Here is a 50,811-nt window from a genome sequence, read left to right on the forward strand (position 1 = left end):
GCGGGTCGCGAAGCCGAACATGATGCCCTGGTCGCCCGCGCCCTCGTCCTTGTCGCCCGCGCTGTCGACGCCCACCGCGATGTCGGCGGACTGCGCGTGCAGGAAGGATTCGATCGTCGCGTTCTTCCACGAGAAGCCGGACTGGTCGTAGCCGATATCGCGGATCGCGGCGCGCGCGCCCTCGATCAGGGCCTCGGTGGTGACGGAGGCCGGGCCGCGGACCTCGCCGGCCAGGACCACGCGGTTTGTGGTGACGAGGGTCTCGCACGCAACACGGGATTCACCATCGGCCGCCAGATAGGCGTCCAGCACCGTATCGCTGATCCGGTCGGCAACCTTGTCGGGATGGCCTTCGGAAACCGATTCCGATGTGAACAGAAAATCACCTTTGTTACGCATGATGGTCCTGTCTGTCTCGTACGGGGATTGGGAACGACACCGCCACGCATGCGGGGTCCGGGCGGGTCCGTTTGGCGGAGAACCCACAAACCGTCAAGTATTTTTGATGGATACCACGATCGCGCGTGAGCATTGCCGGGACGATCGTTTCGGTCGGGGAAATCATTCAGCGAAGTCCCAGAACGTCTTCCATGTCGTACAGGCCCGGCGGGCGGCCGCGCAGCCACAGGGCCGCGCGCACCGCGCCGGAGGCGAAGACCCGGCGGTCGAAGGCGCGGTGGGTCAGGGCGATCTGTTCGCCGGCCGAGGTGAAGGTCAGCGTATGTTCGCCCACGATCTGCCCGCCGCGCAGGACGGCGAAGCCGATCGCGTCGGCCCGGCGGGGGCCGGTATGGCCGGTGCGGCCGGAGTCCATGTGGCTGGACAGGTCGATGCCGCGCCCGTCGGCGACGGCCTGCCCGATGGCCAGCGCGGTGCCGGAGGGGGCATCGACCTTCTGCCGGTGGTGCATTTCCAGGATTTCGGCATCGTAGGCCGATGCGGGCAGAATTTCGGCCATCTGGCGGGCCAGGCGGGTGACCAGGGTCACGCCCGGCGAATAGTTCGCGGCCTGGACCACGGGGATGGCGCGGGCGGCGTCGGCGACGATGGCCTGGTCGGCTTCGGACAGGCCGGTCGTGCCCAGCACCCAGGCCACGCCGGCTTTCGCCAGGGCGGCGGCGTGGGCGCGGATGGTGGCGGCGTGGGTGAAATCGATCACCACGTCGCAGGACGGGGCCAGCGCGTCGAGGGTGGGGAACAGGGCGCCGTCGCCCTGCGGGTCGCGGCTGGTGCCGCCCGCCAGGATGGCGCCGGCCGCCGTCACCTCTTCGCGCAGCAGGCGCCCGACGCGCCCGTTGATGCCGGCGATGCCGATCCGCATCGTGTCTGTCGTCATGTCATGGTCCGGAACAGGGGTGGCGGCGCGACCGGGGGATCGCGCCGCCTGGTTATCCATGGTGCGAGTTGGGGGGGATCACCATGGATGACGGATTTCTACCCGTATCCCGGAGGGGGTTCAACCGGCCGTGTTGCCGGCCGCGGCGGCGCCGGTCAGAGCTTGCCTTCGAAGAAGTCGCGGACCTTGCTGAAAAAGCCCGTGCTTTCCGGATTGGCGCGCGCGTGGTCCTCGGCCTCGGCTTCGAACTCGTCCAGCAGCTCGCGCTGGCGCCTGGTCAGGTGCTGCGGGGTCTCGACCGACACCTGGATATACATGTCCCCCCGCGCCGACGAGCGCAGGACCGAGAACCCCTTGCCGCGCAGGCGGAAATTCTCGCCGGTCTGGGTGCCGGCGGGCACCTTGACCTTGGCGCGGGAGCCGTCGACGACCGGGACCTCGATTTCGGTGCCCAGGGCCGCCTGCGTCATGCGCAGCGGCACCCGGCAATAGATGTTGGCCCCGTCGCGCTGGAAGATCGGGTGTGGCTCGACCGCGATATGGACGTAGAGGTCGCCCGGCTGCGCGCCCTTGCCGCCGGCCTCGCCCTCGCCCGACAGGCGGATGCGCGTGCCGTCCTCGACCCCGGCCGGGATCGCGACTTCGAGCGTGCGGTCGCGTTCGACCGTGCCGGCACCGCGACAGACGGTGCAGGGGTTGCGCACCACCTTGCCCGCGCCGTGGCAGGTGGGGCACACGCGCTCGACCAGGAAGAAACCCTGCTGTGCGCGCACCTTGCCCGCGCCGTGACAGGTGGGGCAGGTCTCGGCGCCCTGGTCGCGGTCGGCCGAGCCGGTGCCGTCGCAGGACTCGCAGGTCACGCGCGTCGGCACCGTGATGGGCTTCCTGACGCCCGCGAAGGCCTCGGTGAAGGAGATCGAGACCTGGACCTGGATGTCGCTGCCCGAGCGCCGGCCGCCGCGACGGCCGCCCATCATGTCGCCGAACATCTGTTCGAAAATGTCGCCCAGACCGCCGCCGAAATCGAAGCCGCCGGCGCCGGGGCCGCCGCCCTCGAACGCCGCATGGCCGAACCGGTCATAGGCGGCGCGCTTCTGGTCGTCCTTCAGGATGTCGTAGGCTTCGCTGATTTCCTTGAACCGGGCCTCGGCCGACGCGTCGCCGGGATTGCGGTCCGGGTGATACTGCATGGCCAGCCGGCGATACGCCTTCTTGACCTCGTCGCTATTCGCATCGCGGGAGATTTCGAGTACGGCGTAATAATCCAGCTTCGTGGCCATCATGGTCCTCGTGGGCGGGACCGCCGCGCGGCGGGCGGGCGGCCCTGTCTGTCATGGAAAAAAAGCGCCCGCCTTCGGGGGAAGGGGGCGCCTCGCTTGGGGCGCCGGCCCGGGGGCCGGCGCATGCTGTGCGATGAACGCCGGCCGATCAGGCCGGCTTCTTGTCGTCCACGTCCTCGAAGTCGGCGTCGACGATCTTCTCGCCGTTCGGACCGGTGGCCTCGGCGCCCGGGGCTGCCGCGCCGGCGGCACCGGCCTGCTCGGCCTTGTAGACGGCCTCGCCGATCTTCATCGCCGCCTTGGACAGAGTCTCGGACGCGCTGTTCAGCGCCGCCGCGTCGCTGCCTTCCAGGGCCTTGCGCACCGTGGCGATCGCGGCCTCGGCCTCGGCCTTGTCGGCGGCGGGAACCTTGTCGCCGGCTTCGGACAGCGACTTCTCGACCTGATGCGCCAGGCTTTCGGCCTGGTTGCGGGCCTCGACCAGCTCCTTCTTGGCCTTGTCGGCCGTGGCGTTGGCCTCGGCGTCCTTGACCATCTTGTCGATGTCGGCTTCGGACAGGCCGCCCGAGGCCTGGATCTTGATCTGCTGTTCCTTGTTGGTCGCCTTGTCCTTGGCCGACACCGACACGATGCCGTTGGCGTCGATGTCGAACGTCACCTCGATCTGCGGCATGCCGCGCGGCGCGGGGGCGATGCCGGTCAGGTCGAAATTGCCCAGCAGCTTGTTGTCGGCCGCCATCTCGCGCTCGCCCTGGTAGACCTTGATGGTCACAGCGCCCTGATTGTCCTCGGCGGTCGAGAAGGTCTGGCTCTTCTTGGTCGGGATCGTGGTGTTGCGGTCGATCAGGCGGGTGAACACGCCGCCCAGCGTCTCGATGCCCAGCGACAGCGGGGTGACGTCGAGCAGCAGCACGTCCTTGACGTCGCCCTTCAGCACCGCGCCCTGCACCGCCGCGCCGATGGCCACGACTTCGTCAGGGTTCACGTTGCGGGCGGGTTCCTTGCCGAAGAACTGCTTCACCGCCTCGATGACCTTGGGCATGCGGGTCATGCCGCCGACCAGGATCACTTCCTCGATTTCCGCCGCCGTGACCGACGCGTCCTTCAGCGCGGCGCGGCAGGGCTCCAGCGTGCGCTGGATCAGGTCGTCGACCAGGCTTTCCAGCTTGGCGCGGCTGAGCTTCAGCACCAGGTGCTTCGGGCCCGAGGCGTCGGCGGTGATGAAGGGCAGGTTGATCTCGGTCTCCTTGGAGGAGGAGAGTTCGATCTTCGCCTTTTCCGCAGCTTCCTTCAGGCGCTGCAGGGCCAGCTTGTCGGCGCGCAGGTCGATGCCCTGCTCGCGCTTGAACTCGTCGGCCAGGTAGCTGATGATCCGCGCGTCGAAATCCTCGCCGCCCAGGAAGGTGTCGCCGTTGGTCGACTTGACCTCGATCACGCCGTCGGAGATTTCCAGCACCGAGACGTCGAACGTGCCGCCGCCCAGGTCATAGACCGCGATCGTGCCGCCGTTGCGCTTCTGCAACCCGTAGGCCAGCGCCGCCGCCGTCGGCTCGTTGATGATGCGCAGGACTTCCAGGCCCGCGATGCGGCCGGCGTCCTTGGTCGCCTGGCGCTGGGCGTCGTTGAAGTAGGCCGGAACCGTGATCACGGCCTGCGTCACCGTCTCGCCCAGGTAGGACTCGGCGGTTTCCTTCATCTTGCCCAGCACGAAGGCGGCGATCTGCGAGGGGGCGTATTTCTTGCCCTGTGCCTCGACCCACGCATCGCCATTGTCGCCGGGGACGATGGCGTAGGGAACCAGCGCCTTGTCCTTGGTGACGGTCGGGTCGTCATAGCGGCGGCCGATCAGGCGCTTGACCGCGTAGAGCGTGTTGGACGGGTTGGTGACCGCCTGGCGCTTCGCGGACTGGCCGACCAGCATTTCACCGCTGTCGGTGAAGGCCACCATCGACGGGGTGGTGCGCGCGCCCTCGCTGTTTTCGATGACGCGGGTTTCGTCGCCTTCGCGGATCGCGACGCACGAATTGGTCGTGCCGAGGTCGATACCGATAACCTTGCTCATATTCTCTCTCCTGTCAGCGGTCCCGCCCGGCCCGAAGCACCGGAATGGACCCTAGAAAATCCGCCATGGGGCAGGATCGCCGGACTGTTTCACCACATCCGCCCGTGTCGCCATGGCCATGGCAGACATGTATTGAGCCATGGCATTCGTTTCAAGGCCCGATGTCAGCCCGCCGGGGGCGCGCCCTTGGACACCACGACCATCGCCGGCTTGAGCAGGCGGCCATGCAGCGTCCAGGCCGGGGTCCAGGCCTGGATCACCGTGCCGTGCGCGTGCTCGTCGCTGTGCTGCTCGGCCATCGCCTGGTGGTGGTTGGCGTCGAACGGATGCCCGGCCGGATCGGTGGCGGCGATGCCGTTGCGTTCCAGGATGCCCAGGAACGACCGCTCGGTGCTCTCGATGCCTTCGCGCATGCGGGTGATCAGCGCGTCCTCCCCCTCGGCGGGCGCGGGGAGGCTGTCGAGGGCGCGCTTGAGGTTCTCGGCGGCCTCGACGACGTCGCGGGCGAATTTCTGCGTGGCATATTGCCGCGCGTCCTCGACCTCGCGCCTGGTGCGAGTGCGCAGGTTCTGCATCTCCGCTTCCGAGCGCAGCCATTTCTCCCGCATCTCCTCCAGCGCTGCTTCCAGCTCCTGGATGCGGGGATGGGCGGGCTCGGCCTGGCCGCTTTCCGGCCGGATCGGGTCCTGATCGGTGCCGGGGTGCTGGCCCGGCGCGGACGTCCCGGTCTCTCCGCTCGGAGAGTCGGCGACGGGGGTGGGGTCTGTATCGTGACTCATGCTTCCTGAAGTAGGTGAGCCCGGGCGCTTGGACAAGGCGTCACGGCCACCTTCCACGCGATGGCCGGGCGGACAAGCGCCGGATGAAGATGGATGGATCGTCATGAGCCGGCAGTCATGACATCGGCGCATGGCCGGGGTTAAGATATCGCCTGGACCATGAGGGGCCTGAATACAGCGAGGCCGACCCTCGGCCGGAAGGGAGCGAGAACGCCGCGATGGAGCCGACGAAACACACGATCGCCCTGGTCGACGACGACCGGAATATCCTGGAGTCGGTCCAGATGACGCTGGAGGCCGAGGGCTTCAACGTCCGTACCTATACCGATGGCGAGAGCGCGCTGCATGGATTGATGAGCCGGCCGGTCGACCTGGCGGTTCTGGACATCAAGATGCCCCGCATGGACGGCATGGAGCTGTTGCAGCGCCTGCGCGCCCGCTCGCAACTGCCGGTCATCTTCCTGTCGTCGAAGGACGAGGAGGTGGACCAGTTGATGGGGCTGCGGCTGGGGGCGGACGATTACATCACCAAGCCGTTCTCGCAGCGGCTGCTGCTGGAACGCATCCGCGCCCTGCTGCGCCGCAACGAGGCCAACCGGGCCGAGGCCGGCGGGCCTGCCGCCGGCGGCAGCCTGGTGCGGGGCGAGCTGTCGCTGGACGAAAACCGGCACCAGTGCCTGTGGCGCGGCAAGGATATCCAGTTGACGGTGACGGAGTTCCTGCTGGTCAAGGCGCTGGCGGCGCGGCCGGGGCTGGTCAAGTCGCGCGACCAGCTGATCGACGCCGCCTATGGCGAGAACATCTATGTCGATGACCGGACCATCGACAGCCATATCAAGCGCGTGCGGAAGAAATTCCGCCAGGTGGACGACGATTTCAACCAGATCGAGACGCTGTACGGCATCGGCTACCGGTACAAGGAAGAATAATGCTGCTGGCGCGGGCGCGGCGGGCGATGGCGTCGTGGACCGAGATCCAGACCCACGACGCCGCGTCGGCCTATCACGAATATCGCACGCGGCTGGTCTCGCCGCTGATGCGGCGCATCCTGCTGGTCAATGCCGTGCCGCTGATGCTGCTGGCGCTGACGCTGTTCTATCTGAACCAGTTTCAGAACAGCCTGCTGGAGGCCGAGGTCACGGCGCTGCGCGAGCAGGCGCGGATCTATGCCGGCGCGCTGGGGCAGAACGCGGTGACGGCGGGGCGCGGCGACCCGGTGCTGGACCCGGTGCAGGCGCGGCCGCTGCTGCTGCGGCTGACCGAGCCCAGCCCCAGCGCCCATGCGCGGCTGTTCGCCCCCGACGGGCAACTGGTGGCCGACAGCCGGGTCGAGGCGGCGGCGGTCCGCCATCGGCGGGTGCGCGGGCAGATCGACGCCCAGCCCCTGCCCTCGCCCGTTGCCGGTGACGATGGCGACGACCGGGCGGTGGATACCGCCGCCGATGCGGGGTTCGTCGAACGGTTCTACGACCGGCTGCTGTCGATGCTGCCGACGCTGTCGGGCACGCGGATCATCACGCTGGATACCCCCGATACCGACCCTTCCGTCCAGCCGGTCGCGGGCGGCGGTCAGGCGGCGCCGGAGATGCCGCCCTATATCCGCCGCACCGCCAACCGGCACCTGATCGTGACCGTGGCCGAGCCGGTGATGCATGAGGGCCAGACGGTCGGCATCATCCAGTTGACGCGCCAGGCGCGCGATGTCGACCGGTCGCTGTTCGCGGTGCGGTCGTCGATCCTGTCGCTGGTGCTGATGGCGCTGGCCATTACCGTGCTGCTGTCGTGGTACCTGTCGCTGACCATCGCGCGGCCGTTGCTGCGGCTGGCGGCTTCGGCCCATGTCATCAGGGAGGCTTCCGGCCGGTCGGACAGCGTGCCGCCGCGCCTGCTGGCCCGGCGGGACGAGATCGGCGAGGTGGCGCGTGCCTTGCAGGACAGTGCCCGCGCGCTGTGGGCGCGCATGGATGCGATCGAACGCTTCGCCGCCGATGTCAGCCACGAGATCAAGAACCCGCTCTCCTCGATCCGTTCGGCGATCGAGACCCTGCTGCGGATCGAGGACCTGAACCGCCAGCGCCGGCTGCTGTCGATCATCAATGACGATGTGCGCCGGCTGGACCGGCTGATCACCGATATTTCGGATGCCAGCCGGGTGGATGCCGAACTGTCGCGCGCGCGGGCGGAGCCGGTGGCGGTGGTGCCGATGCTGTCGGTGCTGGCGGAAATCCATCAGGCGACCCGTGGTCCGGGCCAGCCGATCCTGAGTGTCAGCAGCGCGGCCCAGCCCGACCGGCCGCTGACGGTGATGGCGGTCGAGGACCGGCTGGTGCAGGTGCTGCGCAACCTGATCGGCAATGCGATCTCGTTTTCGCCGCCGGACGGGCAGATCGTGCTGAGCGCGGCCGCCGCGCCGGGCGGGATGGTCGAGATCGCGGTGACCGACCAGGGGCCGGGCATTCCGGCGGCGAAGCTGGGCAGCATTTTCGACCGGTTCTATTCCGAACGGCCGACCAGCGAGAATTTCGGCCAGCATTCCGGGCTGGGCCTGTCGATCAGCCGCCAGATCGTCGAGGCGCTGCGGGGCACGATCCGCGCCGAGAACCGGCTGGGGCCGGATGGGCAGGTGACGGGGGCGCGCTTCGTCGTGACGCTGCCGCGAGGCGGGTGACGCCGCCGCGAGAAAACGATCGCGGCGATCCGGCTTTTCAGGGCGTGTGCCCGTCCGGCATCCGGGTGTCGAGGAAGCGCATCGTCCACAGATACGCGCGCAGCCAGTCCTGCGTGCGCAGGAAGGCATGGCGCTCGCCGGGGAGGGCGTGATCCTCGAACGGCACGTCGCGCGCCGCCAGCATGCGGGCCAGCAGGGTCGATTGCTCGAATGCGACCGTGCGGTCGTCATCGCCGTGGACCAGCAGCACCGGGGCGCGCCAGTGCGCGATATCGGCGACGGGGGATGAGCGCCATTCCAACTCTCGCGTCTGCCGCTTCTCGTCGGGCGAGAGGCCGGGATGGTCGGGGTCGGTCAGGTCGTGGACGCCGTGGAAATCGGCGCCGGCCGCGAACAGCCCGCTGTCGCGGGCCAGGGCCAGCGCCGTCAGGTATCCGCCCCAGCTTCCGCCCCAGATCCCGATCCGGCCGGCGCTGACGTCGGGGCGCGCGCGCAGGTAGAGCCCGGCCGCGCGCACGTCGCCATATTCGCTGGCGCCGGCCCGCCCGATCGCGGGGGCGTCGCGGAAGGCCAGGCCATAGCCGGTGCCGCTGCGGTAATTCACCGACAGCACCACATAGCCGCGGGCCGCCATCGCCTGGTTCATGATGTAGGCGTTGGAATAATAGCCCATGGCGTTGAAGGCCGGCAGCATCTGCCGCTTCGGCCCGCCATGGACGAAGATCAGCGCCGGATGCGGCCCCGGTGTGCCGGCCGGCGGCAGGAATAACTGGCCGTGGATGTCGTAGCCGTCCGCGCTGTGGATATGAACGATGGCGGGGGTCTGGAAGGCGAAGCCGGCCGGTGGGGTGGGGACCGCCGGCACCCGGCGCCCCGTCGCCTGGAGCACCTCCGGATGGGCCGGCTGGGCGATGCCGGTGGCCATGACCGCGATTGCCGGGCCGGCCGGCGCCAGGTCCATGACCTGTTCGTCCTCGCCCGTCAGCGCGCGGGCCGGGCCGCCATCGAGCGGCAGGGACCAGGCGCGCCAATGGTCCGGATCGCCGGCATTGGCCGTATAGAGCAGGTGCGTGCCGTCCGCCGACAGGCGGTAGGAGGCGATTTCGGCGCCGTCCGGCGTCAGGCAGGCCGGTGTCGGCCGGGCGGCCGGGGTGGATGCGACCGGCAGCGCGCACAGCCGCAGCCAGCCGCTGCCCTCCCACGGGAACAGCAGCCGTCCGTCGCGGGTCCAGGCCAGGCCGATGCCTTCCGGGGCCCAGAAGCGGCTTCCCGCCCCTTCCGGCGCCGTCCAGAGCGTGCGTTCGGTGCCGGTTTCGATGTCGTAGGCCTGGAGCGACCAGAAGCGGCCCTTCCCGCGTTCGGCCGCCAGCAGGGGCGTGCGCGCACGCACGAAGGCGATGGACCGGCCGTCGGGCGAAAAGGCCGGGAGCTGGTCGTGGGCCATGGCGGCGGGCAGGAAGGTCGGCGCCGCGTCGCCCGGCCCGTCCCGCCACAGCGCGATGAGGGCGTGCGAGCCGCGATCGATCTCGATGGCCAGCCGGGTGCCGTCGGGCGACCAGTGCAGGGCCGAAATCGTGCCCGCCATGGTCATCACCACCCGGGCGGGGCCGCCGGCGCGGCCGACCAGCAGCGCGCCGCCACGGACGAAGGCCAGTTTTCGGCCGTCGGGCGAGAAGGCCGGCGCGTGCCCTTCTCCCGCCGTCACGATCCGTCCGTCGGGCAGGACGACGCGCACCATTTGCCGGCTCCCGGCCGGGGCGTTGCCGGCATTCGGCGGCGTGTCGTCCGGATATTCCGGGTCGCCGCCCTCGACGAAGGCCAGCATCCCGCCGTCGGGGCTGAGGGCGAGGCCCCACAGGTCGGTTCCGTCATCCTTCGTGTAGGCCGTTACCCGGCGCGGGGCGGCGCCATCGTCGGAGACCAGGATGTTGCGCACGCCGCCCCGCCGTTCCACCCATGCCAGGCGGGGCGCGCGGGCGGCACCGGCCAGGCCGCTGGCATAGGGCATGGCAAGCAGGGCGGCCAGGCGGGCCCTGTCGCCGGACTCGCTGCTGGAAACGTTGCTGCCTGGGCTATCCGGGGCGGCGTGGGCCGGGAGGATGGTTGCGGCAAGCAGCGCCGATGCGCCGAGAAGCGAGGATCGGATGGTCATGCGGCTACTTTCAGGGATGGATGTCCGGGTCGCTATCGGGGCGCGGGCGCGACGGGCGATCGCGGTTGCGCGGGATGGAGAGTCAGGCGCCGGATCGCGGCGGCCTGGACGGCGCGCGCGCTGAAGGGCAGCGGCTGCATCGCGCCCCGCAGCCAGGCGGGCAGGAAATCGGCGTAATGCGGCGAACGCGGGTCCGCCGACTGGCCGGGGAAATTGAGGAACAGCGAGCGGTCCCAGGCCCCGACATCGCAGACCATCAGGTAGCTGGCGCCGCCCGTGGCGGCATAGGGGTTGGCGGCGCCCGCGTGGGGGCTGTACCAGCGGGCCATGACGGTATAGGGGTCGCCGCCGCTTTCCGCCGCCGGGCCGCCGATGGCGGGAAAGGCCGCCGCCACGGCGGGGATGGCGGCCAGCGGATGTTTCAGCGTGACGGTGTGCAGCGCGCCCCATCGCCACGCGGCCGGCAGGGGGCCAAGCCGGTCGCGCAGTTCCGCCACCGCGGCGGCGAACGTCTCGGCCAGCATCCTGTCGCGGGCCTGTGCCGGGTCGGGCCCGAACCGGGAATCGGGTGAATGGAACAGGGAGAGCTGCACCGTGGCGCTGATCGGGCCGGGCAGCAGGTCGCGCAGGGATGGGGGAATGAGCCGCGCATGCAGCGCGTGTTGCAGCCGCGTCCACCAGACCTCGTACAGCGCCGCCGCCGCGCTGTCGGCCGTCACGCGGCCGTTCCAGGCCCGCAGCAGCGCGGCCTCGGCGGCCAAGGGGGGCGGGATGTCGGGCAGCAGCCGCACCATCTGCAATGCCAGCATCGACAGCGTGTCGTGCTGAAGCGCCACGCTGTCGGCCAGCGTCGCGCGCGGTGTGGCGTCCAGGACCTGCTCGATGCGTTCGTGGCGGAAACGGTCGCGCCATTCGAAGCTGACGCGCCGGGATTCGGCCGGGTAATCGGGCGGCAGGTTCATCTCGTTGGAGGTGCTGAACCAGCCTCGCGCGGGGTTGAAGCGGCTGGGCAGCGCTTCCAGCGGTTGCAGCCCCTGCCAGTCGTACCGTCCGTCGCCCGGCGCGGGGACCAGCCCGTCATGGCCGTCGGCGCGGTGCGGCAGGCCGCCGGCGGCCTGCCAGCCGATATTGCCGTCGATATCGGCATAGGTGAAATTGGTGGGGCTGGTATGGACCCGCAGCGCCTCGCGGAAACCGGGCCAGTCCCGTGCCAGGTTGATGCCGATATTGGCCAGCAGGCCGTTCGCGCCCGGCGCCAGCCAGGTGGCCGACACCGCCGTCGCGCGATGGCGCGCCGAGTCTCGCGCCACGACCGGCCCCTGCACGGTGTAGTACAGGCTGACCAGCCGGTCGGCCTCGCCCCGTACCGCGATCCGCGTTTCGACCTGCTCCATCCGCTTCCAGCCGCCCTGATGGGCGTAGCGCAGCGGGTCGTCGGGATCGGTGCGCAGGATGAACACATCTTCCTGGTCGATGTGGAAATTGGTGCGGCCGAAGGCGATCCGCGCGTTATGGCCCTGCATGATGCCGGGCATGCCCGCCGCGCCGCCGCCGATCACGTCCAGCCCCGGCGCCGTCAGATGGATGACGTGGCGCGGTCCCGGCACGCCGAATGCCAGGTGCGGGTCGTTCGCCAGGATCGGCCGGCCGGTCGCGGTGCGGGCGGGGGCGATGACCCAGGAATTGCTGCCCTCGTTCCGCCGCCGCGTCGCGTCGTCGGCCGCGTGGAGCCCCGCCAGCGGCAAGGGGGCTTGCAGCACCTCGAACAGCCCCAGGTCGGCCTCGGTCACCGCGCCGGTATCCAGCCCGTCGGGCACCGTGGGCACATGGGCGGGTTCCAGCGGCGTCACCAGCGCGTCGTGGGCCAGCGCGCCGCGTGCCGCCAGCCGGGCGCGCCGGATTTCGGCGCGCGTGTTGCCCGTGACCTCGGCCCGCATGCGGATCAGGTCCAGCACGTCCCATTGCAGCGGGGTGCAGGCGAAGAGCGCGAATTCCGCCGGCAGCAGCGACGGCGTGGCGGTGACTTCGGCGATCCGCGCGTTGATGCCGGCGACATAGGCCCGCGCGCACTCCTGCACCAGGGGCGGGAAGGCGGCCAGTTCGCCTTCCGCGTCGCCCCGGAAGAGTACCAGCCGGTTGGCGGTGTCGGAGGGGACGAAGGCGGCGCCGAACAGTTCGGCCAGCCGCCCCAGCGACCGGCGGTGGCCGAAATCGAGTTCCCACAGCCGGTCGCGCGCGACTATGTAACCGTCGGCGAAGAAGGCGTCGGGGATGGTCCGGGCGCGCACATGGGCGATTCCCCAGCGATCTTCCAGGATGTCCACCGGCTGGGCGAGCCCGGCGAGGCCGGCCGGCGAAGCGGCTTCGGCGTCGCGCCAGGGGCCTGACAGGGTTGCGGCGACGCCGCCGAGAAGAACTGCGCGACGGGTCGCATGCATCGGGATTCGTTCCTTCCTTACCCGATGGCCCGGGCGTCGGCCCCGGCCACGATGTCTGTCAGCCGCAATGCCGAGCCGACCGACAGCGTGAAGCCGAGGGCGCCGTGTCCGACATTGAACAGAAGATTGTCATACCGGCTGCGTGCGATGACCGGAACGCCGGTCGGCGTCGCGGGACGCAGCCCGGCCCATGGCGCGTCCTCGCCCCGGTCGAACGCGCCCGGCAGCGTCTGCGCCACCAGCGCGCGCAGTGCCGCCAGGCGGCGTGGATCGGGAGTGGTGTCCTCCGCCCCGATATCGACCATGGCGGCGATCCGCAGCCGGTCGCCCAGCCCGGCATAGACCACGCGGTTGTCGTAATCCGTCACGCTGACGGCGGGCAGGGTTCCGGGGCGGGGCCGCGTCGTCAGGCTGTAGCCTTTCAGGCCGTAGAGCGGCAGGTCGATCCCGAGCGGATGCGCCAGCACGCGGGACGCGATGCCTGCCGCGAGGACGATGAGATCGGTTTCGAACGGCCTGCCATTCACGGCCAGGGCGCAGCGGCCCCCGCTGCCGGGCGCGAGCGCGGCCTCGCCCCGCACGAGGCGGAAACCTGGCTGCGCCGCCAGCGATTTGCGCATGGCCACGCAGAACAGGGCACAATCCGCGACCTCGTCCTCCGGCGAGAAGATCCCGCCCGCGATCCGGGACTGCAATCCCGCGAAGACCGGCTCGACCGCCATGCATTCGGCGGGGGACAGGGCGCGCTGGCGGTCGGGATCGGCGATGGCGCGCGCAGCCCGGCGGAATTTCGAAGACTCGCGATACAGAACCAGCTTTCCGGGACGGCGCCACAGGAAATCGTCCAGCCCGGCATGGCGCCATCGCCGCAGTTCCGCCTGCCCCGCCAGGGCCAGGTCGAGCAGGATCGCGGCATTGGTGCGATTTGTCTGCCGGTTGCACGCCAGGATGAAGCCCAGAAGCCAGCGCCACTGGCCGGGATCGGCGCGCAAGCGCAGCGAGATCGGCGCGTGCGGGTGGAGCAGCCAGCCCAGGGCGTCGCGCACCACGCCGGCATCGGCCAGCGGGCTGACATAGCGGTAGCTGAGCTGGCCGCCATTCGCGAAGCTGGCCTCCTGCCCCACATCCTCGCGGCGTTCGATGAGCGTGACGTCGTGCCCTGCCCCGACAAGGGCGCGGGCGGCGGTGAGGCCGATGACGCCCCCACCGATAATGGTGATGGTCCGTTTGCCGGCCATGGAAGTCCTGAATATCGATAGGCTGGGCGCGCCGGCGCGCCGTCATGGATGAACCGAGCCTAGGAGGGCGGGAGGGTTCCCGCCAATGCAAAAGAGGGCTGTTTCCTATAACCCATGGTTAAGAAGAGGGTGGGAAGGGGTTTGGGGGGGAGCCGAAAAGCTTCGAGGGCTTCATTCTTTTTTCGGATGCAGGTCCTGCGCGTCGAAGCTGAAATCGGATTCGATCACCCGCATGGTCAGGCCGACCGGCTTGCCCGAGACATCGCGTTCGAACTGCACGTAGGCGTCGTCCGCGCCGTCCTGCGCGCGGTTGTCCCAGCGGACCACGAACAGGTCGTGCGGCAGGGCCGAGAGCGTGCCCGTGAGCCCGTCGGCGTGGCTGAATGCCATCCGCAGGTCCCGCCCCCGCAGGCTGATGGTGATCGGACCGCGCCAGGCGTCGCGATAGGTGCCGACATAATCCTGCCGCGCGCTGTCGGACAGCGTGATGAAGGGCCGCGCGGGCGAGCCGGGACCGGTGCTGGCGGCCGCCTTGGCCCGCGCCGCCTGTTCGGCATTCTTCGCGTCGCGCCAATGGGCGACCCAGTCCGCGCTGGTGCCGGTCGCGGCATAGGCGCTGAGGGTGGTCGCGATGGCATAGGTCGCGTGATGATCGTCCTGGTTGGTCAGGACGACGATGCCGGTCCGCAGTTCGGGCAGGAAGGTGACGTAGCTGACCATGCCGCCGATGGTGCCGGTGTGCCAGACGCGCTTGCGGCCGAAGAAATCCTCCATGAACCAGCCAAAGCCGTAGGCGCGGAAATGGGTTTTCGTCGCTGCCGCCGTGTCGGGCAGCGGCAGCAGCGCGTGCGGCGACCACAGCGTGTCGCGGCTGGCCAGGCTGAACACCGCCTTGCCCTCGGGCGTGCGGCCGCCGGCGAGATAGACCTGCGCCCAGCGGGCCATGCCGTCGGCGCTGCACCAGATGCCGCCGGCAGGCGCGACGGCGGGCAGGCGGAGGGAGGCGCGATCGGGCAGGTTTTCGCTTTCGCCCGCGCCGGTCGCCACGTCCGCCTGGCCCCTGACCGGCGGCGTGCTCTGGCAGGCGGGCAGGGAGGCCGCGTCGATCAGCCGCGTCTGGACCGCATCTTCCCAGCTTTGGCCCGTCAGCCGTTCGACCAGCGCGCCCGCGACCACGTAGAGCAGGTTGTTGTAGGCATATTGGGCGCGGAACGGGCCGGTGAAGGGCATGAAGGGCAGGCCCGCGAGGATTTCCGGCCGGGTGAAGGTGCTGTGCGAGAACAGCATCAGGTCCCCTGCCCCCAGCCCCATCCCGCTATGGTGGGTCAGCAGGTCCGACACGCGGAAATCGCGCGTGATCCATGGATCGGCGACGCGAAATTCCGGCATGTGGTCGATGACGCGGTCGTCCCAGTCCAGCTTGCCCTGCTCGACCAGTTGCGCCAGCGCCGTCGCGGTGAATTCCTTGGTGTTCGATCCGATGGCGAACAGCGTGCGTGCGTCGACCGGGGCGCTGGCCTTGTCTTCCGCCCGGCGTCCGTAGCCGTGGCTGAACACGATCTGCCCGTCATGCACCACCGCCACCGCGACGCCGGGCACGTTGAAGGCCTGGCGGGCGCGCTCGACCGTCAGGCCGATCTCCTGCTCCGTGAGCCCCGGCGGCAGCGTGGCGGCGCGGGCTGGGCTTCGGGCCGACAGGAGGGTGGCCGCCGAGGCCGCGACGAGGCACGCATGGCGGAAATGCTGGATCATCGGTCGTCCTGATTGGGAAAATATGGTTGTGGAAAGCCGATTGTTGGCGAAACGTTCTGCCCTGCGCTGTCAGCACGCCAGCGCGGCCAGGTCGATTTCGAGTTCGCTTCGCAAAAGGGCGAGAATGCTCTTGGAGATGTGCGACAGCGCATGGTCGGCGCGGAACAGGACTGTGCAATCGACGCTCAGCGGCGGCGACAGCGGGCGCGGGCGCGGCAGGCCCGGATGATGCAAGGCGGTCAGGGCATCGACGATGGCGCAGCCTCCGCCCAGGCGCACGAGTTCGGCCGCCATGAAATGGGTGCGCACCCGCACCGGTGCCGCCGCTGGAACCCCGGCCTCGTCCAGCGCCATGTCGAGCAGGCGGGCCGTCGGGTCGTTCTCGCTCAGCCCGATATAACGGGCCGGGTCGATCGCGGAGAGGCTGACCGGGCCGTCCGCGCCGTCCTGGTCGATCATCAGCAGCGGAATATCGGCGATATGCAGCGCCGTCAGGCCGTCGCGCGTGTAATCGCCGAATACGATCCCGAGATCCAGGTCGTGGTTGAGGATGCGCGACACGATTTCGGTGCCGTGCAGCGCGTCGATCGTCAGTTCCATGCCCGGATGGGCCGCCCGGTACCGCTGGACCACGCGCGGGACCAGGCTCAGCCCCAGGCTGGGCACGCAGCCGATGCTGATCGAATGCCCGTCGCGCGCATAGCGCAGATTGTCGGTCAGGCGCTTGAGGTCGGACAGTTTCTCGAAAATGGCGTTGACATGCGGCAGCATGATCCGCGCCTCGCGCGTCGGTACCAGCCGGCCGCCCGCGCGCTCGAACAGGGCGAAGCCCAGCGATTGCTCGGCATAACGCAGCACCTTGCTCGCGGCGGGTTGCGAGACATGCAGGACTTCGGCGGCGCGCCTGAGCGAACCCGTCGTCATGATCGCGTAGAAGACTTCGATCTGGCGCAGGCGCATGGTGGCGGGGGTTCCTGGGACTTGGCGGAGAGATGGTCTCTCTTGAAAGAATCGGAAAGATCTTGATTTGTTCTGTGATGTCCGGGTCTGTCCGGTCTGGAGGGTGCGATCATCCCGGTCTTATGCGCACGGTCCTGCCTCGTGGGATGGCGTTCGCTTCCAGCAGGAATGCGACGATGGCCTTTGTATCCTCCGGCGACAGCGTGCCGGGCGCCATCAGCGGCATGGCCCGCTGGACATAATCCTCGAGTTCCGCGACCGGCGCGCCGGCCCAGTTCGCGACGAAGCGGCCGGTCAGAGCGGGCGTCTGGAAATTTCCTTCCAGCCTGCTGCCGTGGCACATCGCGCAGGCGGCGCGATAGAGCGCCGCGCCGCGTGCCGTATCGGCGGCAGCCGCGCCGGGCAGCAGGGTCAGGCCGAGCGCGAGGGCGGCGAGGCGGGTTCGCATGTCTCCTGTCCGGATCATCATGTTACCCGGCCGCCGCCGGCATGCGGGCGAACAGGTCGGCGAACACGCCGATGGCGCGCGCGGCCTCCGCCGGGTCTGGGTGTTCGAGGGAATTGCCCACGCCGGTCATCTCGCCCAGCCCGTCCAGGTCGAAGGCCTGGATCATCACGCCGTCGGTCTTGGACAGCAGGGCGGCGCCCCGGTAAACGAGGCCGTACGGGGCGTCGGGCCGGGGCGGCAGCCAGGCCGTCTGGCCCCGCACGGGGACCAGGCTGTCGTCGCGCCACCATTCGCGCGCCGCGTAGCCGGGACAGTTGATGATCACCTTCTCCGGCAGCGTGGTCAGGTCGTGCGGACTATGGAATTCGCGGATGACGATGCGCCCGCCCGCCTGGTGGAATTCCGACAGCAGCAGGTGGCCGTAGGCGCCGAAATTGTAGATCATCAGCGAACGTCGGCGCGCATGCGGCGCGGCGAACGGGTTTTCGGCCGGCGGAACGTCCTCGGCCGCCGGGACGATGTCGCGAATCCTGCCTGAATAGCGGGCGAAATCCTCGGAGACGCGCGGCATCGCGCCGGGTGCCTCGGACGGCGCGGGGGTGGGATGCTGGTTCTCGAAGGACGTATCGGAGAGGATGTAATTATCCTCGAACATGATCGGCGCGCCGGGCAGGCCGAGATAGGTCCGGTAGGTCGCCCATGAAAAACGGGCCATCTGTTCCCACTGGTCGGCGAAGCCGGGGGCGGCGGTCTGGGTCAGCGCGATCCGGGAATCCGGCGTCCAGCTTCCGTTCGCGCGCACCGAGCGCGTGTGCGGCAGCAGGTCGCGGGCATAGATCGTGACGTCGAAGCCCGCGCGCTGTGCCGTCAGTGCGGCTGTCAGCCCGACGATGCCGCAGCCGATGACCGCGACCTTGCGATTCAGCGTTGCCGCGACATTGCCGACCACCAGGTTGGCCGACCCCCAGGACAGGGACCAGCCGCTGCCGCCATGGCCGTAATTGTGGAAGACGATCTTGTTTCCGATGCGCTCGACATCCAGCCGTGGGCCGGCGGCGCGGAACGGCCGGATGCAGACCTTGAGATCGGTGATCTGGTCCACGCGCGGATGCATCGGCACCAGCGCGGACCCGTGGCGTGGCGGCTGGGGTGGCGTGTCGCCCGCCGATGCGGCGCGCGGCAGGACCGCGCGTTGGCCCGCGATCATCGCCGCCGCGCCCAGAGCGGCCCCGCTCGCGAACACGCCCCGGCGCGAAATGATCCTGCCTGTATCCATGACCGTTCCGCTATCGTCCCGCTGCATTACCGACCGTTTCTTTCTCCATCGCCGATCGCGGCCCGCTTAGGAAGGCGAAACTTCGTCCACAGGCGATAACCCGAGGCTAACCCGCAAGAACCTCGGCGAACTGGTCTGGCGGGGACAGGAAGATTATAACGGTTCGATAACAAGAAGCCGTTTGAAAATATCGACCGGACGAGCGAGCGTGCCGCGCGGAACATGCGGGCTGGACCGGTGGTGCGCCAGAGGGAGGATCGACCGTGCCGCTGCTGATGCTTCGTCTTCTGACGCGCGGGGTGGGCGCCCTGTGCGGGCTGGCTCTGCTGGCGGGCGCGGCCCGCGCGGAGGGGCTGGCGGAGTCGGTCGCGCGGATCACGGCCGGCCAGCCTGGGACCTTCGCCGTCTATGCCGCGCCGTCCGGGCAGGCGCCGGACGTCTGCCTGCGCTGTGACGAGCCCATCAACGCGGCCAGCACCATCAAGCTGTTCGTCCTCGACGCCGCCTATGCCGCCTTTCGCGACGGCACGCTGAAACCGGACGAGACGATCGTCGTCCATGACCGCTTCCATTCGCTGGTCGGCACGGGCAGTTTCTCGCTCGACCGGAAGGAGGATTCCTACGATCCGCTCTATGCCCAGGCCGGCAGGCCGGTCGCGGTGCGCGCGTTGCTGCGGGTCATGATCCGGTACAGCAGCAACCTCGCCACCAATCTGATGGTCGAGCGGCTGGGCGTGATGCCCATTCGTGCCGTGATCGCGCGGCAGGGGCTCGGCGGCATCGTCTTCGGCCGCATGATCGAGGATTTCGATGCCGATGCGAAGGGCATCCGCAACCGCGTTACCGCGCGCGGGCTGGGCGGGTTCCTGCAGAAGCTGGACCATGGCGCGATCGTCGGCCCCGCCGAGAGCCGGGCGATGATCGGCATCATGCGCGGCCAGACCTTCAACGACATCATTCCGCCCGGCCTGCCCCCCGGCACGCCGGTCGCCCACAAGACCGGGTGGGTCAACGGCGTGCGCAACGATGCCGCGATCGTCTTCCTGCCGAACGGGACGCGCTACATCCTGGTGGAACTCAGCCGCGACCTGCCGGACGCAGCGGCGGGTATCAGGGTGCTGAACGCCATTTCCCGGACGGTCTTCATCGCCTATCGCCGTCGCCTCGATGGCCGGTAGCTCCGCGCTGACGGATGGGTGGTCGCGGCGGGACCTCATGATGGCCTGGGTGTGGATGCCCGGAAGAGCAGGAGAACGACGAGCATCATCAGATACTGCGTGCCGATGCCGGGAATGCTGAACATGACGCCGTTCTCGCCCCCGGTGAGCCATGCGGGGCCGTCGACGCGCAGGTGAACGATCTGGAACGGGCTATTGCCCGCATACGGATCGGGCGAGCCCAGGACGATGTCGGAAAAATCGGCGACGGAATGCGCGCCGACACCAAGCCAGAGGGAGCCCGTGACACGGCGAACGCCGCACAGGACAAGTCCCGACAGAAACAGCAGGACGATTTGGACGATATGTTCCCCCGGGTTTGACAGATGGCTGGTCGCAAAGACCAGGGAGGTCAGAAACGCGGCCGGCCACCAGCCGAGACCGGTTTCGAGCCGCCGCAGCGGATAGCCGCGGAACCATAATTCCTCCGTGAGGCCAACGGCGGTGAGTGCGCTGGCCGAAAGGAGGACGATCGTGACCGTGGTCGGGCCGCTCCATAGCCAGCCGGTGAAGCGCAGGCCGCCAAAGACGATTTCGATCGCCGCAAGGACCATGGCTCCGGCCAGCGACAGTCCGGCCCCCTGAACGACACGGAGAAATGCCGGCCTGTCGAGCGGAAAACCGCAGAAAGCCGCATCCCGCCGTTCGAACGCGGCGAACAGGGCGGTTATGACGCAGATCAGAAACAGCAGGAAAATTTCGTTCACGCACAGTGTCGCCAGTCTCGCGACCGTATGGGAGGCCGGGTCCGCTCGGGGCACGGGGTTGAGTCGGGCCAGGTCCGGTAGCCGGACATAACGAAATGCCAGCAGGGACAGCACGAAGAAGAGCGTGACGGACACGAGGCTGGATGCGGCTTTTCTCAAGGAAACGGACATGGTTGATTTCCGGAATGATCGATCGCGATCCAGCTGCGTTCCGATGGTCGGGCCGGAGCGGATGTGCGGGCGTGGGAATGGGATTTGATCGTGACGTCAAGGGTTTCGAATTGACGGCGTTCGTCGCGGCTTCCTATGTTTTGCGATCGGCATGACGGTCGTAACTGGAAAAAGCAATGCGCGGCACCGTTCTTGACTATGATCCCAGACGCGGTGAAGGCCTGATCGGCGGGGACGACAATAATCGGTACACGTTCAAGGGAGTCAGCGTGAAGTCGGATTTCGCATCGTTGAAAAGCGGGGCGAAGGTCGATTTCGATCCGGAGAATGGTGAAGCGCTGGCAATATTCGTCCTGTCCGATGCGCCCAAGGTCGGGATCAATATAGATATCAATTCGTCAGGAGAGAAATCGAAGGTCGTTGCCTGCCTTCTGGCGATCTTTCTGGGCGGGTTCGGTATTCATAAATTCTATCTCGGTTATAACAAGGCCGGGATCATCATGCTTCTGTGTACTTTGTTCGGCTTTATCCTTCTGGGTATACCGAGCGCGATTGTCTATATTATCGCCTTTATTGAAGCGATCATTTACATTTCAAAGTCGGATGCCGAGTTCGCCGAGACGTATGTCGTTCATCAGAAGGAATGGTTCTGAGCGCGGCCGTTATTCGCCCGTCGGCGCGTTGCCGTAGCGGCGATAGACCAGCGGTGGCGGCGTTTGCGGCAGGTCGGCCAGGATCTCGCTGATCCGGGCGTGGTCGGGCGAGCGGGTGCAGACCGGGTCGGTCGCCGCCGCGTCGCCCAGCAGGGCCAGGGCCTGGCAGCGGCAGCCGCCCCAGTCCTGCTCGCGCAGGGCGCAGCCGCGACAGGGTTCGGGCATCCAGTCCGTGCCGCGAAACAGGCGGAACAGCGGTGAGTCGGCCCAGATCGCGGCCAGGCTGTCGGTGCGGATGTCGGGGATCGGCACGCCGCCGATCGTCTCGGCCGCGTGGCACGGCAGGACGTGGCCGCTGGGCGAGATGTTGACGAAGCGCCGCCCCCAGCCGCCCATGCAGGGCTTGGGCTGGTCGGCGTAGTAATCGGGGGTGACGTAGTCGATCGCCAGTACGCCCGACAGCCGCGCGCGGGCGTCTTCCACCGCGCGGGTCGCCTCGGCGAGCTGGGCCCGGCTGGGCATCAGGGCGGCACGGTTCGCCAGCCCCCAGCCATAATATTGCGTATGCGCGATCTCGGCCCGGCGGGCGCCCAGTTCCACCGCCAGGTCGAGCATGCGGCCGACGCGGCCGGCATTGCCGCGATGGATGACGAAATTCGCCGTCAGCGGCATGCCCTCGGCCACGACCATGCGGGCGGCGGCCAGTTTCTTCTGCTGCGCGCCGGGCATGCCGCCCATGGTCTCGGCCGGTGCGGTATCGACGTCCTGGAACGAGAGCTGCACATGGTCCAGTCCAGCCTTGGCCAGTTGGGCCAGCGTGGCTTCGGTGAGTAGAACGCCGGACGTGATGAGGTTGCTGTACAGCCCCAATGACGCCGCGTGGCGCACCAGTTCGGGGAGGTCGCGCCGGGCCATCGGCTCGCCGCCGGAGAAATGGACCTGCAACACGCCGAGTTCCGCCGCCTGGTCCAGCACGCGGAGCCAGTCGCCGGTGCCAAGCTCGCCCTCCCGCCCGTCCAGCGCCAGGGGGTTGGAGCAGTACGGGCATTGCAGCGGGCAGCGATGCGTCAGCTCGGCCAGCAGGCTCATCGGCGGGGGGACGGCGGGGGTCATGTCGCGAGGACCTGTCGCCGGGCCAGGCCGGCGACCATGTCCAGCACGTCGCGGGCGATGACGGGGCGCGGGGCGGAGAAGCGCTCGGCCAGGAGGTCGATGATGGCGGCGAGGGGGCGCGTGCCGTCCACCAGTTGCAGGATCTCGGCGGCGATCGGGTCGGCGATGAAGGCGCGTTCCGGCGCCTGGATCACCCACTGGTCGCGCACCCGGTCGTGGTGCAGCCGTATGCCGCGCGGGAAGCGGACGATCGTGTCCTCGGCGACCGGCGGCGGGGCGGGGGCGCCGGTCATGCGGGTTCGGGCGTGAAGGCGCCGGGCGGGATGCGGCCGGGGACGACATAGGCGTAATCCAGCGCGTCCAGCATCGACCACAGCACGGCGCATTTGAAGGTCAGCGCGTCCAGCACCGATTTCTGCTCGGCCGCGGTGCGGGCGTGTTCGCGGACATAGGCCAGCGCGAAATCGGAGTCGCGCGGGGCCTGGGTCAGCCGGGGCTGGAAATAGGCCAGTGCTTCCGGCGTGACGAAATCATAATGGCGCAGCATCCCGGCGACGCGCTCGCTGATGATGGTGGGCGAGAACAGTTCGGTCAGGGATGAGGCGATGGCTTCGAGGATCGGGCGGTCGCGCACGAAATCGACATAGGCATCGACGGCGAAGCGCGTGGCGGGCAGCAATCCTTCCAGCGACTCGACATAGGCGCGGTCCAGCCCCACGCCGTCGGTGAGTTTGAGCCAGCGGGCGACGCCGCCGGTGCCCGGCGCATCGCCATCGTGATCGACCAGCCGCCTGCGCCATTCGCGGCGCAGCTCGGCCGTCGGCAGCCGGGCCAGCAATGTCGCGTCCTTGGCGGGAATGCGGCACTGGTAATAATAGCGGTTCAGCGCCCAGGCCTGGACCTGGCCCTTTGCCAGGCGCCCTTCATGCAGCGCGCGGTGGAACGGGTGCAGATTGTGGTAGCGCTCGGCGCCGATGGCGCGTAGCGCGGCCTCCAGCCCGTCAGGAGAAAGGGCATGCCCCGTCATGTCGTGATCCTCATGCCGTCGAAGGCCACGTCCCATCCCGCGTCGCGCGCGGCCGCGCGCTCGGGACTGTCGGCCAGCAGGACGGGGTTGGAGTTGTTGATGTGGATCAGGATCCTGTGCCCGATTCCAAGGTCGGAGAGCGCGTCGATGGTACCCTCCGGGCCGCTGACGGACATGTGGCCCATGCGCTGCCCGGTCTTCTGCCCGATGCCGGCGCGCAGCATCTCGTCGTCGGTCCAGAGCGTGCCGTCGAAGAAGACGATGTCCGCGCCCCGCAGGCGCGCGCGCAACGGCTCGGTCATGCGCGCGCAGCCGGGGATGAAGACGGCATGGCGCGTTCCGTCGGTGATCGCCAGCCCCACCGTCTCGCCATTTTCGACGATGGCGGCGGGGTCGGGGCCGCTTTCGGCATAGAGGGGCACCTTGCCCGGCACCGCGAAGGGCGTGATCGTCAGCCCCGCCGGCCTGCCGTCGGGCAGCGCGAGCGCGTGAGGCCGGTCGAGCGCCAGGGCCAGGCGCGGCACGATGGCGCGGTCCAGTGCCTCGAAGATCGGGTTGGCGTCCAGCAGGTCCAGCACCGGGCGGGTGGCCAGCAGGGTGAGGGGCTGGCGCTCGCGCAGGGTCAGCAGGCCGGTGACGGTATCGACCTCGCCGCCGGTCAGGATCACCCCGGCGATGGGGGTGGAGCGCAGGCCCTCGCGCGGGTGCAGCGCCGGGGTCTGGCCGATCTGCGCGCGCAGGTCGGGCGAGGCGTTGACGACGAACCAGTGGACGCCGTCGCCGCTGATGGCGATCGAGGCCTGGGTCCGGGGCAGGGCGCCGGGGTCGCCCGCGCGGGCGCGCCGGCATCCGGCGGCGTTGGAGTTCCATTGCGGGAAGCCGCCGCCGGCGGCGGCACCGAGAACGATGATGTCGATCATGACGCGGGGATCGGAGGCGGAAACGCCGCCCGCGCGAGGCGGGGCGGCGTTTCGTGCGGCTTATTTCTTCTGGCCGCAGACGTAGCTGTTGATTTCCGCGCCCAGCGGAACTTCGGTGATCTTCGGAGCAGTCCAGGCCATGTGATCCTCCATCTTTCAGCGCGTGAAGGCGGGGTTCCGCTTTCATGCGGGATGTGAGCCGTTATGCGGGCGGCTTTCAAGCCTTGCCCACGGTGTTTCGCGGACGATCGCCGTTCAGAAAACGCACCTTTTCGTGATTTGCGGCGGCGGCGGGGCACCAATGCCGTGGCGCGTTATGCCTTGCGTCGGCGCGGGGAGAAGACTACGCCCCAAGCGATGGCGGTCGGGCGGGTCCTGTCCGCCGATGGCCGTTGGCGAGGCGGGGCATGATGTTGGCTTCCGAGGAAGAAGAGGCCGATTCGTTCGAGGCGCGCCAGCAGCAGCGGGCCATCGAGGTCGTACGCCGCAGCCGCTTCAGCGCGCAGACCGTCTGCCTGCTGATCCTGACGGTGCTGGCGGTCTTCTATACGCTGTATTTCGCCTCGGCGATCATCCTGCCGATCGTGCTGGCGCTGGTGGCCAACCTGCTGCTGTCCGCGCCGATGCGCCTGCTGCATGCGCGGTTGCGCCTGCCCAAGACGCTGGCGGCGCTGTTCCTGATCCTGTGCCTGGTCGGGGTGGTGGGGGCGATCGGCACCGCGATCTCGGTGCCCGCCGCCGGCTGGATCAGCCGCGCGCCGCAGACCATGGCCGCGATCCAGGCCCATATGGCGGTGTTGCGTGGGCCGTTGCGGATGATCCAGTCCGCCAACGACCGGATCGAGAGCTTCCTGGACGTGGTCAGCGGCCGGGGTGGGCGTGGGAGCGGGCAGATCGCGCTGCTGGCGCCGGCCGCGCCCGCGGGTGCGGGGGGGCTGGGCACGTTCGGCTCCAGCGTGCTGCTGGGAACGCGGGCCTTCGTGGGCCAGCTCTTTACCATGATGCTGATGCTGTTCTTCCTGCTGGCGCAGGGCGACAGCCTGCTGCGGCGTTTCGTCGAAATCATGCCGACCTTCGCCGACAAGCGCCGCGCGGTGCAGATCGCCTACCAGATCGAACGCAACGTCTCGCTGTACCTGACGACGATCACGATCATCAACGTGCTGGTCGGGCTGGCGAACATGCTGCAATGCTGGGTGTTCGGCCTGCCCAACCCGCTGCTGTGGGGGGTGCTGGCGTTCCTGCTGAACTATATCCCCATCATCGGGCCGCTGACCGGGATCGTGATCTATTTCGTCATCAGCCTGTTCGTCTTTCCCTCGGTGCTCCAGGCGCTGCTGCCGCCGATGGTCTATCTGTGCATCCATCTGATGGAAGGCGAGACGATCACCCCGATGGTGCTGGCCCGGCGCTTCACGCTCAACCCGGTGCTGGTCATGGGGTCGCTGATGTTCTGGGACTGGCTATGGGGGGTGTGGGGGGCCTTCCTGTCGGTGCCCATGCTCGCGGTGTTCAAGATCATCTGCGACCATGTCGAGGTGCTGACCCCGATCGGCCACATCGTCGGCGGCCCGGCGCGCAGCGTGTCGGCGCGGCCGCCGGCCGTGCCCGAACCCAGCCCCGAGGCCGAGTAACGTGCCGCCGCTCAGGCCGCCTCGCCCGCCGCGAGGGTTTCGAGGCGTTCGCTCGCGGTGACGCGGACCGTGTGGCCCCTGCCGATCGCGATCAGCCGTTCGGCGCGCATCCAGCTCAGGGTCCGGCTGACGGTTTCGATCGTCAGGCCCAGATAGTCGGCCATGTCCGACCGGGTCATCGGCAGCGGCACGTCCTGCGACGGGTCCGTGGCGTCGCGCATCCGGTCCAGCAGGAAGCTGGCCACCCGCTCGCGCGCCGTCTTGCGGCCCAGCAGCAGCATCTGGTTCTGCGCCGCGACCAGTTCGTTCGAGGCTTCGGCCAGCAGCCGGCGTTCCAGCCTGGGGAAATCGTCCATCAACTGGCGCATGCGGGCCCGCGAGAACCGGCACAGCCGCACCGTGTCCATCGCCTCGGCGCCGAACGCGTACTGATCGGACACCGCCAGGCCCAGGAAATGCCCGGTGGTGGCGAAGCCCATGATCTGCCGCCGTCCGTCGGGCAGGGCCTTGAACAGCTTCACGTTGCCCGAGGTGATATTGTAGAAATCGGTGGCCGCCGTGCCTTCCTCGATGAAGGTGCGGCCCGGCAGGACCAGCGTTTCCACCGCCACCTCGGCCAGGCGGGCGATGTCGTCGTCGTCGATGACGCTACAGACGCTCTGGGCCCGGATGCCGCAGGTCAGGCAATAGCCGGGCTGCCGGTGGGCGCCGGCCAGGATCAGGCGGCGCGGGCGGGACTCGCGCTGGTGCAGGCAGGTGGTCTGATCAGACATATCGTCCGGGTTCCTCCCGGTTCTGGCCCGCCGGGAGGCGGACCGGTCGTTGCAGCATGGGCGGCCATCGGGCCGACCGGATCGCGACATGCATCAGAATGCGGGCTGAGTTGATCTGAATCAATGCCTTTTCCAGCATCGGACCCAAGCGTGGCGGGTTGGCGGGTTTTCGGCGTACGCGATCCGGCATGCCGGCCTTGCCCCGATCGTCGGTTTGCCGCGGTTCGAGGGCCGTCGTGCCCGCGCTGCCGCCCCCGGGGGGCGGCGATCTTCTTTTCATGCGTGCCTGATATGCGCGACGGGCGGGGCGGGGTGGCGCGCGGGAGGGCGCCCCGGGAGCCGTCCGGTGGGCCGCCCGGTGCCGGTTCGGACCCCGATCGAGATGTCGCAGGATATGGCTTGATTTATGTCAAGGCGATGACAGGCGGTGCGTGGTGAATGCACGTCACACGATGTTCTTCATCGCTGAAAGTTGAAAGGCGCACACGATGAAAATGACCCGTAGCCTCGTCGTTCCGGTCCTGGCCGGCCTGCTGGCGTTGGCACCGGGCGCGGGACGGGCTCAGACGGCGACGCCGTCGGTCTATGTCAACGCGCCGGTCGCGTCCGATGCCGTGCCGCCGCCGCCGTCGCGCAGCGGCCATTGCGGCCTGTTCGAGACCTGTGCCGGTACCAGGATCGGCCTGGGCAAAGGGGATTTCCTGATCCGCCTGTCCGCGCTGGGCGTGATGCCCGAGGATCGCGACAGCAAGCTGTGGATCAATGGCAACGCGGTGGCCGGCCGGGTGAAGACCACGCGCCAGGTCACGCCGGAGCTGACGTTCGAATATTTCTTCACCGACAATCTGTCGGTGGACCTGATCGCCGCCAGTTCGCGGCATGAGGTCGCGGCCGATGGGGTCGGCGGGGCGGCCCATGTCGATGTCGGCAGCGCCTGGGTGCTGCCGCCGACCGTGACCTTCGCGTGGCATTTCCGGCCGCACAAGCGCTTCAACCCCTATGTGGGCGTGGGCGGCACCATGGCGTGGTTCCATAACGTCTCGCCGGCCGGCGGGCTGGTGCAGAAGCTGAATGTCGGCTTTACCGGCGGCCCGTCGGTCAATGCGGGCTTCGATTACCAGCTGGTGGGCAACTGGTTCTTCAACTTCGACGTCAAGCAGATGTTCATGCGGATGCATGCCTGGGCCAATGACCGTGGCGGCGTCAGCGGCCCCTTCATCAAGGCCCATGATTCGCTCGACCCGACCGTGGTCGGTGCCGGTATCGAATACCGGTTCTGATCCCGTGGACGGGCTGCCTCCTTCCGACATGCTGGTTCGGTATGGGGGCAACCTGCCGCGCTATACCAGCTACCCGACCGCGGCGCAGTTCGATGCCTCGGTCGGTGCCGCCGAAGCCGACGCGTGGCTGCGCGCGGTTCCGCAGGGGGTGGCGGTCTCGCTCTACCTGCATGTTCCGTTCTGCGACGTGCTGTGCCTGTTCTGCGGGTGCAATACCGCCGTGGTGCGCGATGCCGGGCTGCGGGAGGCCTACGGCCGGCTGCTGATCGAGGAATTGCGGCGGGTCGCGGCGCGGCTCGGCCCCGGTCATCCGGTGCGGCACGTCCAATGGGGCGGCGGCACGCCGACGACCCTGCCGCCGGACAGCATGCGCGCGGTGATGCGGGAGGTCCGCCGCCTGTTCACCGTGGACGCGAACGCCGAAATCGCCGTCGAACTCGACCCGCGTTTCCTGCCCGACGCCTGTCCGGCGCTGCTGGCGGAGCTGGGGGTCAACCGGGTCAGCCTGGGGGTCCAGGACCTCGATCCCGCCGTGCAGGCGGCCAGCGGCCGGGTGCAGAGCCTGGAGCAGACCCTGGAATGCGTGCGGCGGGTGCGCGCGGCCGGGATCGGGTCGGTCAATATCGACCTGATCTATGGCCTGCCGTACCAGACCGTCGAGGGGGCGGGAGCGACCGCCGCGACCGTCGCCGCCCAGTTGCGGCCGGACCGGCTGGCGGTGTTCGGCTATGCCCATGTGCCGTGGAAGCAGAAGCGCCAGGGGCTGCTGCCCGAGGCCGCGCTGCCGCCGCCGGCCGCGCGGCTGGCCCAGCGGGCGCGCATCGACGCGGCGCTGCGCGGCGCCCGGTATCGCGCCATCGGGCTGGACCATTACGCCCGGCCCGGCGACGCGCTGTGCCTGGCCGCCGAGACCGGCACCCTGCGCCGCAATTTCCAGGGCTATACGGTCGATCCCGCGCCGGTGCTGATCGGGGTCGGCGCCTCGGCGATTTCCATCTTTCCCCAGGGCATGACCCAGAACGTGCCGGCGCAGGCCTTCTACGCGCGTGCCATGGCGGCGTCGGACGACCTGCCGGCGGTGCGCGGCGTGCGCCGGACCGAGGACGACCGGCTGCGCGGCGAGGTGATCGAACGGCTGATGTGCGCCCTGCGGGCCGACCCGGCCGCCATCGGGGCGCGTCACGGGGCCGGTGCCGGGTGGTATGACGGCGCGTGGCCAGGCCTGCGGCAGGCCGAGCATGACGGGCTGGTGGTGCTGGAGGGCACCGTGATCCGCGTGACCGAGGCCGGCCGGCCCTTCCTGCGCAATATCGCGGCCCTGTTCGACGCGCATCACGCGCCGGCCGGGGTCAGGCGCCATGCCGGCGCCCTGTAATGCCGCCGCCGCCTCGGTGCGGGGGGCGCGGGCGCGGCGCTGGCCGTTCGCGCACTGGCTGCTGGACGATGTCCTGCCGCCGGCGGCCTGCGCCGCGCTGGTGGGCTGGGACCCGGGAGCGGCATCCCATGGCGGGGATACCGGCGGCCGGCGCGATGCCCGCAACGGACGGCGGGTCTTCGTCACGCCCCGGGCGCGCCGCGATCCGGCGCTGGACCTGCTGGCCCGCATGTTCGACGCGGCGGAGGCGCGCGACGCGATCGCCGCGCGCTGCGGCGCCCGGCTGGCCGGCACCGCCCTGCGGCTGGAACTGTGCCTGGATACCGACGGGTTCTGGCTGGAGCCGCATACCGATATCGGGGCCAAGGCGCTGACCCTGCTGGTCGCGCTGTCGTCCGGGCCCGGGGCGGCGGACTGGGGTACTGACCTGATGACGGCGGACGGCATGCCGGTCGCGCGGGCCAGCGGGGCGTTCAATTCCGGCCTGATGTTCGTGCCTGGCGCGGCGAGCTGGCATGGCTTCGTGCGCCGGCCGATCCGGGGGGTGCGGCGGTCGCTGATCGTCAATTTCGTCTCGGCCGAATGGCGTGCGACCGGGGAACTGGCGTTCGCCCCCCGGGGTGACGCGCGCTGACGCGCCGGGCGGTTTTGCGTTTCGGCCCCGTTCGGTTCTAGGAAGGCATAAATCTTCCAGCAGGACGAGGCGAGAAAGGCGATGACCGAACACGCGCGCGAGACGATGGAATTCGATATTGTCGTTGTCGGGGGCGGCCCGTCCGGTCTGGCGGCGGCGATCCGGCTGCGGCAGCTCGTGCCGCAGGCCACGGTGTGCCTGATCGAGAAGGGCAGCGAGATCGGCGCCCATATCCTGTCCGGCGCGGTGATCGAGCCGCGCGCGCTGGACGAATTGCTGCCCGACTGGCGCGAGACCGGCGCGCCGCTGGACACGCCGGTGACGGAGGAGGCGATGCTCTTCCTGACCGAAAGCCGGGGCTACACGGTGCCGATGCTGGACCGGGTGATGCCGCACATGCGCAACCACGGCAATTACATCGTCAGCCTGGGCGATGTCTGCCGCTGGCTGGCCGGGCGGGCCGAGGAGATGGGGGTGGAGATCTATCCCGGCTTCGCCGGCGCGGACCTGCTGGTCGAGGACGGGCGCGTCGCGGGCGTGGTGACGGGCGACATGGGGATCGGCCGCGATGGCGAGCCGGGGCCGAACTATGCCCCGGGGATGGAACTGCGCGCGAGATATACCCTGTTCGCCGAAGGGTGCCGGGGGTCGCTGACCAAGCGGCTGATGGCGCTGTACAACCTGCGCAAGGGCGTGGACCCGCAGACCTATGGCCTGGGGATCAAGGAACTGTGGGAGGTGCCGGCCGGCCAGCATCGCCCCGGGCTGGTGCAGCACAGTTTCGGCTGGCCGCTGGACGACCGGACCTATGGCGGCGCCTGGATGTATCATTTCGGCGAGAACCTGGTCTCGTACGGCTTCGTGGTCGGGCTGGATTATCCCAATACCTGGCTGTCGCCGTTCGACGAGATGCAGCGCCTGAAGCTGCATCCGTCCTTCCGGCCCACCTTCGAGGGCGGGCGGCGCATCGCCTATGGGGCGCGGGCGCTGTCGGAGGGGGGAATCCAGTCGGTTCCGCGCCTGACCTTCCCTGGCGGGGCCTTGATCGGCGACACGGCCGGATTCCTGAACGTGCCCAAGATCAAGGGCACCCATACCGCGATGAAATCCGGCATGCTGGCCGCCGAGGCGGTGGCCGAGGCGATGGCGGGCGGCCGGGCGGAGCCGGCGTCGTACACCGCCCGCGTGCGCAAATCCTGGCTGTGGGAGGAACTGCGCGCCGTACGCAATGTGCGCCCGGCCTTCGCGCGCTTCGGCATGAAGGGGGGCGCGCTCTATGCGGGCATCGACGCCATGCTGCTGCGCGGCCGGGCGCCGTGGACGCTGCATCATCGGCATGCGGACAACGAGGTGCTGGAATCCGCCACCCAGTCGCCGCCGATCGCCTATCCCAAGCCGGACGGCAGGATCACCTTCGACAAGCTGTCCTCAGTGTTCCTGTCCGCCACCAATCATGAGGAGGACCAGCCGGTTCATCTGAAGCTGCGCAACGAGGCGCTGTGGCGGACGGTGAACTGGGATGTGTTCCGCGTGCCCGAAAGCCGGTATTGCCCGGCCGGGGTCTACGAGGCCGTGGATGTCGAGACCGCGCCGCGCCTCCAGATCAACGCGCAGAACTGCGTGCATTGCAAGACATGCGACATCAAGGACCCGGCGCAGAATATCGACTGGTGCGTGCCCGAGGGCGCCGGTGGGCCGAACTATCCCGGCGGGATGTGATTTTTTGATGAAATGCGCTATGGGGACGCCCTCCCCGAGGTGAATGCTCCACATTTCCGCTGACAGACAGGCGAAGAGGTCCATGAAGGTTCTTGTTCCCGTAAAGCGTGTGATCGATTTCAACATCAAGCCGCGCGTGAAGGCGGACGGCACGGGTGTCGAAACCGCCGGCGTGAAGATGTCGATGAACCCGTTCGACGAGATCGCGATCGAGGAAGCGGTGCGCCTGAAGGAAAAGGGCATCGCGACCGAGGTGGTGGCGGTGTCGGTCGGCGTGCAGCAGGCGCAGGACACGCTGCGCACCGCGATGGCGATGGGCGCGGACCGGGCGATCCTGGTCCTGACCGATGTGGCGGTGGAACCGCTGGGCGTCGCCAAGATCCTGAAGGCGCTGGTGGCGAAGGAAAGCCCCGACCTGGTGCTGCTGGGCAAGCAGGCGATCGACGACGACATGAATGCCACCGGCCAGATGCTGGCCGGCCTGCTGGGCTGGGCCCAGGGCACGTTCGCCAGCCGGATCGAGATCGCGGATGGCAGGGCAAGCGTGACGCGCGAGGTCGATGGCGGGCTGGAGACGCTGGCGCTGACGCTGCCGGCGATCGTGACCGCCGACCTGCGGCTGAACGAGCCGCGCTATGCCTCGCTGCCCAACATCATGAAGGCGCGCAAGAAGCCGTTGGAGACGATCGCGCCCGGCGATCTGGGGGTGGATGTGACGCCGCGCCTGACCATCGTCTCGGTGGCCGAGCCGCCGGCGCGTCAGCAGGGCATCAGGGTCGAATCCGCCGCCGACCTGGTGGCGCGTCTGCGCAACGAAGCGAAGGTGATCTGATCATGGCCGTACTCGTTTTCCTGGATCATGAATCCGGTGCCATCCGCCAGGCGTCGCGGTCGGCCGTGACGGCGGCGCGGGCGCTGGGCGAGGTGCATGCGCTGGTGACGGGCGATGCCGCCGTGGCCGATGCCGCGGCGCGGATCGACGGCGTGGCCAAGGTGCTGCGCGCGGCCGGTGCGGCCGCCGCGCATGAGCTGGCCGAGCCGTTGGCGGCGGTGATCGCCGACCTGGCCCCCGGCTACAGCCACATCGTCGCGGCCTCCGGCGCCAGCGGGAAGAATATCCTGCCGCGTGCCGCCGCCCTGCTGGACGTGCAGCCGATTCCGGACGTGGTGTCGATCGTCGATGCCGATACGTTCGTGCGCCCGATCTATGCCGGCAGCGCGTTGGCCACGGTGAAATCGTCGGACGCGAAGAAGGTGCTGACGGTGCGGGCCTCGTCCTTCGACCCGGCGCCGGCCGAGGGCGGCGCGGCGCCGATCGAGCAGGTGGTGGTGCCGGAAGGGCCCGTGCTGTCGACGTTCGTCTCGATCGCGCTGTCGCAGTCCGAGCGGCCCGAGCTGGAATCGGCGCGGGTGATCGTCTCGGGTGGCCGGGGCATGCAGAACGAAGAGAACTTCAAGCTGCTGAACCCGCTGGCCGACCGGCTGGGGGCGGCCATCGGCGCCTCGCGCGCCGCCGTCGATGCGGGCTTCGTGCCCAATGACTACCAGGTGGGGCAGACCGGCAAGATCGTGGCGCCGGACCTGTATATCGCCGTGGGGATTTCGGGCGCGATCCAGCATCTGGCCGGGATGAAGGACAGCAAGGTGATCGTCGCGATCAACAAGGACCCCGAGGCGCCGATCTTCCAGGTGGCGGATTACGGGCTGGTCGGCGACCTGTTCGAGGTTCTGCCGCAGCTTGAGGCGGCGCTGGACAAGGCGGGCTGAGCACGGGGCCTGAGCACGGGGCCGGGCGGCGGTTTGCAAGCCGCCCCTAATCCTCGCCCAGCACCGCGCGGGCGCGGTGGACGATCGTCTCGTACTCGTCCTGGGTCAGATGGCCCGCATGGCGCATTTCGCTGGCGCGGGCCAGCGCGTCGCGGGCGTGGGCGGCGTCGGGGATCGGATACCGGCGGCCGGGGGAGCGCGAAGGCGTCGTCCGGCAGGGTGTCGCGTTCTGCTTCGGTCAGTCGGGGCATGGCGGGCGTTCTCCCATGGGCGAAGAATCGATATGCGCGCGTTTCGGGTTCTTTTTTAAAAAAGGACAGGCGATTCAGGCCTTCGCGGCGTCGTCGGCGATCTGTTCCTCCTCGTCCAGTTCGTTCAGCTCGGCCATGGCGCTCTTGGCGGTGCGGCCCGGCAGTTCGGTGGCCAGGCCGGGGATGATCCGTCCGGGCTTGAGGTTATGCACGACCGAGAAGGCCGTCAGTACGGCCCAGGTGCCGAAGACGACGCTGCCCAGCACCTGCCCGACCTGCACGCCGCACGGGCCGAAACGCGTGCCGATCCAGACGAAGGGAAGCGTGCCCAGCGTCGCCCGCCCCCAGTTGAACAGCGTCGAATAGAGCGGAAACCCCAGATTGTTGAAGGCCGTGTTGGCGACGAACAGCATGCCGATGAACAGGTAGCCGCCGACGGTCCAGGTACAGAACAGGCGGATCAGGTCCGCCGTGGTGCCCTGGGCGGCGAAGGCCCGCACCACGAGGTCCTGGGCCGGCAGCAGGATCGCCCAGGTCAGCGCGACGCAGATCGCGACCAGCTTGAGTGCCGCGACCAGCGTCTGGCGCACGCGGTCTAGCTGGCCGGCGCCCTGGTTCTGCGACATGATCGGCCCGACCGACCCGGTCAGGGCGAAGACGAAGGCGAAGGCGACCGGGACGATCCGGTCGATCGTCGCCTGGCCGGCCACCGCCGCCAGGCCGAACGTGGCCATGGCGCGGGTGACGAACAGGCCCCCGATGGGGGTGGCGAGGTTGGTCAGGATCGCCGGCATCGCCACGCCGCCGACCAGCCGGGCGTCGTGCAGGATATAGCGGGTGCAGGGCATGGCCAGCAGGTCGTGCCGCCGCACCGCCACGTAGCCCAGAAACGCGACGAGCGCCCGGGACAGGATGGTGCTGATGGCGGCGCCCGCCAGCCCCAGATGCAGCCAGAAGATCAGCAGCGGATCGAGCATGGCCGAGGCCAGCGCGCCGATCAGGGTGACGTTCATCGACTGCCTGGCATCGCCGACCGCGCGCAGCAGGCTGGAGCAGCCCATGCCTGCCGCGACGAGCCACAGGGCGGGCGAGACGATGTTGATATACTGGCCGGCCTGCTCCGCCACCCGGCCCTTCGCGCCGAACAGATGCAGGATCGGCGTGGAAAAGAGCGCCGTCGCCAGCCCCAGCGCAACCATGACGACCGTCATGACCAGCAGGCAGGAGGAGGCGATGCGTCGCGCGCGGTCGTGCCGGCCGGCGCCGATCTGACGGGCGGTGACGGCGCCCAGGCCGATCGACATGCCGATCGAGACCGCGATCTGGACATAGCCGACCGCGCCGGTGAAGCCGATCGCCGCCGTCAGCGCCGGATCGTTCAGGCGCGAGATATAGAACAGGTTCAGCAGGTCGACCGCGAACACCGCCATGAGCCCGATCGCTCCGGTGCCGGCCATGACGACGACGTGACGCATGATGTTGCCCGTGCAGAAGCGGGCGGGACGGCAGGCGCTCATCGGGTGGCGTCCTCGTCCGCCCCGGCTGCGCGTTCTGCCGCGCCCCTGGTGCCGCGCGCGGCCCCGGCTGAGGGTCCTGGGATCATTGGCGCGATGATAGCCGCTTTCGCGCCGCGCGAAAGCCCGATCGTGCGGGAACCGCGCGGAAGGCGGGCCGTTGCGGCGTTACGGCGCCGGGGGACGGACGCGTGGGAGAGGTGCCGTCACGGGCCCCGTGGCGAGGGCGCGGCGGTCAGGAACGGCCGGGTTCGATGGCCGACAGCCCGGCGAGGAAAATGCGCACCCAGCGGCGGATATTGGCCTCGATCTCCGACAGGCTCACCAGTGCGCGCGCATGGAACAGCTCGCCGAGGATCAGCTTGCCCACCGTCATGTTGAACAGGCCGATGGCCAGGTCCTCGACATCGTCGATGGGCCAGGTTCCAGCCGCCTGCTGCCGCAGCAGCCATTCCTCGATCTGGTTGCTGTTCCCGCACAGTTCGATGCTCTGCATGATGCGGCGGATCTCGGCGGAATCGCGGATTTCGCCGACGATGGCGCGGACCAGGCACATCCGCTCCGGCGCCAGAACGCGGGTTGCGATCGTTACGAGGATATGGACCAGCTCGGCCTCGGGCGTGATGCCGGCCGGGCAGTGGACCGCCATGCGCTTGATGTCGAAAAGCCGCTCGCTGATGAGGGTGCGGAACAGGTCTTCCTTGGAGGCGAACATCTGGTAGATGGTCTTCTTGGACATGCCCGACATATGCGCCAGCTTGTCCATCGAGGCGCTGTGGTAGCCGTGATCGTCCAGAATCTGGCAGGCCGCGTTGAGGATCAGTTCCCGCCGCTCGCCACCTTCCAGCACGGGCGGGCGGCCAGCGCATCGCCTGTCGGAACAGGGCGGGTGCGCACGGGAATGGACGCGCACGAGATCCGATATCGTCGCCCCGGTAGCGGGCATTTCGGTGGTTCCTTCCTGTCGCGGGGTCCCGGCTTGGCGCCTGGCGGGCAGGCATTGACCGGAGTTTAGAAACGAAATAGTTTCCAATCAAGAAAACCACTCAGTTTCCATATGCCGGTGTTGCATGGGACGGTTTCGCGGGGTCATGGCTCCGTGGCGCCGTTTCCCGGCCAGGGCCGGCGACCTATGTTTTCGCAGGGTTCAATCAAGCAATGACGTACCCCCGTCCCCATCGTGCCGTCCTTCTCGTCGCCTGCGCGTCCCTTGCGCTGGCCGGATGCCAGCGCAAGGCGGCGCCCCACGCGCCACCGCCGCAACAGGTCGGCGTGGTGACCCTGCGCGCGGCACCGTTCAGCGTCACCACCGACCTGCCGGGCCGCACCGAGGCGATCGAGATCGCCCAGGTGCGTCCGCAGGTGAACGGCGTGATCCAGAAGCGGCTGTTCGTCGAAGGGACCGACGTCACGGCCGGCCAGCAGCTCTACCAGATCGATCCGTCGGCCTATCAGGCGGTCTATGACTCGGCCAAGGCGCAGCTTCTGCATGCGCAGGCGGCGCGGGTGACGGCGCAGGCGAAGCTGGACCGCTATGGACCGCTGGTGCGCGAGCATGCCGTCAGCCGGCAGGATTATGACGACGCCACCGCCGCGGCGCGCGAGGCCGACGCCGATATCGCCCAGGCGCGCGCGAATGTCGAAAGCGCCATGGTCAACCTGAACTATACCCGCGTGCTGTCGCCGATTTCCGGACGGATCGGCCGCTCGCTGATGACGGTCGGCGCGCTGGCCACGGTGGGACAGACCAGCAACCTGTCGATCGTCACGCGGCTGGACCCGATCTATGTGGACGTGAACCTGCCGGCGACGCGGCTGCTCGAACTGCGGCGCGAGTTGCAGGAGGGCCGGTTGCAGCGCGCCGGCCAGGATGCCGCCACCGTCACCCTGACGCTGGAGGATGGCAGCACCTACGAGCAGCCGGGCCGGCTGGAATTCTCGGAAGTGAACGTGGACGAGACGACGGCGACCGTCGTGGTCCGCGCGGTGATGCCCAATGCGGCCCATATGCTGCTGCCGGGCATGTATGTGCATGCCAGGCTGGAGGAAGGCGTCGACCCGTCGGCGCTGCGCGTGCCGCAGGCTGCGGTGACCCGCAATTCGCACGGCGACCCGACGGTGATCGTCGTGGGCGCGGACAACAAGGCCGCCATTCGCGGGATCACGACCGGCCCCGCGGTCGGGACCGACTGGATCGTCACCGACGGGCTGAAGCCGGGCGAGCGGGTCGTGGTCAGCGGCTTGCAGAAGATCCACCCCGGAGACACCGTCTCCCCCACCGAGGCGGCCGCCGGGCCTGCCCCCCAGGGCAAGGCGGGATAAGAACCCATGTCGCGCTTCTTCATTGACCGGCCCATCTTCGCATGGGTCATCGGGCTGGTGATCATGCTGGTGGGGGCGGTTTCGATCTTCCGCCTGCCGATTGCCCAGTATCCCTCGATCGCGCCGCCGCAGATCGCGATCACCGTGACCTATCCCGGGGCGTCGGCCGAGACGGTGAACAACACCGTGGTCCGGCCGATCCTGCAACAGATGTACGGCCTGGACCATCTGGAATATGTCTCGGCGCAGTCCTACGCCAGCGGCCAGATGGAAATCGACCTGACCTTCGCGCAGGGGACCAACCCCGATATCGCGCAGGTCCAGGTGCAGAACAAGCTCCAGCTTGCCCAGCCGCGCCTGCCCACCGAAGTCACCGCCCAGGGCCTGACCGTGACCAAGGCGGTCAAGAACTTCATGCTGGTGCTGGCCTTCATCTCCACCGACGGCAGCATGTCGGGCTTCGATATCGCCGATTACGTGGCCTCGAACGTGTCCGATCCGATCAGCCGCGTCTCGGGCGTGGGCGATCACACGATGTTCGGCTCCGAATATGCCATGCGCATCTGGCTGGACCCCGGCAAGTTGTTCAAATACGGCATGACGATCAGCGACGTGCAGACGGCGTTGCAGGAGCAGAACATCCAGATCTCGTCGGGTGAGATCGGCGGCCTGCCGGCGAAGCCGGGCGCGCGGCTGGACGCCACCATCATCGGTCCGACCCGCCTGACCTCGCCCGAGGAATTCGGCAATATCCTGCTGCGCGTGGCCCAGGGCGGCTCGCAGGTGCGCATCCGCGATGTCGCGCGGGTGGAGCTGGGACCGCAGACTTATAATATCAGCTCGTTCTTCAACAACCGGCCGAGCGTCGGCATGGCGCTGAAACTGGCGCCGGGCGCGAACCAGCTCACGACCGAAACGGCGGTCCGCGCCGAGTTGGCGCAGCTCGAGAAATTCTTCCCGCCCGGGCTGAAGCTCGTCTATCCGCTGGATACCGAGCCCTTCATCGTCCTGTCGATCAAGGAAGTCGTCATCACGCTGATGGAAGCGATCGCGCTGGTCTTCGTGGTGATGCTGATCTTCCTGCAGAATTTCCGCGCCACCCTGATCCCGACCATCGCGGTGCCGGTCGTGCTGCTGGGCACGTTCGGCATCCTCGCGGCGCTCGGCTTCTCGATCAACACGCTGACCATGCTGGCCATGGTGCTGGCGGTGGGCCTGCTGGTCGACGACGCCATCGTGGTGGTCGAGAATGTCGAGCGCGTGATGTCGGAGAAGAAGCTCTCGCCCCGGGAGGCGGCGCGGGTCTCGATGGACGAGATCTCGGGCGCGCTGGTCGGCATCGTGCTGGTGCTGACGGCGGTGTTCCTGCCGATGGCGGCCTTCAGCGGCTCGACCGGTGTGATCTATCGCCAGTTCTCGATCACGATCGTCGCGGCGATGTGGCTGTCGGTGCTGGTGGCGCTGATCATGACGCCCGCCCTGTGCGCCACGATGCTCAAGCCCGGCACGCATGAGAAGACGCGCGGCCCGGCCGGGTGGTTCAACCGCGCCTTCGCCCGGGTCAATGCGGGCTACCAGTCCGGCGTGCGCTGGATGCTGGCGCGCAGCGCCGTCTCGCTGGTGCTGTACGTGATGCTGACCGGGCTGGTGGTGGTCCTGTTCGCCCGGCTGCCCCTGGGCTTCCTGCCGGATGAGGACCAGGGCCTGATCTTCGGCCAGGTGACGATGCCGCCGGGCGCGACCAAGGAGCAGACGGCCGCCGTCAACCGGAAGATCACCGACTATGTCCTGAAGAGCGAAAGCGACAACGTGGTGTCGGTCTTCGCGATGAACGGGTTCAACTTCGCGGGCCAGGGCCAGAATGCCGGTGCCTTCTTCATCCGGCTGAAGGACTGGGACCTGCGGCCCGGGGCCGCGCGCTCGTCCTCGGCGATCGCGATGCGGGTGATGATGCATTTCTGGGGCGATCCCGAGGCCCAGATCTTCGCCATCAACCCGCCCGCCGTGCTGGAACTGGGCAACGCGACCGGCTTCGACCTGGAACTGGAGGACCGTGGCCATGTGGGGCATGAAAAGCTGCTGGCCGCGCGCAACCAGATCCTGATGGCGGGCGCCAAGGACCCGCGCCTGATGGCGGTGCGGCCCAACGGCCTGGAGGACGCGCCGCAATACAAGCTCGATATCGACCGTGAGAAGGCGAACGCGCTGGGCGTGACCAATGCCGAGATCAACACGATGATCGAGGGTGCGCTGGGCTCGATCTATGTCAACCAGTTCATGCGCGATGACCGGGTGAAGCAGGTCTATATCCAGGGCGAGCCCGACGCGCGGATGTTGCCCGACGATCTGGGCAAATGGTACGTGCGCAACGTGGCCAACGGGCTGGTGCCCTTCAACGCGATCGCCTCGGGCCACTGGGTGGTGGGCCCGCAGAAGGTCGAGGATTATAACGGCCTGAACGCCTATGAAATCCTGGGCCAGCCTTCGGCGGGCTACAGCACCGGCACCGCGATGGTCGCGATCAAGGACGCGCTGGCGAAGCTGCCGCCGGGCATTGGCTATGAATGGACGGGCCTGTCGTTCGAGCAGATGGCGTCGGGTGGCTCGACCGGCCCGCTCTATGCGCTGGCCGGGACGGTGATCCTGCTCTGCCTGGCCGCGCTGTACGAAAGCTGGGCGGTGCCGCTGGCGGTGATGCTGGTCATTCCGCTGGGCGTGCTGGGCGCGCTCGCGGCCACGCTGTGGCGGGGCCTGGACAACGACGTCTATTTCCAGGTGGGGCTGCTGACCACGGTGGGGCTGGCGGTGAAGAACGCGATCCTGATCGTGGAATTCGCCAAGGCCTTCTTCGAGTCCGGGGAGAGCCTGTTGGACTCCGTGGTCAACGCGGGGCGCGAGCGGCTGCGGCCGATCCTGATGACCTCGATCGCCTTCGTCTGCGGTGTGTTTCCGCTGGCGATCTCGACGGGGGCGGGGTCGGGCGCGCGCGTTGCGATCGGCACCGCCGTGGTGGGGGGCATGCTGTCGGCCACCCTGCTGGCCATCTATTTCGTACCGCTGTTCTTCGTGCTGGTGCTGCGGCTGTTCCGGGTTCGCCGGGTGAAGGACCGCGTGGACCCGCATGCCGATCTATCCCGTCCCGCCGGGCCGTCCGGCCAGGAGAGCTGAGTTCATGAACGGGTTTCTTTCTCCGCGCCGGGCCGGGCTGCTGGCCCTGGCGGCGCTGTCGGGATGCACGATGATCCCCGACTACAAGCGGCCGGCCTTGCCGGTCGCATCGGCCTGGCCGCAGGGAGCGGCTTATCATGCCGCCGCATCCGGGCAGATCGGCACGGCGGCTTCGGACCTCGGCTGGCGCGATTTCTTCGTGGACAAGCGGCTCCAGGCGCTGATCGCGCTCGCGGTGCGGGAGAATCGCGACCTGCGGTCGGCGGCTTATGCCGTGGTGCAGGCGCAGGGCCAGTACCGGGTGCAGCATGCCTCGCTCTTCCCGCAGATCGGGTCGACGGGGACGGCGCTTTATCAGGCGCCGTCGAGCCATGCGGGCCTCAGCTTCGCGCCGGGTCTCGATGCGGGCCGGAGCGGGCAGCCCTATGGCGATGGCCGGGTCTTCAAGTTCTATCAGGCGGGGATCGGGTTCTCGTCCTACGAGATCGACCTGTTCGGCCGTATCCGCAGCCTGTCGCGCGAGGCGGCGGACCAGGTCCTCAGCCAGGCCGCCAGCGAGCGCAGCCTGCTGATCAGCGTGATCTCGCAGGTCGCGACGACCTATGTCGCCTGGCTGGCCGACAGCGAGCAGATGAAAGTGACCGTGCAGACGCTGGCATCGCAGAAGGAGACGCTGCGCCTGACCCAGGCCGGCTTCGATCACGGCGAGGCCAACCAGTTGACCCTGCGCCAGGTCGAGACCCAGGTGGAACAGGCGGCGGCCAACCTTGCCCAGTACCAGCGCCAGGTGGCGCAGGACGAGAACGAGCTGGCGCTGCTGGTCGGGGCGCCGCTGCCCGCCAACCTGCCGGCCCCGGCGCCGTTCGGCCAGCAGACCATCCTGGCCGACCTGCCGGCGGGCCTGCCGTCCGACCTGCTGGACCGGCGGCCGGACATCCAGTCCGCCGAGTTCTCGCTGAAATCGGCCAACGACGATATCGGCGCGGCGCGGGCTGCCTTCTTCCCGCGCCTGACGCTGACGGCGTCGGACGGCGTGTCCAGCCTGCAGTTCCGCAACCTGTTCAGCCAGGGCGCCACGACGTTCGGGATCAATCCCCAGATCCAGATCCCGCTGCTGACCTGGGGGCAGAACGAGGGCACGCTCCAGGCGTCCAAGGCGCTGCGCGACCAGCGCCTGGCGGCGTATGAAAAGGCGATCCAGACGGCATTCCACGAAGTGTCGGACGCGCTGACCGCGCGGGCGACCTATCTGGACCAGGCGCGCCAGCTTGACGCGCTGGTGGCGTCCTCGGCCGATGCCTACCGGCTGGCGCGGATGCGTTTCGATGCCGGGGTGGATTCCTACCTGAACACGCTGGATGCGCAGCGGACGCTCTATGGCGCGCAGCAGAGCCGGATTTCGGTGCATGAGGCGCGCTATCAGAACCTGATCACCGTCTATCGCGCGTTGGGCGGCGGCTGGGCCGAACGGACCGTGCCATCGGGCCGCGCCGATACCGGCCCGGTCAAGCCGGGCTGAAGGCCGGTTACGGTCGGGTGTGCAAGGCGGGTTCCTCGGGACCCGCCTTTTTTATGGGCATGAATATCGACCGTAAAATAATAGTGAATGGAGCCTGATCGTTTCTTGAGCATCGTCATGTATTGTGCGATGCAACAAAATCATCAATCGGCATTTATTTGCATATTTCATTTGACCGATAGAAAAAAAACATTCATCAAGGGGTCATCAGAGTGAGAAGACCGGAACGGCCCACTCGTAAGAACAAGAAACCCGTGGCGATATGATCGCGGGACTTAAAAACGAGGGATCGAACCCTCGGACTGACTTAAAAAAAGGTGCATCGTTCGCGATGCACCTTTTTTTATTGTCTTGTTTTTATTGTCTTGGCTGGGCGACCTGCGGTTCTGTCATTTCCGGCAGAGAGGGGCGGAGCCCCCCGATCCTTACGGCACGCCCGCCACCCGCAACGTATTGGTGCTGCCCGCCACCCCGAACGGCAGGCCCGCCGCGATCACGATCCGGTCGCCCGACCGGGCCACGCCGCTGGCGACGGCGGCTTCGATCGCCTGATCGACCACGTTCTCCACCGTGCGTACCGGCGTTTCCTGCCCGACCGACTGGGCCGTGACGCCCCAGACGACGCACAGGCGGCGCGCGACCTCGTCGGTCGGGGTCAGGCCGATGACCGGGCAGGACGGCCGCTCACGCGAGATGCGCAGCGCGGTGGCCCCCGCCAGGGTGAAGGCGATGATGGCGCGCGCGTCGACGGTGGTGGCGATCTGGCCCGATGCCGCCGCGATGGCGTCGGCGACGAAGCCTTCCGGCGCCGGGCAACTGGCTTGCATCATCGACTGCCAGACCGTGTCGTCCTCGACCCGGTTGACGATGCGGCTCATGATGCCGACGGCCTCCAGGGGGAACTGCCCGGCCGCCGTTTCGGCCGACAGCATGACCGCGTCGGCGCCGTCGAACACGGCGGTGGCGACGTCCGAAGCCTCGGCGCGGGTCGGGGTGGGGGCGTGGATCATGCTTTCCAGCATCTGGGTGGCCACGACGACCGGCTTGCCCAACTGGCGGCACAGGCGGATGATGTGCTTCTGCGCCAGCGGCACCGTCTCGGGCGGCAGTTCGACGCCCAGGTCGCCGCGCGCGACCATCACCGCGTCGGACAGGCGGACGATCTGGTCCAGATTGTCCATCGCCTGGGGCTTTTCGATCTTGGTCATGATCCAGGCGCGGCCGCCGGCGATGGCGCGGGCCTCCTGCACGTCCTCGGGGCGCTGGACGAAGGACAGGCCGATATAATCGACCCCGAGATCGAGGGCGAAATCGAGGTCTTTGCGGTCCTTGTCGGTCAGAGCGGGGATCGGCAGCACGATGTCGGGCACGTTCACGCCCTTGCGGTCGGACAGCACGCCGCCGACCGCGACGACGGTCTCCAGATGGTCCACGCCCACCTCGCGCACCACCAGGCGCAGCTTGCCGTCATCGAGCAGCAGGTTGCTGCCGACGGTCGCGGCGTGGATGATTTCGGGATGCGGCAGGCGCACCCGCTGCTCGGTGCCCGGAGCGTCGTCCAGGTCCAGGCGGAAGAAGGCGCCCGTCCGCAGCGTGACCTTGCCCTGTTCGAACGTGCCCACGCGCAGCTTGGGGCCTTGGACGTCGGCCAGGATGCCGATCGGCCGCCCCAGCTCGGCTTCGACCGCGCGGATGATCTCGTGGCGGGCGGCGTGGTCGGCATGGGTGCCGTGCGAGAAATTGAGGCGGAAGACGTCGGCCCCGGCCTCGGCCAACGCGCGGATGATCGCGTGGGTGGAGGAGGCCGGCCCCAGGGTCGAGACGATCTTGGTGCGGCGGGAGTGGAAGACTGAGGCGGTGGCTGAGGCGGTGGACATGGGCGTTTTCTCCTTCTGGATCTTGTCCGCGACCCGTTTGCGAGGCGCGGTCGTGTTCGGTCCGCGCCGTTTTCAGGACGGTTGCAGGGATTCCCGCGGCAGCAGGCCCCAGACCGACCGGCGGTCCAGCCAGCCTGCGTAACGTTGGACGCTGACACGGCACCAGGTCGTGCCGGCCGCGCAGCCATGGAGGATGCCGACCGTTCCGGGCTTCAGCACCGCCACGAGGGCGGCACCGGCATCGGGGGCCGCGCGCAGCATCACCGCGCCGGGAATCGTGGCGGCGGCGGCCGGGTCGGCCAGGCGCGCGACCTCGCGGCTATCGAAATGGCCGGCCGGCGGGCTGGCTGCTGGGGGCGCGGTCGGCACGGCGGTCGCGGGGGGGGCGGCGGCTGCCGGGGGCGTCGCGGGGGCCGGATCGACCGGCGGCAGGCCTGGAACGACGAAGCTGCGGGTGCCTACCAGGGTGGCTTGATGCACCCAGCCCTTCTGGCCGTCCGAGTCCTCGACCAGGCGCCAGACGTCGAACTCGCGCTCGATTTTCACCGGCAGGTTCCGGCGGTGATAGACCCATTCGATCGGGTAACGCTGCCCGGGGCCCGAGCGCATGTTGACCTCGTCGGCGCGCAGGGCCGCGAAGCGCGGGAGCGGCAGGCCGGTGATCGTGCCCTTGTCCGTGGGCGGCGGCGGCTCGGCCGGTGTCGCGGCCGGCGGAATGGCGACGGCCGCGGCACCGGCGGCCGCCGCGAGCGGGGCCGCGGCGATCGCCGCGCGACGTGTGCGCGGGGTGTGCGGCGGGATCGCGGAATGGTGATGGGCGACGGCGTGCCGATCGGCGGGATGGCCGTGGTGATGCGCCGTGGCGGGGGCGGCGGCCGGGCGATGCCGCGTGTGGTGCGGGCTGGTTGCCGATGGGGTCGTGGTGGCGGCGCGATGATGATGGTGGCCTGTCTTGACCGGCTCCGGCGTGGCCGCCGCCGCGTGGGCGAATGGGGCGAGCAGGGCCGCGCACAGCGCCCAGCCGCGGCATCCGTGCGGGAAGGCGCGGCGGGAGGGGACGGGAATGGAAGCGGACGTCATGCCTGCATCCCTGCCAAGGCCCGCGCCGATCGGCAAGGGGATTTGCGACCGCGGGCGCGCCGGGGGGCGGGTACCGCCGTCACAAGCTGATGATCTGGCGGCCGCGCGCGGCATCGAGAAAGGCGGGCACACCCGCCACGATCACGCCCGGCAGCAGGGACGCGGCGGCCAGCCCGGCCAGGCGCAGGCCGGATTCGCAGGCCATCAGCGTGCCGTCCAGCGCCTGGACGGCTTCGCGCAACGTATCGAACCCCGCCACGCCGCTGGCCTGGGTCGCGCGGTCGGACCCGGCATCGCGCAGGCCGTGCCAGTCTTGCGCCAGGGCATGGACACCGTGGCCGGAGGCGAACAGCAGCACCGGCCGGTCGATGGCCAGCGCGCCCGCCGCCAGGACCAGGGCGTAATGCGCGCGTTCGTAGCCGCCATCGAGCAGCAGGATCGCGAGGCCGTCGCGCGGTGCGTCAGTGGACATGGACCGCACAGGCTTCGACGGCACAGGCTCCGCCGGGCGCCGGGTCGGCCGCGTGGGCCGACAGGTCGTGGATGGTGGGGTGGGCGCCGCAGAGCGGGCAGTCCGGATCGGGGGACAGGCGGATGGTGTGGAAGCGCGCCGCCAGCGCGTCCCAGACCAGCAGGCGGCCGGCCAGGCTGTCGCCGATATCCAGCAGTTCCTTCAGCGCCTCGGTGGCCTGCAAGGTGCCCATGACCCCGGTCACCGCGCCGAAGACCCCGGCCTCGGCGCAGGACGGGACTGTGCCGTCGCGCGGGGGAGCGGGATAGAGGCAGCGATAGCATGGGCCGCCGCGATGCGGGCGGAAGGTGGAAAGCTGTCCCTCGAAACGCAGGACGGCGGCGGAAACCAGGGTCCGCCGTTCCAGCGCGCAGGCATCGGCGACGAGATAGCGGGTGGAGAAATTGTCGCTGCCGTCGCAGACCAGGTCGTATCCCGCGACCAGCGCCCGGGCGTTGGCGGCATCCAGCCGCGTCGCGTGGGTGTCGACCCGGACCAGCGGATTGACCGCCCGCATCGCCTCGGCCGCCGACTCGACCTTGGGCCGGCCGATGCGGTCGGTGCTGTGGGCGATCTGGCGTTGCAGGTTCGACAGATCCACCACGTCGTCGTCGATCAGTCCGATCCGGCCGACGCCCGCCGCCGCGAGATAGAGGCCCAGCGGCGAGCCCAGGCCCCCGGCGCCCACGATCAGCACGCTGGCGGCGCGTAGCGCGGCCTGCCCGGTGCCGCCGATTTCCGGCAACAGGATGTGACGGGCGTAGCGCTGGATTTCGGCTTCGGAAAAATCAGGAATCATGCGTCCCCGTCCTGAGATGCGCCCCACACGCCTACAGCGGAAATGTGGCCTGCGGCCTGACTTTTTATAACAATTTGTTTCGCACGGCATGAAACGCATGCATGGCGGATATGTTTATCGTATGTTGCGAGGGCACGACAGGGGGCGATTTTTTCGATGAACCGTTTCATGCGTCTGATGCCAGCCGGTTACATGGTCGCCGTTCGCCGGCAGCAGGCCCGGCGCATCTGCGCGGTGACGCTGGTCATGTCGCTGTCCCTGTTCGTCGCCTCGCCCTTCGTGACGCTATGGTCGGTTTCGGCGGCCATCCAGTCCCATGACGCGCGCGCGCTCGGCGGTTTCCTGAACTGGCGCGCCGTCCAGGCCAGCGTGAAGTCGCAGATCACCAGCGGGATCCTCGCCCAGCCGGCCGATGACGACGAGTTGCCGGATTTCGGCTCGTCCTTCGCCGTCGCGGCAGTGTCGCGGGCGGTCGACGTGCATGTGAATGCCGATAATCTCGAGACGCTGATGGGGCAGGTGATGCCGGCGGCGGCGGGAACGGTCTCCGCCGTCTCGCCGGTCGTCATGCTGCGCCACATCCGTATCCGCTTCCTCCGTCCCGACATCTTCGAGGCCCGTGCCGTCATGCCGGGTCACGAGGGGGAGACCCCGCTGCGCGTGCAGATGCGGATTCAGGGATGGCGCTGGAAGATCACCGACGTCGCCCTGCCGGCCAGCCGGAGCGAGCATCCGGTGACCGAGGCGTCGGCCACCCCTTCGCGGCTGGCCCTGCTGGCGCGTTGAGGGAGAGGCGCGGGTTCAGCGGCGCGCCCGGGCCGGGTTCGTCTCGGCGGGCAGGTCTTCTTCCAGAATCGTGATGTGCAGGGCGTAGGAGATTTCGCCTTCGTCCTCGTCGCGGTGGACGGTGCCGATGATTTCACCCTTGACGGCGACCTCGACCGACAGGCCCGCACGCGGCGGGGGGTTGACCGTCAGTTCGGGCGAACCCAGCAGGCGGCGCAGGCACACTTGCAGGCGGGTGATTTCGGAGGCGGACATGCTGCTCATGGAATGCTCTCTGTCGGAAAGAGTGGGTCGCTGCCGCGGCCCGGTCGCGGGGCGGACGCCGTCCGTACCCGATCTGATGTCGCCCGCTATAGGCATTCGGTGGCCCGCCCGCAACCATGTCGCGTCGTGGAAAAGCCCCCGTCCTGCCGCAATCCTCTGATGTTCCTGTCTCTGCCGCATCCTGTTCCGGAGGCCCGCTTGTCCATCCGTCGTGCCCTGTTTGGCCGCCTGCTCCTGCCGACGCGCCTTGTCCTGCTGGTGATGGGCCTGGTGCTGGCATTCCCCGCCATCGGTGCCGAGGCGGTCACGGCGCCGTTCGGCCCGCTGGAGGCGGCGCAGCCGCTGAGCGCGCGGAGGCTGGCCGAACGGATCAGGCGTGACGGCGCGCGGGATGTGGCGCGGATGCTGACGCGGGAGCATGAATGGGCGCGCGTGCGCCGTGCAGTGGCGGCGGGGTGGGACGGCTGGATCGCGCTGGTGCCCGACCTGATGTCGGTGGCGGATCCGCAGACCGGCCGTGCGTTGCAGGGCGCGCTGCGCCGGGCGCTACCCCGCAATCCGCGCGCGGTGCTGGCGGTGCTGGACCGGCGGAACGATACCCCGCTGGCCGGCCGGGAGATCTGCGCGCCGGCGGGCGAAACCGCGGCCTGGCGGCCGCGGACGATCGCGGCGCTGCGGGCGGTGCATGACATTCACCTGATCGACCAGGGGGCCGACTGCCTGCACGCGCTGGAAGACGCGCCCGGATAGATGTCGCGGAGCCGGGGTCTCAGTCCCCGTCGGGTCCGCCGCGGAGCGCGGGCAGGCGCGCCAAGGCCGCGCGGATATGATCGGGCGGCGGGGCGACGGCGGAGACCGGCGGCTCCAGCGGCAGGGCCAGTGCGCGGCTCATGAGGTGCAGCATCGAGCTATCCCGGCCGGTGGCCTCGCCATAGATCGGGTCGCCGAGGATCGGGCAGCCCAGGCTGGCGCAATGCAGCCGGGCCTGGTGGGTGCGCCCGGTGAGCAGGCGCAGCTCCAGCCAGCTCAGATGGCCGTCGGTGGCCAGAACGCGCCATGCGGTGCGCGAATCCTGGCCCGTCGGGGCCTCGACCATGCGCCAGCCCCGCTGGTCCGACTGTTTGGCCATCGTCATCGCCACCGTGCCGCTGTCGGCGGCGGGGCGGCCGCGCACGATGGCCCAGTAGGTCTTGCGTGCCTGTCCGCGCGCGAAGGCGGCCTGGGCGGCCAGCAGCGGCTGCTTGCGCAGGGCGATCAGCAGGCAGCCCGAGGTATCGCGATCCAGCCGGTGGGCCAGCCATGGCCCGTCCGGGCGGCGCGACAGCAGCGGAAAGGCATCCTCGACCGAGGGGCCGCCGGCGGGGCCGGCATGCACCGCCAGGCCCGGCGGCTTGTCGATGACCAGGAAGCGGGCATCGCGGAACAGGACCGGAAAGGGACCGGGCCCGTCGGTCGGGACCGGCCTTGCCGGGTCACTCATCGTCCGGGGTGCGGCGCAGCAGGACTTCGCGCCGGCCGACATGGTTGGCCGGGCTGACGATGCCTTCCTTTTCCATCTGCTCGATGATCTTGGCGGCGCGGTTGTAGCCGATCGACAGGTGGCGCTGGATGAAGGAGGTCGAGGCCTTGCCCTCGCGCGCCACGACGGCGACCGCCTGGTCGAACAGGCTGGTTTCGTCGTCATAGCCGCCATTCAGCCCGTTGCCGGAGGATTTGCCGCCGCTGCTGCCGGCCGCGCCGTCCTCGTCCTGGGCCGAGATCACGTCGTCATTATAGATCGGCTCGCCCTGGCTGCGCAGGAAGCGCACCACGTCCTCGACCTCGCTGTCGGCGACGAAGGGGCCGTGGACGCGGGTGATCCGGCCGCCGCCCTGCATGTACAGCATGTCGCCCTGGCCGAGGAGCTGCTCGGCGCCCTGTTCGCCCAGGATGGTGCGGCTGTCGAACTTGCTGATGACCTGGAACGAGATGCGGGTCGGGAAATTGGCCTTGATGGTGCCGGTGATCACGTCCACCGAGGGGCGCTGCGTCGCCATGATCACATGGATGCCCGCCGCGCGGGCCTTCTGCGCCAGGCGCTGCACCGCCGTTTCGATTTCCTTGCCCGCGACCATCATCAGGTCCGCCATCTCGTCGATCACCACGACGATGTAGGGCAAGGATTCGAGCGCGAGCTGCTGCTCCTCGAAGGTCGGGCGGCCGGTCTCGGGGTCGTAGCCGGTCTGCACGCGGCGCGAGACGACCTCGCCGCGCCGGCGGGCGTCGGCCACCCGGTCGTTGTAGCCGCCGATATTGCGCACCTGCAAATGCGACATGGCGCGGTAGCGGCGGTCCATTTCCCGCACCGTCCATTTCAGGGCGGCGACCGCCTTGGTCGGCTCGGTGACCACCGGCGTCATCAGATGGGGGATGCCCTCGTAGATGGAGAGTTCCAGGATCTTGGGGTCGATCAGGATCAGGCGGCATTCCTCGGGCGACATGCGGAACAGCAGCGACAGGATCATCGCGTTGACGCCGACCGACTTGCCCGACCCGGTGGTGCCGGCGATCAGCAGATGCGGCATGCGCGCCAGGTCGCCATAGACCGGCACGCCGGCGATATCCTTGCCCAGCGCCAGGCAGAGCTGCGACGACGCATGGTGCCAGGCGTCGTCGGTGAACAGTTCGGACAGGTACACCGTCTCGCGCCGCGCATTGGGCACCTCGATGCCGATTACGTTGCGGCCCGGCACGGTGGCGATGCGGACGCTCAGCACCGACAGCGACCGCGCCACGTCGTCCGCCAGGCCGATCACCCGGGCCGAGCGGATGCCCGGCGCCGGCTCCAGCTCGTACAGCGTGACCACGGGACCGGCATGGATCTGCCCGATCTGTCCCTGCACGCCGTAATCGGACAGCACGGTTTCCAGCAGCCGCGCATTGGCCTGCAAGGCATCCTGCGACGGGCCGGTCTGGGCGTGCGACGGCGCGGGTTTCAGCAGGTCCAGCGGCGGCAGGCGCCACGGGTCGCGACCGTCGGAACGGGGCGGGGGGGCGTAGTCTTCCGGGTCGCGCGCCGCGCGTGGAATGGCGGCGGGTGGTGCCGCCGGGTCGGGGCGGTTGCCGAACAGCCGGTTCATCAGCGAGGGGCGCGGGGCCTCGGAGGTGGGCAATGGCGACGGCGCGGGCGGTCGGGCGGGCTCCGGCGCGTGACGGGGGGTCAGGTCCTGCGTCGCGGGGCCGCCCAGCAGCAGGGGCGGCGCCTCGTCGTCGCCGGCGCCGTCCATGCCGGGGGGCTGGACCCAGCCGGTCCCCAGCGACGGGCGCGCGGGGAGGCGGGCCGCCGGCGGGGCGGCGGCCCG

General features: G+C 69.0%; 44 protein-coding genes and 1 pseudogene (1 of these 45 only partly in view). 16 read left to right on the top strand and 29 right to left on the bottom strand.

The genetic code is table 11. From position 1 onward, the window contains the following. The 5 genes from metK to HLH48_RS07450 form a co-directional block, all read right to left on the bottom strand. Positions 1-399 carry the beginning of a methionine adenosyltransferase gene (gene metK, locus HLH48_RS07430; RefSeq protein ID WP_182996854.1) on the bottom strand. 789 nt of this gene lie to the left of the window's left edge, so the window shows 399 of its 1,188 coding nt (coding positions 1-399); the start codon lies at positions 397-399; the stop codon falls past the left edge of the window. 166 nt (positions 400-565) lie between these two features. Continuing rightward, positions 566-1,336 carry a 4-hydroxy-tetrahydrodipicolinate reductase gene (gene dapB / locus HLH48_RS07435; protein ID WP_182996855.1) on the bottom strand — a complete coding sequence of 257 codons (771 nt, stop codon included), beginning with the start codon at positions 1,334-1,336 and terminating at the stop codon, positions 566-568. Between the two features lie 155 nt (positions 1,337-1,491). Next, on the bottom strand, positions 1,492-2,616 hold the full coding sequence (dnaJ, locus tag HLH48_RS07440; RefSeq protein WP_182996910.1) for a molecular chaperone DnaJ: 1,125 nt from the start codon (positions 2,614-2,616) through the stop codon (positions 1,492-1,494). A 148-nt stretch (positions 2,617-2,764) separates the two neighbouring features. Then, positions 2,765-4,678 carry a molecular chaperone DnaK gene (gene dnaK, locus HLH48_RS07445; protein ID WP_182996856.1) on the bottom strand — a complete coding sequence of 638 codons (1,914 nt, stop codon included), beginning with the start codon at positions 4,676-4,678 and terminating at the stop codon, positions 2,765-2,767. 164 nt (positions 4,679-4,842) lie between these two features. Continuing rightward, entirely contained in the window at positions 4,843-5,457 is a 615-nt protein-coding gene (locus HLH48_RS07450) for a nucleotide exchange factor GrpE (RefSeq protein WP_182996857.1), read from the bottom strand. Between the two features lie 218 nt (positions 5,458-5,675). On the opposite strand from HLH48_RS07450, the gene HLH48_RS07455 reads away from it, so the two are divergent. Both HLH48_RS07455 and HLH48_RS07460 read left to right on the top strand, forming a co-directional pair. Further along, the gene (locus HLH48_RS07455) at positions 5,676-6,386 is read left to right on the top strand and encodes a response regulator transcription factor (RefSeq protein WP_182996858.1); all 711 of its coding nucleotides are present in this window, start codon (positions 5,676-5,678) and stop codon (positions 6,384-6,386) included. A 26-nt stretch (positions 6,387-6,412) separates the two neighbouring features. Further along, positions 6,413-8,125, top strand: a complete 1,713-nt coding sequence (locus HLH48_RS07460; protein ID WP_246387125.1) for a stimulus-sensing domain-containing protein — start codon at positions 6,413-6,415, stop codon at positions 8,123-8,125. 37 nt (positions 8,126-8,162) lie between these two features. Here the strand turns inward: HLH48_RS07460 and HLH48_RS07465 are convergent, their stop codons facing one another. The 7 genes from HLH48_RS07465 to HLH48_RS07495 form a co-directional block, all read right to left on the bottom strand. Further along, complete coding sequence (locus HLH48_RS07465; protein WP_182996860.1) at positions 8,163-10,277, bottom strand: S9 family peptidase; 2,115 nt, start codon at positions 10,275-10,277, stop codon at positions 8,163-8,165. A gap of 32 nt (positions 10,278-10,309) precedes the next feature. Continuing rightward, complete coding sequence (locus HLH48_RS07470) at positions 10,310-12,715, bottom strand: penicillin acylase family protein (protein ID WP_182996861.1); 2,406 nt, start codon at positions 12,713-12,715, stop codon at positions 10,310-10,312. A gap of 17 nt (positions 12,716-12,732) precedes the next feature. Next, positions 12,733-13,953, bottom strand: coding sequence for an FAD-dependent oxidoreductase (locus HLH48_RS07475; protein ID WP_182996862.1), 1,221 nt, complete (start codon positions 13,951-13,953; stop codon positions 12,733-12,735). Positions 13,954-14,124: 171 nt separating this feature from the next. Continuing rightward, positions 14,125-15,705 carry a serine hydrolase gene (locus tag HLH48_RS07480; protein ID WP_182996863.1) on the bottom strand — a complete coding sequence of 527 codons (1,581 nt, stop codon included), beginning with the start codon at positions 15,703-15,705 and terminating at the stop codon, positions 14,125-14,127. A gap of 69 nt (positions 15,706-15,774) precedes the next feature. Beyond that, a complete protein-coding gene (locus HLH48_RS07485) occupies positions 15,775-16,665 on the bottom strand; it encodes a LysR family transcriptional regulator (RefSeq protein ID WP_182996864.1) in 891 nt (296 codons plus the stop codon). Between the two features lie 109 nt (positions 16,666-16,774). Beyond that, on the bottom strand, positions 16,775-17,113 hold the full coding sequence (locus HLH48_RS07490) for a c-type cytochrome (RefSeq protein ID WP_182996865.1): 339 nt from the start codon (positions 17,111-17,113) through the stop codon (positions 16,775-16,777). 22 nt (positions 17,114-17,135) lie between these two features. Then, positions 17,136-18,389 (bottom strand): FAD-dependent oxidoreductase, encoded by a 1,254-nt coding sequence (locus HLH48_RS07495; RefSeq protein WP_220795032.1) that lies wholly within the window; start codon positions 18,387-18,389, stop codon positions 17,136-17,138. A 263-nt stretch (positions 18,390-18,652) separates the two neighbouring features. Here HLH48_RS07495 and HLH48_RS07500 point away from each other — a divergent pair, with 263 nt between their 5' ends. Further along, positions 18,653-19,567, top strand: coding sequence for a serine hydrolase (locus HLH48_RS07500; protein WP_264812755.1), 915 nt, complete (start codon positions 18,653-18,655; stop codon positions 19,565-19,567). Between the two features lie 35 nt (positions 19,568-19,602). Here HLH48_RS07500 and HLH48_RS07505 read toward each other — a convergent pair whose 3' ends face one another. Further along, positions 19,603-20,484: a CPBP family intramembrane glutamic endopeptidase gene (locus HLH48_RS07505; protein WP_182996866.1), complete on the bottom strand. Its 882-nt coding sequence runs from the start codon at positions 20,482-20,484 to the stop codon at positions 19,603-19,605. Between the two features lie 176 nt (positions 20,485-20,660). Between HLH48_RS07505 and HLH48_RS07510 the strand changes: the two genes are divergently transcribed. Then, the gene (locus HLH48_RS07510; protein ID WP_182996867.1) at positions 20,661-21,137 is read left to right on the top strand and encodes a TM2 domain-containing protein; all 477 of its coding nucleotides are present in this window, start codon (positions 20,661-20,663) and stop codon (positions 21,135-21,137) included. Positions 21,138-21,146: 9 nt separating this feature from the next. Here the strand turns inward: HLH48_RS07510 and pqqE are convergent, their stop codons facing one another. The 5 genes from pqqE to pqqA are packed head-to-tail and all read right to left on the bottom strand — an operon-like array spanning position 21,147 to position 24,338. Further along, positions 21,147-22,250 carry a pyrroloquinoline quinone biosynthesis protein PqqE gene (pqqE, locus tag HLH48_RS07515; RefSeq protein ID WP_182996868.1) on the bottom strand — a complete coding sequence of 368 codons (1,104 nt, stop codon included), beginning with the start codon at positions 22,248-22,250 and terminating at the stop codon, positions 21,147-21,149. Next, on the bottom strand, positions 22,247-22,543 hold the full coding sequence (gene pqqD / locus HLH48_RS07520; RefSeq protein ID WP_182996869.1) for a pyrroloquinoline quinone biosynthesis peptide chaperone PqqD: 297 nt from the start codon (positions 22,541-22,543) through the stop codon (positions 22,247-22,249). The genes pqqE and pqqD overlap by 4 nt, the downstream gene beginning before the upstream one ends. After that, on the bottom strand, positions 22,540-23,277 hold the full coding sequence (gene pqqC, locus HLH48_RS07525) for a pyrroloquinoline-quinone synthase PqqC (RefSeq protein ID WP_182996870.1): 738 nt from the start codon (positions 23,275-23,277) through the stop codon (positions 22,540-22,542). The genes pqqD and pqqC overlap by 4 nt, the downstream gene beginning before the upstream one ends. After that, positions 23,274-24,197 (bottom strand): pyrroloquinoline quinone biosynthesis protein PqqB, encoded by a 924-nt coding sequence (gene pqqB, locus HLH48_RS07530; protein WP_182996871.1) that lies wholly within the window; start codon positions 24,195-24,197, stop codon positions 23,274-23,276. Before pqqB ends, pqqC begins: the two co-directional genes overlap by 4 nt. 60 nt (positions 24,198-24,257) lie before the next feature. Then, entirely contained in the window at positions 24,258-24,338 is an 81-nt protein-coding gene (pqqA, locus tag HLH48_RS07535; RefSeq protein ID WP_012224451.1) for a pyrroloquinoline quinone precursor peptide PqqA, read from the bottom strand. Positions 24,339-24,604: 266 nt separating this feature from the next. Here pqqA and HLH48_RS07540 point away from each other — a divergent pair, with 266 nt between their 5' ends. Beyond that, positions 24,605-25,831, top strand: coding sequence for an AI-2E family transporter (locus HLH48_RS07540; RefSeq protein ID WP_246387099.1), 1,227 nt, complete (start codon positions 24,605-24,607; stop codon positions 25,829-25,831). 11 nt (positions 25,832-25,842) lie between these two features. On the opposite strand, the gene HLH48_RS07545 is transcribed toward HLH48_RS07540, so the two are convergent. Further along, a complete protein-coding gene (locus HLH48_RS07545; protein WP_182996872.1) occupies positions 25,843-26,604 on the bottom strand; it encodes a Crp/Fnr family transcriptional regulator in 762 nt (253 codons plus the stop codon). Positions 26,605-27,092: 488 nt separating this feature from the next. Between HLH48_RS07545 and HLH48_RS07550 the strand changes: the two genes are divergently transcribed. From HLH48_RS07550 to HLH48_RS07575, 6 genes are all read left to right on the top strand, one after another. Continuing rightward, positions 27,093-27,884, top strand: a complete 792-nt coding sequence (locus HLH48_RS07550; protein ID WP_182996873.1) for an OmpW/AlkL family protein — start codon at positions 27,093-27,095, stop codon at positions 27,882-27,884. A 28-nt stretch (positions 27,885-27,912) separates the two neighbouring features. Then, on the top strand, positions 27,913-29,259 hold the full coding sequence (gene hemN, locus HLH48_RS07555) for an oxygen-independent coproporphyrinogen III oxidase (RefSeq protein ID WP_246387128.1): 1,347 nt from the start codon (positions 27,913-27,915) through the stop codon (positions 29,257-29,259). Continuing rightward, a complete protein-coding gene (locus HLH48_RS07560) occupies positions 29,243-29,893 on the top strand; it encodes a 2OG-Fe(II) oxygenase (RefSeq protein ID WP_182996875.1) in 651 nt (216 codons plus the stop codon). The genes hemN and HLH48_RS07560 overlap by 17 nt, the downstream gene beginning before the upstream one ends. An 81-nt stretch (positions 29,894-29,974) precedes the next feature. Continuing rightward, the gene (locus HLH48_RS07565) at positions 29,975-31,612 is read left to right on the top strand and encodes an electron transfer flavoprotein-ubiquinone oxidoreductase (protein ID WP_182996876.1); all 1,638 of its coding nucleotides are present in this window, start codon (positions 29,975-29,977) and stop codon (positions 31,610-31,612) included. 82 nt (positions 31,613-31,694) lie between these two features. Then, complete coding sequence (locus HLH48_RS07570) at positions 31,695-32,444, top strand: electron transfer flavoprotein subunit beta/FixA family protein (protein WP_182996877.1); 750 nt, start codon at positions 31,695-31,697, stop codon at positions 32,442-32,444. A gap of 2 nt (positions 32,445-32,446) precedes the next feature. Further along, positions 32,447-33,379: an electron transfer flavoprotein subunit alpha/FixB family protein gene (locus tag HLH48_RS07575; RefSeq protein ID WP_182996878.1), complete on the top strand. Its 933-nt coding sequence runs from the start codon at positions 32,447-32,449 to the stop codon at positions 33,377-33,379. Between the two features lie 46 nt (positions 33,380-33,425). Here HLH48_RS07575 and HLH48_RS23660 read toward each other — a convergent pair. The 3 genes and pseudogenes from HLH48_RS23660 to HLH48_RS07585 all read right to left on the bottom strand — a co-directional run bounded on the left by HLH48_RS23660 (position 33,426) and on the right by HLH48_RS07585 (position 36,090). After that, a pseudogene (locus HLH48_RS23660) lies at positions 33,426-33,630 on the bottom strand (hypothetical protein). A gap of 74 nt (positions 33,631-33,704) precedes the next feature. Then, positions 33,705-35,147 (bottom strand): MATE family efflux transporter, encoded by a 1,443-nt coding sequence (locus HLH48_RS07580; RefSeq protein WP_182996879.1) that lies wholly within the window; start codon positions 35,145-35,147, stop codon positions 33,705-33,707. A 232-nt stretch (positions 35,148-35,379) separates the two neighbouring features. Next, positions 35,380-36,090: a TetR/AcrR family transcriptional regulator gene (locus tag HLH48_RS07585; protein WP_182996880.1), complete on the bottom strand. Its 711-nt coding sequence runs from the start codon at positions 36,088-36,090 to the stop codon at positions 35,380-35,382. A gap of 212 nt (positions 36,091-36,302) precedes the next feature. Here HLH48_RS07585 and HLH48_RS07590 point away from each other — a divergent pair, with 212 nt between their 5' ends. From HLH48_RS07590 to HLH48_RS07600, 3 genes are read left to right on the top strand one after another with little or no spacing between them, the layout of a single operon-like run. Next, on the top strand, positions 36,303-37,466 hold the full coding sequence (locus HLH48_RS07590) for an efflux RND transporter periplasmic adaptor subunit (RefSeq protein WP_182996881.1): 1,164 nt from the start codon (positions 36,303-36,305) through the stop codon (positions 37,464-37,466). 6 nt (positions 37,467-37,472) lie between these two features. After that, positions 37,473-40,634: an efflux RND transporter permease subunit gene (locus HLH48_RS07595; protein ID WP_182996882.1), complete on the top strand. Its 3,162-nt coding sequence runs from the start codon at positions 37,473-37,475 to the stop codon at positions 40,632-40,634. Positions 40,635-40,638: 4 nt separating this feature from the next. Next, positions 40,639-42,153, top strand: a complete 1,515-nt coding sequence (locus HLH48_RS07600; protein ID WP_182996883.1) for an efflux transporter outer membrane subunit — start codon at positions 40,639-40,641, stop codon at positions 42,151-42,153. A 425-nt stretch (positions 42,154-42,578) separates the two neighbouring features. Here the strand turns inward: HLH48_RS07600 and pyk are convergent, their stop codons facing one another. The 4 genes from pyk to HLH48_RS07620 all read right to left on the bottom strand — a co-directional run bounded on the left by pyk (position 42,579) and on the right by HLH48_RS07620 (position 46,420). Continuing rightward, positions 42,579-44,030: a pyruvate kinase gene (gene pyk / locus HLH48_RS07605; RefSeq protein WP_182996884.1), complete on the bottom strand. Its 1,452-nt coding sequence runs from the start codon at positions 44,028-44,030 to the stop codon at positions 42,579-42,581. A gap of 72 nt (positions 44,031-44,102) precedes the next feature. After that, positions 44,103-45,110, bottom strand: a complete 1,008-nt coding sequence (locus HLH48_RS07610) for an SH3 domain-containing protein (protein WP_182996885.1) — start codon at positions 45,108-45,110, stop codon at positions 44,103-44,105. Positions 45,111-45,189: 79 nt separating this feature from the next. Then, positions 45,190-45,582 carry a DsrE family protein gene (locus HLH48_RS07615; RefSeq protein ID WP_182996886.1) on the bottom strand — a complete coding sequence of 131 codons (393 nt, stop codon included), beginning with the start codon at positions 45,580-45,582 and terminating at the stop codon, positions 45,190-45,192. Next, positions 45,572-46,420, bottom strand: coding sequence for a HesA/MoeB/ThiF family protein (locus HLH48_RS07620; RefSeq protein ID WP_182996887.1), 849 nt, complete (start codon positions 46,418-46,420; stop codon positions 45,572-45,574). The genes HLH48_RS07615 and HLH48_RS07620 overlap by 11 nt, the downstream gene beginning before the upstream one ends. Positions 46,421-46,588: 168 nt before the next feature. Here HLH48_RS07620 and HLH48_RS07625 point away from each other — a divergent pair, with 168 nt between their 5' ends. Then, entirely contained in the window at positions 46,589-47,206 is a 618-nt protein-coding gene (locus HLH48_RS07625; RefSeq protein ID WP_246387102.1) for a DUF2939 domain-containing protein, read from the top strand. Between the two features lie 15 nt (positions 47,207-47,221). On the opposite strand, the gene HLH48_RS07630 is transcribed toward HLH48_RS07625, so the two are convergent. Next, positions 47,222-47,470, bottom strand: a complete 249-nt coding sequence (locus HLH48_RS07630; RefSeq protein WP_182996889.1) for a DUF3126 family protein — start codon at positions 47,468-47,470, stop codon at positions 47,222-47,224. Positions 47,471-47,668: 198 nt separating this feature from the next. On the opposite strand from HLH48_RS07630, the gene HLH48_RS07635 reads away from it, so the two are divergent. Beyond that, the gene (locus tag HLH48_RS07635; protein WP_246387105.1) at positions 47,669-48,220 is read left to right on the top strand and encodes a hypothetical protein; all 552 of its coding nucleotides are present in this window, start codon (positions 47,669-47,671) and stop codon (positions 48,218-48,220) included. A 19-nt stretch (positions 48,221-48,239) separates the two neighbouring features. Here HLH48_RS07635 and HLH48_RS07640 read toward each other — a convergent pair whose 3' ends face one another. Together HLH48_RS07640 and HLH48_RS07645 are read right to left on the bottom strand one after the other, a co-directional pair. Continuing rightward, a complete protein-coding gene (locus tag HLH48_RS07640; protein WP_182996890.1) occupies positions 48,240-48,950 on the bottom strand; it encodes an RluA family pseudouridine synthase in 711 nt (236 codons plus the stop codon). Further along, positions 48,943-50,811 (bottom strand): DNA translocase FtsK (locus HLH48_RS07645; RefSeq protein ID WP_182996891.1); only part of this gene is annotated, 1,869 nt, incomplete at its 5' end. The genes HLH48_RS07640 and HLH48_RS07645, both read right to left, overlap by 8 nt.

Origin of the sequence: Gluconacetobacter sacchari, assembly GCF_014174255.1 — a bacterium.
In the GTDB taxonomy this organism is placed as follows: Bacteria; Pseudomonadota; Alphaproteobacteria; order Acetobacterales; family Acetobacteraceae; genus Gluconacetobacter; species Gluconacetobacter sacchari.

Bases quoted from the DNA above. Each gene is read 5' to 3' on its own strand.
- dapB (WP_182996855.1), bottom strand. From the start codon at position 1,336: ATGACGACAGACACGATGCGGATCGGCATCGCCGGCATCAACGGGCGC.
- dnaJ (WP_182996910.1), bottom strand. From the start codon at position 2,616: ATGGCCACGAAGCTGGATTATTACGCCGTACTCGAAATCTCCCGCGAT.
- dnaK (WP_182996856.1), bottom strand. From the start codon at position 4,678: ATGAGCAAGGTTATCGGTATCGACCTCGGCACGACCAATTCGTGCGTC.
- HLH48_RS07450 (WP_182996857.1), bottom strand. From the start codon at position 5,457: ATGAGTCACGATACAGACCCCACCCCCGTCGCCGACTCTCCGAGCGGA.
- HLH48_RS07455 (WP_182996858.1), top strand. From the start codon at position 5,676: ATGGAGCCGACGAAACACACGATCGCCCTGGTCGACGACGACCGGAAT.
- HLH48_RS07460 (WP_246387125.1), top strand. From the start codon at position 6,413: ATGGCGTCGTGGACCGAGATCCAGACCCACGACGCCGCGTCGGCCTAT.
- HLH48_RS07465 (WP_182996860.1), bottom strand. From the start codon at position 10,277: ATGACCATCCGATCCTCGCTTCTCGGCGCATCGGCGCTGCTTGCCGCA.
- HLH48_RS07470 (WP_182996861.1), bottom strand. From the start codon at position 12,715: ATGCATGCGACCCGTCGCGCAGTTCTTCTCGGCGGCGTCGCCGCAACC.
- HLH48_RS07475 (WP_182996862.1), bottom strand. From the start codon at position 13,953: ATGGCCGGCAAACGGACCATCACCATTATCGGTGGGGGCGTCATCGGC.
- HLH48_RS07480 (WP_182996863.1), bottom strand. From the start codon at position 15,705: ATGATCCAGCATTTCCGCCATGCGTGCCTCGTCGCGGCCTCGGCGGCC.
- HLH48_RS07485 (WP_182996864.1), bottom strand. From the start codon at position 16,665: ATGCGCCTGCGCCAGATCGAAGTCTTCTACGCGATCATGACGACGGGT.
- HLH48_RS07490 (WP_182996865.1), bottom strand. From the start codon at position 17,113: ATGCGAACCCGCCTCGCCGCCCTCGCGCTCGGCCTGACCCTGCTGCCC.
- HLH48_RS07495 (WP_220795032.1), bottom strand. From the start codon at position 18,389: ATGGATACAGGCAGGATCATTTCGCGCCGGGGCGTGTTCGCGAGCGGG.
- HLH48_RS07505 (WP_182996866.1), bottom strand. From the start codon at position 20,484: ATGTCCGTTTCCTTGAGAAAAGCCGCATCCAGCCTCGTGTCCGTCACG.
- HLH48_RS07510 (WP_182996867.1), top strand. From the start codon at position 20,661: ATGCGCGGCACCGTTCTTGACTATGATCCCAGACGCGGTGAAGGCCTG.
- pqqE (WP_182996868.1), bottom strand. From the start codon at position 22,250: ATGACCCCCGCCGTCCCCCCGCCGATGAGCCTGCTGGCCGAGCTGACG.
- pqqD (WP_182996869.1), bottom strand. From the start codon at position 22,543: ATGACCGGCGCCCCCGCCCCGCCGCCGGTCGCCGAGGACACGATCGTC.
- pqqC (WP_182996870.1), bottom strand. From the start codon at position 23,277: ATGACGGGGCATGCCCTTTCTCCTGACGGGCTGGAGGCCGCGCTACGC.
- pqqB (WP_182996871.1), bottom strand. From the start codon at position 24,197: ATGATCGACATCATCGTTCTCGGTGCCGCCGCCGGCGGCGGCTTCCCG.
- pqqA (WP_012224451.1), bottom strand. From the start codon at position 24,338: ATGGCCTGGACTGCTCCGAAGATCACCGAAGTTCCGCTGGGCGCGGAA.
- HLH48_RS07540 (WP_246387099.1), top strand. From the start codon at position 24,605: ATGATGTTGGCTTCCGAGGAAGAAGAGGCCGATTCGTTCGAGGCGCGC.
- HLH48_RS07545 (WP_182996872.1), bottom strand. From the start codon at position 26,604: ATGTCTGATCAGACCACCTGCCTGCACCAGCGCGAGTCCCGCCCGCGC.
- HLH48_RS07550 (WP_182996873.1), top strand. From the start codon at position 27,093: ATGAAAATGACCCGTAGCCTCGTCGTTCCGGTCCTGGCCGGCCTGCTG.
- hemN (WP_246387128.1), top strand. From the start codon at position 27,913: ATGCTGGTTCGGTATGGGGGCAACCTGCCGCGCTATACCAGCTACCCG.
- HLH48_RS07560 (WP_182996875.1), top strand. From the start codon at position 29,243: ATGCCGGCGCCCTGTAATGCCGCCGCCGCCTCGGTGCGGGGGGCGCGG.
- HLH48_RS07565 (WP_182996876.1), top strand. From the start codon at position 29,975: ATGACCGAACACGCGCGCGAGACGATGGAATTCGATATTGTCGTTGTC.
- HLH48_RS07570 (WP_182996877.1), top strand. From the start codon at position 31,695: ATGAAGGTTCTTGTTCCCGTAAAGCGTGTGATCGATTTCAACATCAAG.
- HLH48_RS07575 (WP_182996878.1), top strand. From the start codon at position 32,447: ATGGCCGTACTCGTTTTCCTGGATCATGAATCCGGTGCCATCCGCCAG.
- HLH48_RS07580 (WP_182996879.1), bottom strand. From the start codon at position 35,147: ATGAGCGCCTGCCGTCCCGCCCGCTTCTGCACGGGCAACATCATGCGT.
- HLH48_RS07585 (WP_182996880.1), bottom strand. From the start codon at position 36,090: ATGCCCGCTACCGGGGCGACGATATCGGATCTCGTGCGCGTCCATTCC.
- HLH48_RS07590 (WP_182996881.1), top strand. From the start codon at position 36,303: ATGACGTACCCCCGTCCCCATCGTGCCGTCCTTCTCGTCGCCTGCGCG.
- HLH48_RS07595 (WP_182996882.1), top strand. From the start codon at position 37,473: ATGTCGCGCTTCTTCATTGACCGGCCCATCTTCGCATGGGTCATCGGG.
- HLH48_RS07600 (WP_182996883.1), top strand. From the start codon at position 40,639: ATGAACGGGTTTCTTTCTCCGCGCCGGGCCGGGCTGCTGGCCCTGGCG.
- pyk (WP_182996884.1), bottom strand. From the start codon at position 44,030: ATGTCCACCGCCTCAGCCACCGCCTCAGTCTTCCACTCCCGCCGCACC.
- HLH48_RS07610 (WP_182996885.1), bottom strand. From the start codon at position 45,110: ATGACGTCCGCTTCCATTCCCGTCCCCTCCCGCCGCGCCTTCCCGCAC.
- HLH48_RS07615 (WP_182996886.1), bottom strand. From the start codon at position 45,582: ATGTCCACTGACGCACCGCGCGACGGCCTCGCGATCCTGCTGCTCGAT.
- HLH48_RS07620 (WP_182996887.1), bottom strand. From the start codon at position 46,420: ATGATTCCTGATTTTTCCGAAGCCGAAATCCAGCGCTACGCCCGTCAC.
- HLH48_RS07625 (WP_246387102.1), top strand. From the start codon at position 46,589: ATGCGTCTGATGCCAGCCGGTTACATGGTCGCCGTTCGCCGGCAGCAG.
- HLH48_RS07630 (WP_182996889.1), bottom strand. From the start codon at position 47,470: ATGAGCAGCATGTCCGCCTCCGAAATCACCCGCCTGCAAGTGTGCCTG.
- HLH48_RS07640 (WP_182996890.1), bottom strand. From the start codon at position 48,950: ATGAGTGACCCGGCAAGGCCGGTCCCGACCGACGGGCCCGGTCCCTTT.